This window comes from Salegentibacter flavus (assembly GCF_900115145.1).
Lineage (GTDB): Bacteria > Bacteroidota > Bacteroidia > Flavobacteriales > Flavobacteriaceae > Salegentibacter > Salegentibacter flavus.
Map to the genome: position 1 here is coordinate 1 of NZ_FOVL01000018.1, position 57,671 is coordinate 57,671.

At 41.1% G+C, this 57,671-nt stretch carries 53 protein-coding genes (1 of these 53 running past the window's edge); 31 read left to right on the plus strand and 22 right to left on the minus strand.

Features of this window, described 5'->3' with window-relative positions:
• The 3 genes from BM266_RS13045 to BM266_RS17500 form a co-directional block, all read left to right on the plus strand.
• The coding region (locus BM266_RS13045) for an ATP-binding protein (protein ID WP_175494759.1) at nt 1–263 on the plus strand (263 nt) is incomplete at its 5' end.
• 47 nt (nt 264–310) lie between these two features.
• Nucleotides 311–556 (plus strand): hypothetical protein, encoded by a 246-nt coding sequence (locus BM266_RS13050; RefSeq protein ID WP_093410487.1) that lies wholly within the window; start codon nt 311–313, stop codon nt 554–556.
• 84 nt (nt 557–640) lie between these two features.
• Nucleotides 641–769 carry a hypothetical protein gene (locus tag BM266_RS17500; RefSeq protein ID WP_262506706.1) on the plus strand — a complete coding sequence of 43 codons (129 nt, stop codon included), beginning with the start codon at nt 641–643 and terminating at the stop codon, nt 767–769.
• Between the two features lie 142 nt (nt 770–911).
• Here BM266_RS17500 and BM266_RS13055 read toward each other — a convergent pair whose 3' ends face one another.
• Both BM266_RS13055 and BM266_RS13060 read right to left on the minus strand, forming a co-directional pair.
• Nucleotides 912–1,340, minus strand: coding sequence for a response regulator (locus tag BM266_RS13055; RefSeq protein WP_093410488.1), 429 nt, complete (start codon nt 1,338–1,340; stop codon nt 912–914).
• The gene (locus BM266_RS13060) at nt 1,337–3,688 is read right to left on the minus strand and encodes a PAS domain S-box protein (protein ID WP_093410489.1); all 2,352 of its coding nucleotides are present in this window, start codon (nt 3,686–3,688) and stop codon (nt 1,337–1,339) included. The genes BM266_RS13055 and BM266_RS13060 overlap by 4 nt, the downstream gene beginning before the upstream one ends.
• Before the next feature lie 901 nt (nt 3,689–4,589).
• On the opposite strand from BM266_RS13060, the gene BM266_RS13070 reads away from it, so the two are divergent.
• Nucleotides 4,590–5,111 carry a GNAT family N-acetyltransferase gene (locus tag BM266_RS13070; protein WP_093410491.1) on the plus strand — a complete coding sequence of 174 codons (522 nt, stop codon included), beginning with the start codon at nt 4,590–4,592 and terminating at the stop codon, nt 5,109–5,111.
• A gap of 228 nt (nt 5,112–5,339) precedes the next feature.
• Nucleotides 5,340–5,972 carry a DUF6064 family protein gene (locus BM266_RS13075; RefSeq protein ID WP_093410492.1) on the plus strand — a complete coding sequence of 211 codons (633 nt, stop codon included), beginning with the start codon at nt 5,340–5,342 and terminating at the stop codon, nt 5,970–5,972.
• Here the strand turns inward: BM266_RS13075 and BM266_RS13080 are convergent.
• Together BM266_RS13080 and BM266_RS13085 are read right to left on the minus strand one after the other, a co-directional pair.
• Entirely contained in the window at nt 5,953–6,195 is a 243-nt protein-coding gene (locus tag BM266_RS13080) for a transposase (protein WP_093410493.1), read from the minus strand. The two genes, BM266_RS13075 and BM266_RS13080, sit on opposite strands and share 20 nt — an antisense overlap.
• A gap of 91 nt (nt 6,196–6,286) precedes the next feature.
• Nucleotides 6,287–6,961 carry a hypothetical protein gene (locus tag BM266_RS13085; protein ID WP_245760447.1) on the minus strand — a complete coding sequence of 225 codons (675 nt, stop codon included), beginning with the start codon at nt 6,959–6,961 and terminating at the stop codon, nt 6,287–6,289.
• 391 nt (nt 6,962–7,352) lie between these two features.
• Between BM266_RS13085 and BM266_RS13090 the strand changes: the two genes are divergently transcribed.
• Nucleotides 7,353–8,216 carry a DUF5694 domain-containing protein gene (locus tag BM266_RS13090; protein WP_093410497.1) on the plus strand — a complete coding sequence of 288 codons (864 nt, stop codon included), beginning with the start codon at nt 7,353–7,355 and terminating at the stop codon, nt 8,214–8,216.
• Nucleotides 8,217–8,405: 189 nt separating this feature from the next.
• On the opposite strand, the gene BM266_RS13095 is transcribed toward BM266_RS13090, so the two are convergent.
• Together BM266_RS13095 and BM266_RS13100 are read right to left on the minus strand one after the other, a co-directional pair.
• Entirely contained in the window at nt 8,406–8,603 is a 198-nt protein-coding gene (locus tag BM266_RS13095; protein WP_093410499.1) for a helix-turn-helix transcriptional regulator, read from the minus strand.
• Nucleotides 8,600–8,992, minus strand: coding sequence for a hypothetical protein (locus BM266_RS13100; protein WP_093410501.1), 393 nt, complete (start codon nt 8,990–8,992; stop codon nt 8,600–8,602). The genes BM266_RS13095 and BM266_RS13100 overlap by 4 nt, the downstream gene beginning before the upstream one ends.
• 489 nt (nt 8,993–9,481) lie before the next feature.
• On the opposite strand from BM266_RS13100, the gene BM266_RS13105 reads away from it, so the two are divergent.
• Nucleotides 9,482–10,207, plus strand: a complete 726-nt coding sequence (locus tag BM266_RS13105; protein WP_093410503.1) for an acetolactate decarboxylase — start codon at nt 9,482–9,484, stop codon at nt 10,205–10,207.
• A 148-nt stretch (nt 10,208–10,355) separates the two neighbouring features.
• Here BM266_RS13105 and BM266_RS13110 read toward each other — a convergent pair whose 3' ends face one another.
• Nucleotides 10,356–11,114 (minus strand): potassium channel family protein, encoded by a 759-nt coding sequence (locus tag BM266_RS13110; RefSeq protein ID WP_093410505.1) that lies wholly within the window; start codon nt 11,112–11,114, stop codon nt 10,356–10,358.
• 378 nt (nt 11,115–11,492) lie between these two features.
• Here BM266_RS13110 and BM266_RS13115 point away from each other — a divergent pair, with 378 nt between their 5' ends.
• From BM266_RS13115 to BM266_RS13140, 6 genes are all read left to right on the plus strand, one after another.
• Nucleotides 11,493–12,791 carry a paraquat-inducible protein A gene (locus BM266_RS13115; RefSeq protein ID WP_093410507.1) on the plus strand — a complete coding sequence of 433 codons (1,299 nt, stop codon included), beginning with the start codon at nt 11,493–11,495 and terminating at the stop codon, nt 12,789–12,791.
• 367 nt (nt 12,792–13,158) lie between these two features.
• A complete protein-coding gene (locus BM266_RS13120) occupies nt 13,159–13,968 on the plus strand; it encodes an alpha/beta hydrolase (protein ID WP_093410508.1) in 810 nt (269 codons plus the stop codon).
• A 166-nt stretch (nt 13,969–14,134) separates the two neighbouring features.
• Nucleotides 14,135–16,582 carry a zinc-dependent metalloprotease gene (locus BM266_RS13125; protein WP_093410509.1) on the plus strand — a complete coding sequence of 816 codons (2,448 nt, stop codon included), beginning with the start codon at nt 14,135–14,137 and terminating at the stop codon, nt 16,580–16,582.
• Nucleotides 16,583–16,865: 283 nt separating this feature from the next.
• On the plus strand, nt 16,866–17,684 hold the full coding sequence (locus tag BM266_RS13130; RefSeq protein ID WP_093410511.1) for a universal stress protein: 819 nt from the start codon (nt 16,866–16,868) through the stop codon (nt 17,682–17,684).
• Entirely contained in the window at nt 17,681–18,532 is an 852-nt protein-coding gene (locus BM266_RS13135; RefSeq protein ID WP_217648161.1) for a DNA alkylation repair protein, read from the plus strand. The genes BM266_RS13130 and BM266_RS13135 overlap by 4 nt, the downstream gene beginning before the upstream one ends.
• An 85-nt stretch (nt 18,533–18,617) precedes the next feature.
• On the plus strand, nt 18,618–19,130 hold the full coding sequence (locus BM266_RS13140) for a DUF4256 domain-containing protein (protein WP_093410513.1): 513 nt from the start codon (nt 18,618–18,620) through the stop codon (nt 19,128–19,130).
• A 106-nt stretch (nt 19,131–19,236) separates the two neighbouring features.
• On the opposite strand, the gene BM266_RS13145 is transcribed toward BM266_RS13140, so the two are convergent.
• From BM266_RS13145 to BM266_RS13155, 3 genes are all read right to left on the minus strand, one after another.
• The gene (locus BM266_RS13145) at nt 19,237–20,811 is read right to left on the minus strand and encodes an NADP-dependent glyceraldehyde-3-phosphate dehydrogenase (RefSeq protein WP_093410514.1); all 1,575 of its coding nucleotides are present in this window, start codon (nt 20,809–20,811) and stop codon (nt 19,237–19,239) included.
• A gap of 181 nt (nt 20,812–20,992) precedes the next feature.
• Entirely contained in the window at nt 20,993–21,859 is an 867-nt protein-coding gene (locus BM266_RS13150; RefSeq protein ID WP_245760448.1) for a hypothetical protein, read from the minus strand.
• 51 nt (nt 21,860–21,910) lie between these two features.
• A complete protein-coding gene (locus BM266_RS13155) occupies nt 21,911–22,594 on the minus strand; it encodes a DUF6799 domain-containing protein (protein WP_093410515.1) in 684 nt (227 codons plus the stop codon).
• 206 nt (nt 22,595–22,800) lie between these two features.
• Between BM266_RS13155 and dinB the strand changes: the two genes are divergently transcribed.
• A complete protein-coding gene (gene dinB / locus BM266_RS13160) occupies nt 22,801–24,018 on the plus strand; it encodes a DNA polymerase IV (protein WP_093410586.1) in 1,218 nt (405 codons plus the stop codon).
• Nucleotides 24,018–26,987 (plus strand): DNA polymerase III subunit alpha, encoded by a 2,970-nt coding sequence (locus tag BM266_RS13165; protein ID WP_093410518.1) that lies wholly within the window; start codon nt 24,018–24,020, stop codon nt 26,985–26,987. Before dinB ends, BM266_RS13165 begins: the two co-directional genes overlap by 1 nt.
• Here BM266_RS13165 and BM266_RS13170 read toward each other — a convergent pair.
• The 5 genes from BM266_RS13170 to BM266_RS13190 form a co-directional block, all read right to left on the minus strand.
• Complete coding sequence (locus BM266_RS13170) at nt 26,984–27,670, minus strand: MCP four helix bundle domain-containing protein (protein ID WP_093410520.1); 687 nt, start codon at nt 27,668–27,670, stop codon at nt 26,984–26,986. The genes BM266_RS13165 and BM266_RS13170 overlap by 4 nt on opposite strands.
• Nucleotides 27,671–27,825: 155 nt before the next feature.
• The gene (locus BM266_RS13175) at nt 27,826–28,533 is read right to left on the minus strand and encodes a porin family protein (RefSeq protein WP_093410522.1); all 708 of its coding nucleotides are present in this window, start codon (nt 28,531–28,533) and stop codon (nt 27,826–27,828) included.
• A 161-nt stretch (nt 28,534–28,694) separates the two neighbouring features.
• Nucleotides 28,695–29,930 carry a S8 family peptidase gene (locus BM266_RS13180; RefSeq protein ID WP_093410525.1) on the minus strand — a complete coding sequence of 412 codons (1,236 nt, stop codon included), beginning with the start codon at nt 29,928–29,930 and terminating at the stop codon, nt 28,695–28,697.
• Nucleotides 29,931–30,126: 196 nt separating this feature from the next.
• Nucleotides 30,127–30,540 carry a rhodanese-like domain-containing protein gene (locus tag BM266_RS13185; protein WP_093410527.1) on the minus strand — a complete coding sequence of 138 codons (414 nt, stop codon included), beginning with the start codon at nt 30,538–30,540 and terminating at the stop codon, nt 30,127–30,129.
• Between the two features lie 8 nt (nt 30,541–30,548).
• Complete coding sequence (locus BM266_RS13190; protein ID WP_093410587.1) at nt 30,549–30,863, minus strand: rhodanese-like domain-containing protein; 315 nt, start codon at nt 30,861–30,863, stop codon at nt 30,549–30,551.
• Between the two features lie 202 nt (nt 30,864–31,065).
• On the opposite strand from BM266_RS13190, the gene BM266_RS13195 reads away from it, so the two are divergent.
• The 13 genes from BM266_RS13195 (at nt 31,066) to BM266_RS13250 (ending at nt 41,175) form a co-directional block, all read left to right on the plus strand.
• Nucleotides 31,066–31,518 (plus strand): MarR family winged helix-turn-helix transcriptional regulator, encoded by a 453-nt coding sequence (locus BM266_RS13195; RefSeq protein ID WP_093410529.1) that lies wholly within the window; start codon nt 31,066–31,068, stop codon nt 31,516–31,518.
• An 80-nt stretch (nt 31,519–31,598) separates the two neighbouring features.
• On the plus strand, nt 31,599–32,177 hold the full coding sequence (locus BM266_RS13200; protein ID WP_093410531.1) for a YceI family protein: 579 nt from the start codon (nt 31,599–31,601) through the stop codon (nt 32,175–32,177).
• Between the two features lie 59 nt (nt 32,178–32,236).
• Nucleotides 32,237–32,740, plus strand: a complete 504-nt coding sequence (locus tag BM266_RS13205; RefSeq protein ID WP_093410533.1) for a YceI family protein — start codon at nt 32,237–32,239, stop codon at nt 32,738–32,740.
• Between the two features lie 472 nt (nt 32,741–33,212).
• The gene (locus BM266_RS13210) at nt 33,213–34,607 is read left to right on the plus strand and encodes an anthranilate synthase component I family protein (RefSeq protein ID WP_093410535.1); all 1,395 of its coding nucleotides are present in this window, start codon (nt 33,213–33,215) and stop codon (nt 34,605–34,607) included.
• 55 nt (nt 34,608–34,662) lie between these two features.
• Entirely contained in the window at nt 34,663–35,298 is a 636-nt protein-coding gene (locus tag BM266_RS13215) for an anthranilate synthase component II (RefSeq protein ID WP_093410537.1), read from the plus strand.
• 159 nt (nt 35,299–35,457) lie between these two features.
• Nucleotides 35,458–35,688: a GIY-YIG nuclease family protein gene (locus BM266_RS13220; RefSeq protein WP_245760452.1), complete on the plus strand. Its 231-nt coding sequence runs from the start codon at nt 35,458–35,460 to the stop codon at nt 35,686–35,688.
• A 51-nt stretch (nt 35,689–35,739) separates the two neighbouring features.
• Nucleotides 35,740–36,732: an anthranilate phosphoribosyltransferase gene (gene trpD / locus BM266_RS13225; RefSeq protein WP_093410539.1), complete on the plus strand. Its 993-nt coding sequence runs from the start codon at nt 35,740–35,742 to the stop codon at nt 36,730–36,732.
• 175 nt (nt 36,733–36,907) lie between these two features.
• Nucleotides 36,908–37,702, plus strand: a complete 795-nt coding sequence (gene trpC / locus BM266_RS13230; RefSeq protein WP_093410541.1) for an indole-3-glycerol phosphate synthase TrpC — start codon at nt 36,908–36,910, stop codon at nt 37,700–37,702.
• A gap of 316 nt (nt 37,703–38,018) precedes the next feature.
• On the plus strand, nt 38,019–38,681 hold the full coding sequence (locus BM266_RS13235) for a phosphoribosylanthranilate isomerase (RefSeq protein ID WP_245760449.1): 663 nt from the start codon (nt 38,019–38,021) through the stop codon (nt 38,679–38,681).
• An 81-nt stretch (nt 38,682–38,762) separates the two neighbouring features.
• Entirely contained in the window at nt 38,763–39,944 is a 1,182-nt protein-coding gene (trpB, locus tag BM266_RS13240) for a tryptophan synthase subunit beta (RefSeq protein WP_093410542.1), read from the plus strand.
• Nucleotides 39,945–40,051: 107 nt separating this feature from the next.
• Nucleotides 40,052–40,819 (plus strand): tryptophan synthase subunit alpha, encoded by a 768-nt coding sequence (trpA, locus tag BM266_RS13245; RefSeq protein ID WP_093410544.1) that lies wholly within the window; start codon nt 40,052–40,054, stop codon nt 40,817–40,819.
• 77 nt (nt 40,820–40,896) lie between these two features.
• Nucleotides 40,897–41,037, plus strand: a complete 141-nt coding sequence (locus BM266_RS17145; RefSeq protein ID WP_175494811.1) for a hypothetical protein — start codon at nt 40,897–40,899, stop codon at nt 41,035–41,037.
• 3 nt (nt 41,038–41,040) lie between these two features.
• Entirely contained in the window at nt 41,041–41,175 is a 135-nt protein-coding gene (locus BM266_RS13250) for a 30S ribosomal protein THX (protein WP_093410546.1), read from the plus strand.
• A gap of 790 nt (nt 41,176–41,965) precedes the next feature.
• Here the strand turns inward: BM266_RS13250 and BM266_RS13255 are convergent.
• Both BM266_RS13255 and BM266_RS13260 read right to left on the minus strand, forming a co-directional pair.
• Nucleotides 41,966–42,625, minus strand: a complete 660-nt coding sequence (locus BM266_RS13255; RefSeq protein WP_093410548.1) for a uracil-DNA glycosylase family protein — start codon at nt 42,623–42,625, stop codon at nt 41,966–41,968.
• A gap of 13 nt (nt 42,626–42,638) precedes the next feature.
• The gene (locus BM266_RS13260; RefSeq protein ID WP_093410550.1) at nt 42,639–46,091 is read right to left on the minus strand and encodes a pyruvate carboxylase; all 3,453 of its coding nucleotides are present in this window, start codon (nt 46,089–46,091) and stop codon (nt 42,639–42,641) included.
• A gap of 787 nt (nt 46,092–46,878) precedes the next feature.
• Here BM266_RS13260 and BM266_RS13265 point away from each other — a divergent pair.
• A complete protein-coding gene (locus tag BM266_RS13265; RefSeq protein WP_093410552.1) occupies nt 46,879–48,726 on the plus strand; it encodes a PLP-dependent aminotransferase family protein in 1,848 nt (615 codons plus the stop codon).
• Nucleotides 48,727–49,104: 378 nt separating this feature from the next.
• Here BM266_RS13265 and BM266_RS13270 read toward each other — a convergent pair whose 3' ends face one another.
• From BM266_RS13270 to BM266_RS13285, 4 genes are all read right to left on the minus strand, one after another.
• Nucleotides 49,105–49,341 carry a hypothetical protein gene (locus BM266_RS13270; RefSeq protein WP_093410554.1) on the minus strand — a complete coding sequence of 79 codons (237 nt, stop codon included), beginning with the start codon at nt 49,339–49,341 and terminating at the stop codon, nt 49,105–49,107.
• An 80-nt stretch (nt 49,342–49,421) separates the two neighbouring features.
• Complete coding sequence (locus tag BM266_RS13275; protein ID WP_093410556.1) at nt 49,422–50,402, minus strand: HNH endonuclease; 981 nt, start codon at nt 50,400–50,402, stop codon at nt 49,422–49,424.
• Between the two features lie 3 nt (nt 50,403–50,405).
• Nucleotides 50,406–53,549, minus strand: coding sequence for a DUF3427 domain-containing protein (locus BM266_RS13280; protein WP_093410558.1), 3,144 nt, complete (start codon nt 53,547–53,549; stop codon nt 50,406–50,408).
• Nucleotides 53,546–53,929, minus strand: a complete 384-nt coding sequence (locus BM266_RS13285) for a (deoxy)nucleoside triphosphate pyrophosphohydrolase (RefSeq protein ID WP_093410560.1) — start codon at nt 53,927–53,929, stop codon at nt 53,546–53,548. The genes BM266_RS13280 and BM266_RS13285 overlap by 4 nt, the downstream gene beginning before the upstream one ends.
• A gap of 430 nt (nt 53,930–54,359) precedes the next feature.
• On the opposite strand from BM266_RS13285, the gene BM266_RS13290 reads away from it, so the two are divergent.
• Both BM266_RS13290 and yaaA read left to right on the plus strand, forming a co-directional pair.
• Nucleotides 54,360–54,851 (plus strand): CIA30 family protein, encoded by a 492-nt coding sequence (locus tag BM266_RS13290; protein ID WP_175494812.1) that lies wholly within the window; start codon nt 54,360–54,362, stop codon nt 54,849–54,851.
• Between the two features lie 135 nt (nt 54,852–54,986).
• Entirely contained in the window at nt 54,987–55,748 is a 762-nt protein-coding gene (yaaA, locus tag BM266_RS13295) for a peroxide stress protein YaaA (protein WP_093410563.1), read from the plus strand.
• Between the two features lie 1,601 nt (nt 55,749–57,349).
• Here the strand turns inward: yaaA and BM266_RS13305 are convergent.
• Nucleotides 57,350–57,671: the 3' portion of a class I SAM-dependent methyltransferase gene (locus BM266_RS13305; RefSeq protein ID WP_093410566.1), read on the minus strand. Its footprint extends 533 nt past the window's final position; 322 of the gene's 855 nt are visible here — the last part of the coding sequence; its start codon lies off the right edge, out of view — the gene reads right to left on this strand; it ends in the stop codon at nt 57,350–57,352.

The window sequence follows — 57,671 nt, forward strand, 5'->3', positions numbered from 1 at the left end:
TTGATAAGCTGGCCAAAGCCAAACTACTGATCCTGGACGACTTTGGTCTGGCTCATTTGGACAGAAAACAGCAAATGGATCTGATGGAAATTATTGAAGATCGTCACGGAAGATCATCTACCATTATTGCCAGCCAGTTACCGGTAGGAAGCTGGTATGATATTATCGGGGAAGCAAGTATTGCAGATGCCATTTTAGACCGATTAGTACACACTTCCCATCGCATAGAATTAAAGGGAGAAAGTCTTAGAAAAAAACTGTAATATTGTCATTATCTTATCTTTTTGACCAAAATCCTTGAGGGGTCAGTATGGCCAGTACGAGGGGTCAGCATCACCAGTATATCCAAGTGACTGAAGAATCTAACATTAACGTAGTAAAATGGACTCCATCTGAATTAGAAGAAGGGATGAGATTCAGTATCCTTTATGAATTTGATGATGCTACAGCCATCGCCAGGTATGAAAAATATCTTACCGAGATTGTAGCACCAAAAATCCCACATAATGGAAAAGTCATCATCCAGGGGCATACAGATATTATTGGAGAGATTTAGAACAATCAAAAATTTTCTCTGGCCCGCGCCAACAACGTTAAGAAAATTCTTGAAAGTGCCCTTTCAAATTCAAACAGAAGTGACGTGACTTTAGAAGTTCACGGACTTGGCGAGGATGTTGCCAAATCTCCTTTCGGAAATAAACTTCCCGAAGAACGCTCCTACAACCGTACGGTTGTGATTAATCTTCTGCCAAATAATAAAGCTATTTAATTAAAAGATAAATTTTCTAAAAAAAGGACCTTATGTAAAAATCAGGTCCTTTTTTTATTAATCTAATTGTGAATGAAATTAGATTGCCGGTTGAATTTTGAATTCTATCCTTGCCGATTATTAATTTTTTAAAAAAAATAAATCAGGATAAGGAAATGTTATAGCTAAGCTTTAAATCGTTTAGAAATTCTTTGGTAATTGGTTTTTCTTCCATTGCCACTATATTTTTATCCCTCTTTGCTTTAGCCACGTCCTCTTCATCAATCGATGAGGAAATAATGAATACCCTGCAATGTTTTTTTAGAGCCCCTGGCAATTTATCATATTCAACCATAAATTCAAATCCGGACATCCCCGGCATGTATATATCCACAAAAATCACATCGGGCAACAGGGGAATGTTTTCCTGATTTTTCTGCAAATATTTTAAGGCTTCAATGGCAGAAGTATACTGCAAGATTTTTTTTCCGAAATTGTTTTTAGTGATCATTCGCGATACAATATAGATGTCTATAAGGTTATCGTCAATGATCATAACACTTTCAAAATTTACTGGAAGTTCATTCGTCATACTTTTAAATTTTTGAGCTTAATATTAAAGGTAGTTCCTACTCCTTTTTCAGACTGAACTTCAATGCTCCCCTGCATTTTCTCAAGCGTTTCCTTTACAATATACAGCCCAAAACCGGAACCCTCAATATTGCCGGGCAAGCGATAAAACATCTCAAATATCTTTTTGTGAAATTCAGGATCTATACCAATTCCATTATCGGAGATGCTGAGCTTTAATTCTTCCTTATCTGAGGTACCGGTAAGTTTCAGATACCTTCCGGGAACATCTTTTTTATGGTATTTAATGGCATTAGAAATAAGGTTTTCAAGAACTGTATTAAAACGATGCCAATCAGAATAAAAGGAATGTTGCTCGCCAATATCAATCTGAAAAGAAATTCCACTGGCCTTTTGTATGTTACGCACCGAGGCTACAATTTCATGTATGGTTTTCCTGATAGGAATTTTTTGGGTATCCAGTCCGGTGCGGTTATTTTGAGAGTAACTAAGGATATTCCTAATGAATCCGTCAAGGCGGTTTATGCTGCTGCGGATCATCTTTACCTGTTCAAGGGTGTCGGGTTCCCTGCTTTCTTCTTCAATAAAAGAAATAAGCCCTAGAATAGAGGTGAGCGGGGAACGTAAATCGTGAGAAACGCTATAAACAAAGCGGTCCAGTTCCTTATTTGTTTTAATCAATTCGTTATTTGAAAAGCTCAATTCCGCAGCCCGGTTTTCTTTCTCCTGGTTTTGATAAGCGAGCTCTTTGTTTAATTTTTTGAGCTTTATCCTTGTGTTTCTTCGTTCGGTAATATCGGTAACCATAGCCAGGTTTCCGTTATAAACGCCATTTTCATCAAAAAGAGGATTTGTAGAAATATGGGTCCATACTTCTTTCCCGGATTTTGAAATATATTTAAATTGTGTTTGCCCGATATAGCCTTTTTTTTTCTTTTTCATGAATGGCACTGCCATTTGCTTTGCATCTTCGTCCATAAAAAAATAGATGTCCTGTCCCATCATCTCCTCCCGGGTATATCCCAGAATCTCACAAAGTTTATTGTTTACAAATGTGGTTTTGTTATCTTCATCTATCAACCAGATACCTTCTTGTGCAGTTTCCACGATCTGACGATATTTTATTTCACTTTTGCTGAGAATTTTTTCTACCTTTTTACGATCTGTAATATCAATCAGCATATTAACCACCCCTGTCACCTGACCGCTTGAATCCTTAAATGGCACAGGGTGGGGCAATACATTTAGTTTATCTCCATTGGGACGTTCCACTATTACTTCCTGAATGATATTTTTGCGACCTTCCTTTAGGGCTATAGACATTGGATGCAAGTCAACAGGGAACGCTTCGCCATTTTCCTTATAAATCTTCCAGCATCCGCTCCACTTATCTTTTCCTATATCAGGCTCTCTTCCCCATAAAGCTACTGCCGCTTTGTTGTATAATAATATGTTTCCTTCCTGGTCACAGAAATAGGTTGCAATGGGTAAATTTTGAATTAGTTCCTTATAGCGTTTTTCACTTTCCTCAACTTTTTTGCGGGCTATTACGAGTTCGGTTACGTCGGTGGCAAAGAAAAGTATCCCGTTTATATTTCCTTCATCATCTCTGTTTGCCTGGTAATTGAAGTTCAGGTACCTGTCGACGAGTTCTCCGTTGCCATAATGGTCAAATTTCACCAGCATCTCCTTAGCTGAAAAAGTCTCTCCGGTTTCGTAGACCTTGTCTAACAATGTTAAAATTCCCTGAGCCTCCAGTTCAGGCAAAACTTCTTTTACCGGCTTACCAATAACATCGTCTACCCCTATGAGTTCTAAAGAGAGTGGGTTTGCCAATTCATAAACATGATCGGGTCCCTTTAAGATTCCCATGCTGGAAGGAGCTTGAAAGTATAGATCATTGAAACGCTGTCTTTCAATTTCAAACGTTATTTCCAGGTTCTTTTTATCCGTTACATCTTCAACCGAATGTAAAATATGAGTGATATTGCTATTATCATCCTTTATCGGAATATTCTGAATATTGACATACTTGACCTTAAATTTTGTTGTCCCGCGAATAGGGATCTCATGTTTTTGAAGGGGCATTTTATGCAAATCCTTTTTGGCCATTACAAGATCCAGGGAGTTTCTTAAATTTTCAACACCTTTTGATACCTTATCTTCCGGATTTCCAGGAAATGCTTCAAAAATGCCTTTGCCTATTAGATCCTTTTCAGGTGTATCTACTACTTCCAAATAGGCATCATTAACCGCTACAATAGTAAATTTTGGAGCGTCAGGCAGCAAAACAACACTGGGAGCAGGTGTAAACTGAAATACCTGGCTAAAGGGGTGTTGGTGGGGCATATTTTTTTTGTTAAAGGTGATTAGGCAAAACAAGAACCAGGTAAATTAAAATTACCCGATTATTATTTTGAAATTTGAACAAAATAAAGAAGGAAGGATGTTAAAGATCTTTCACAAGTGGTTCGGCCTTAATTAACTGTTTAAACCGTTTTGCTTTCTTCCAGACAGGATTTCATACAGATATCCGGCTGAACCAAAACGGTTTAAATAGATAATTTAGTTTTTCTCAAAAATACGATTTAAAACCGGCGCTTTATATAATTCCTGAATTATTTGTGCATTTTACCCGGTTTTTTATGCTTTTTGAGGATTTCAGGCGCTCTTAATTTTAATATTTTTTTAACAAGGGCTGTCATCACCAAAAAAATAACAAACCCGAAACCGCTGCGTGAGGTCTCATGACCTCGCGCTAACTCAGGTTGTACGGCACCAAAATGCCACTGGAAGTCTCATGACTTCAAAAGATATTGTTTGAAAGACTTTTAAAAACAGTAGCCATGGCAAAGTCGGGAGACTTTGAAAAAAGTCCAAATTAAAAGAACATTTTTAGGCTCAAAGTCTGAAGACTTTGCGCAGCGGTGCTATTTAAACCGCTAAATTTTATTTATTTTTAGATAAGAAAGAATAATTTTGAAAGCAGGTTACACCATAAAAGATCAAACTAGAGCCCACTTTATCACCGCTACTATTGTAGACTGGATTGATATTTTTAGCAGACAAATTTATAGGGATTGCATAGTTAACAGTTTATCCTATTGTATAAAAAAAAAGGGAATTATTCTGTATGGTTATGTTATTATGAGCAATCATATTCACCGCTGCGTGAGGTCTCATGACCTCGCGCTATAACCATAAGTTGTATGGCGCCAAAAAAAAGCAAGGCCGATAAAGTAGTTTAGTAATGAAAAATATCAGGATAGAAAAGCTGGGAATTGAGGGTTTAGAGCCATTACAAAAGATTGGGAAACAAACTTTTGAAGATGCCTTTGGTTCTCAAAACACCAAAGATAATATGGAGCGATATTTAGAAAGCAACTTTTCTAAAGAAAAAATAAGAACTGAATTACTGGATAAAAACTCTGAATTCTATTTCGCTAAAATGGATCAGCAAATCCTTGGCTATCTAAAAGTAAACTATGGAGATTCCCAAACAGAGTTTCAGGATGAAAATGCCCTGGAAATTGAACGTATTTATGTAATACAGGAATTTCTTGGAAAAAAAATTGGACAAATGCTTTATGACAAAGCCATTGAAATAGCCAAAAAAAGAAATTCCGATTATATATGGTTAGGAGTGTGGGAGGAAAATTCCCGGGCTATTAGATTTTATGGAAAAAACGGCTTTATAAAATTTGACAAACATATCTTCAATCTGGGCGGAGATGCCCAAACGGATATTTTAATGAAAAAAGAATTGAATTAAACCCGCTGCCTGAGCTTAGACAGCAACGAAACTACGATTTAACAACCTCGTGCAAAGAAGTTTAATTAAATGGACCTTAGTTTAAACCGTGGTCAACTATGGAAATATAAACTTCCAGTAAAACTTTTTAAAACAGTAACTTTAGTATAGTCCGGAGTCTTTAAGGAATATTTAAATTCTGAATACTTTGCGCGGCTGATTATTGTTGATTTTAAAAAGACTGGTATTATGAAAATTCCATTTACAACAGAACAATTTTTTGAAATAATTGAAAAATATAACTTAGCAGTCTTTCCTGTACAGCTGATAATCCTCCTATTAGGAATTTTATCAGTAATTATTTTACATTCAAATATTAATTCCAAAAACAAACTCATTGGTGGTTTTTTGGGAGTTTTGTGGATATGGATAGGGATAGCTTATCATTTTACTTTTTTTACAGAAATCAATAAGGCAGCTTATGTGTTTGGAGGATTCTTCGTGCTACAAGGATTGATTTTTCTTATTGAGACGTTTTCCAGAAAGAAACTTGAATTTGAGTTTAATGGAAAAATTACGGATTATATCGCCTATTTTTTTATAGTATTCGCCATTGTTATTTATCCTGTTCTTATTTATTTCCTGGAAAATTCGCTTGAAAAGATTATTACGCTCGGACTGCCTTGTCCGTCTACAATATTAACATTTGGATTCCTGATGCTTACAAAGCCTAAATTATCAAAATACATAGTAACAATTCCTGTTTTATGGACAATTGTTGGAACAAGCGCGGCATTTAATTTTGGTGTTTATCCAGATTATATTATGGCTCTTTCTGCTTTAACAGCTTTCATCTATTTGGTTACAAGAAAAAAAGAATAGAATGAGAATTGGCATAGATAACAACTTTGAGAAGCATTCGCAGATGATAGCTCGAAGTACCGCCGCCTTTATAGCTCTTCTCCAAAGCAGAGATGTCTATATGTTCGATAATTGTATTTACTATTCGTACGGGATGATTCTTGGGAACTAAATCATCATAACTGGGAGGAAGAAGACTTAACTGGTCCTGTTGGTAAGTCTTGAATACTACTTTGCTGCTCATGCTTAAAAATAAACATGATCACTTAATTATACAAAAAAAAGGCTGCCTTTTTAGACAGCCTCTTTTTTGTACTTTAAATTCTAATCACAAATTAAGAATCCTCCGGAGATAATTCTATCTCACTCTCCCATACTGTAGATATCACCTCTTCCTTTTTGATCAGGTTCCCTGAGGTGGTAATTCTGTATTTGTTTTTTTCCGGATTTTGCAGATCCCAAATGATATTTTCTGCTTCAGGAAAATCGGCATTTCCCTTTAATTGCTCTTCAAACAATCTTTTGACGATATTTCTGTCAGAAAGACCATCATTAAACAACTTCAACACCATTTCTTTGGTAAGAACGGTCTCATTATTTTCTTCTAAAGGGCTAATGAAACACTGAATTATTGTGGCGCTGGAGCTTGGAAATTTTCCGTTGTAAGCTTTAAACAAGAGTTGATTAACATGAAATAAAGCTGCTTGCAATTCCATTTCAGGATACTCCTCACACACTGTATCATCCAGCATATCATTGGATATCTGGTCAATTTGCCCTTCAGATAAATGCTCTCCCAGTTTGTAAGCCAAAACCACTTTGGCAGCTTCAGAAGGTTCGAAATCTGAAATGGCCATAAAAAGTAATTCCCTTAAACTTTCGGTGCCGGTATCTTCCGCATCAGGATAATCAAATTTTCCCAGTAATTGAATATAATCGTCATTTGTCCAGTATTCTGTAATTTCATCAACAGTACGAACGTCCTCTACTTCTATTTTGTATTTCATCATAAAATTTTAATCGTGGGTAATATTTTCCGGAGTATAATCAATTAATTTCACTATTTAGCTGTATAAACTCACAACTTTGAAAGCGTACTGCCTCAGAAACCGGTGCAGATTTTAACCCGGCTGGGCAAGGTCCTATGCACTGCGAAAGCTTTCTCCGTTTTTACAGCCTCACTTCAGGGGTTTACTTAATTGGACCACGGTTTAAACCGTAGTCCAATTTTAAAAATGAGCTTCTACCAAAGCTTTTTAAAAATAGGGGCTTGGGCAAAGTCGGGAGACTTTGCACAGCTCAATTTTGAGTTGTAACTTATTAATTAGCTTGGGCAAAATAAGGCTAAAGAAATAGATAATAAATTATATAAGGAGTTGTAACCAATTAAAAAGTACAAATATGACAATACAAAAGTTGCTGGTTTTTACCATGTTTTTTATGCTTTGGTCTTGCACAGACAATCCTTCAAATGAATCAAAAGCAAATAAACACATTGGGTTAAGTGAAGAAATATCCGATAATGAATCTAATAAAATACAAATTTTAAATTTCGGAACATTTCATATGGGATTTACATCAGATTCAAATAAGACTGAATTTGATGAACAGAATAAAGAAAACCAAAAGAGAGTGCATGAAATTGCGAAAAAGCTATCCTCTTTTAATCCAACAGTGATATTGGTGGAAACACCCCCAGAGTACGACAAGCAACTGCAATCAGAATACAATAAGTATTTAAAGAATCCTGAGATGTTTTTCAAAAGCCCATCTGAAATTGAACTACTTGCTTTTGAATTAGGACGAATTTGTGGAACGAAAAGAATTTATGGAATCGATCATAAAATGGGATATAATTACAATATCGGAAATGAAATTGAAAACGCAATTGATTCTGTGTGGTACGATAAATACTATGAAAACTCTTTGAAATTCTACCCACAGGTTAATATAAATGAAGACAGTCTGAATTTACTCGATAAGTTAAGGCTAAAAAATCACGACAGGTATTTAGACTTTCTAATAACAGTAAATGCTGATATGCTTACTCACGCTGGAACTGAAAACGGATTTGAAGGAGCAGATGAAGCCGCTAAATATTATCAAAGAAATCTCAGAATGTATTCAAATCTGAATAGAATTGATTTAAATGAAGACGATAGAGTCTTTATTCTGATGGGAGCGAGTCATACAGCTTTTTTTAGGGATTTTTTTAGCCGAAGCCCTAAATATGAAATGGTAAATACTTTTGAATATTTGAAATAAAAACAATAAATAAAAAAACTATGATTTGGTTTGACCTTAAAAAACTGAAAAACACAAGTGGCACGGGATGAAGTGATAGAAAAAACCGATTTCCATTAAATGTTTGCCTTCCTGATGATGGTTGCTTTCGCCTTAACTACAGAACCGGAGAAATTTTAATTCTACGGCTGGGAATTTAGTTGAACTCATTTAAGTTTCCTCAAAATAAAAAATAGCTTCTATGGGTAATTTAAAGAGTTTGGAAATTCTAAAAGCTGTTGGCAGACTGGGATCAAATTTCTCTTTTTCAATGGCATTAATCGTTTGTCGGGAAACACCAATAATATCAGCTAAGTCTTCCTGAGTATAGCTGTTTTCAGCCCGAAGCACTTTTAACTTGTTTTTCATGTGTACCTTCTGGTATTAATAGTGACCAAGACTAAATAAGTTACTCCTATGAATATCACCAGGTTGCTTATTTCGGCATCAAAACCAATTAGATTGGTCGTGTCAAGCAAAGAATATGACAAGCCCACAACAACCGCTAATCCCAATGTTAAAGCCAGAGACTCTAAATGGATCTTGCGTTCCAGCTCATCAAAATTATTAAATAATCTTCTGTTTGCGAAAATCATTAAAATTCCATGAACAAAGTTTACTGCTACGGCCAAAACTGTTAAAACACTGTGGTCATCCCAAATGTACATAGGCCCAAAAGCAGCAATTGCCATTGTGGCCACCCAACTCCACGTCCAGGCGGCAAGGGTGTAAAGATTTTTTTTTCGTTCCTTTTTCATTTTGATGTAATTAATAGTTTACATTATGTAATGTTTGCTTTACAAAGTTACTGTAAAAAAACAAAATGTAAAGTCTTATTTACAAAATATTTAATAATAAAAAAGAGGCGGCCTGGATTTGGAACAATCTCCTGAATGTGTTAGCCTCCGTTCTGCCAAGCCCTCTCTTCTATAGCTACGCCATGTCTGACGAATTCGCGCAACAACAAAAAACACTTTCCCAAATACCCTCCGGAAATCTAATACTGTTAACCGCGAACCGAAATATTAAACCCGTCCTCAGTTTCGACTTCGGAGCCACTGCTGCGTGAGCTTTGACTCCGTAAAATCTGCGATTTCACAGCCTCGTGCCTGAGGTTTATTTAATTGGACCACGCTTTAAACCGTGGTCCAATATTAAAAATGAGCTTCTAAAAAAGCTTTTTAAAAACAGTAACTTTGGCAAAGTCAGGAAACTTTGAAGAAGGAATTAAATTGAAATGATCAAATATGACAGGAGGAAAAATAATAATCGGGCTTTTTACCATTGCAATGATAAGTTGTAACTCGACAAAAAAAGAAACAAAAACATCTGAAACCTACTCCGACATAAAAATGGTTGGTGCAATGAAAAACGTGATGTGGAAAGGGGAAATAGGAGATAGCATCCATCTTGATACAATTTCGGCCAAAAACGGACTTTACGGACTTGGACCAGAGAGCTATTTGACCGGTGAGTTACTGATTAATAACGGGAAAAGCTACATTTCAAAGGTAACTTCTGATTCGACAATGACGGTAGAAAAAAGATTTGATGTTTCAGCACCTTTTTTCGTTTATGCCAACGTAATTGAATGGAATGAAATTGAATTACCTTCAAATGTTAAGACTATTCCAGAGTTAGAAAAGTTCATTGACGAAAAAACAACTAATTACAAACGACCCTTTGCCTTCAAATTGCAAGGAAACGTATCCAAAGCGGTAATTCATATTCTCGATCTCCCGCAAGGAACGAAAGTATCTTCACCTGACGATGCTCATCAAGGACAAACGAACTACGAACTAACCGATGAAGAATCTGAAATCATTGGATTTTTCTCAACAGAACATAAAGGCGTTTTTACTCACCACGACTCATTTTTACATATGCACCTTATAACAGAAGACGAAAGCAAGATGGGACATTTAGACATATTAAAAATTGGAAAAATGAAATTGTATCTGCCGAAAAAATAGTGTAAGCTCCCCTGTGCGAAGTCTCTGAACTCGTGCTATCTCAGGCTGTACGGCACAAAAATACCCCTGGAAGTCCCAGGACTTCAAAACGATGTTGTTAGAAGGCTTCAGGCTTGGTGAACTGCTTAAGCTTTAAATATAAAAATAGTTAATCTTCTTGTTCCTGCTTTTCTTCCCTTCTCTTTTGTTCTGTTACTGCGTTGCTGTGTTCTAAATCCCCGGTACTTCCTTCTTTGCGGTTTTCCAGCGATTGCAGAGTTTCAGTTTTGCCATAGAGAATTATAACATCCCCTTCTTTAATCTCTGTTTCGCCTTTTGGGGCTCCAATATATTTCCCATTCGGGCGCCTTACTCCCAGAACCCGAACCCCTTCGGCATCTAATTCTAACTTTTCCAAAGTTTTATTTGTTAGCCAATCTTCCTTTTTTATTTTGATTTCAGATACCCGATAATTCTCTTCCAGATGCAGTAAACTGTAGAAATCTTTTACATCAAGATAAGTATAGCGGCTCAAAGCTTTATCGATCAAAGAAGAAAGTTTCTGATCAATAAATTTGCTGCGTGACAGAGCAATTAGGAAGAACAAACCTGAAAAAAGCACAATAATTTCCGTAGAAAAAAATCCTGATTCTTCTATCGATATAAAACTGAAGATTACTGAAGATATAGTGGTAATTATTCCTGCGTTACCCAGAAAAATTAAAACAGTGAGAATTTTTCTTCTCACTGGATCGTTAACTACCAACTCAGATTCCTTGGTGGTAAACCCTACTCCCAAATAAGCAGATCTTGCCTGGAACTTAGCAGCCTCTTTAGAAAGGCCGGTATGAACAAGGGCTATTGTTCCAATACGGGTAGCAAGTATGGACAGCGTAATTATTACCAATAAAGAGATTACAGCAGTCATCCGGGCGGTTTTTCACAGTTTTAACAGAAACCAGGGAGTTTTTTAGCGTCAAAATCTGAAAGATTATTTTGATTTTTCTTCCTCTTTTAAAGTTAAGGGCTTTTGGAAGAATATGAAAAATAAGGAAACTTTAATTGCTGAAAGAAGTAGAAACCTATGCACCTATATACATGAGTAGTAAAACTCCCGCTGCGTGAGCTTTGACTGCGTCGAATCTACAATTTCACGACCTCGCGCCCGCTGCAATCGCGACCGAAGTAATGAGTAACTGGAAAACCACATTTAAAAAAACGCAAGCCCCCTGCAGTATTTCCAGATTCAAACCCGCAGTATTTATCCGGATAAAAGGAGTACATTTCGAAATAACTCCGCAAACTGATGTCTAAAAAATTACAGCGTTTACTACTTGTATTCTTTGCAAGTGGATTGCTTTCAATAGCGGGCTGGAGCAGCTTTCTGGTTTATAAATACTCTTCGGAAGCGGCAGAAATCAAAAAAGACTACAGCGAACTTAACAGCATTACCCACGGTATCCTGTCGGTTAATATCTGGAAGGATCATTTAACCAATATGGCCCTGAACCGTATTGACGATTTTGAATTTACCGCTGAACAGGAAGATACGCTCGTCCTCCAGGTAGAGAACATTCTTACTACCGGAATCGATAAAGGGGATAGTTTGATTGATCTAAAACAAAAGACTTTAAAAGGAAAACTGAGGAAATTTGCTGTAAAAGCGCTGGTTCCCGAAGAAAAGATCAGGGCCCTGGTTCCCATGTTTGCTCAGACTATCGTGGATGAAATCCAGAAACCGGAGAATAAAGAAGCCCTAAAGTATGTCATAAAAAGCAAGCTGCAGGAATACAGCGATCTCACCCATGCAGATTCTGAGGTCGCCGTTTTGCGGCTGAATGCACTTTTTGATAAATACGGGGTAGCAGATCTGGAAGCTTTCAACCGGAAGATCCCGGAGGATCTCAGGGAACTGGAGGCACTAACCTACTTCCATACTTATATCCTCCTCGGGATAATCCTGCCTTTTGTTCTTCTTTGGTGGTTGTTAAGAAGGCGGAAGTCGCTACATACTCCTCTGTTCATCATCTCTGTATTGTTTTCATTAGTGTTGCTTTTTGCAGGCCTTACTGCCCCTATGATAGAAATAGATGCGCGTTTTCAGCAAGTGAACTTCCTGTTGATAGGAGAACAGATTAGCTTTAACAATCAGGTAATCTTCTTTCAAAGTAAAAGTATTCTTCAGGTGATTGGCATATTATTCGAAACGGGAAAGATAGATTCATACTTTGTAGGGATCCTTATTCTTGCCTTCAGTATTATTTTTCCCATTGCCAAACTCATTTCCACTCAAATCTACCTGGCAGGAAATAAAAAACTAAGGAAGAACAAGATTCTTAAATTCTTTGCATTTAAATCGGGGAAGTGGAGCATGGCAGATGTTTATGTTATCGCCGTATTCATGGCCTATATAGGCTTCCAGGGAATACTTGATCACCAGCTTTCAAATCTGAATATTGAAAATGAATCATTGGTAAGTATTTCCACCAATAAAACATCTTTGCAACCCGGATTCATCATTTTTATTGGCTTCGTCCTGTTTAGTTTGCTCCTTTCCAGTATTCTCAAAAAAATGACAGGTAAAAAAAAGAAAATTAAGAAATAAAGAGACTGGGAGGAACACATAAAAAACGCTTACACTAAACCCGCTGCGTGAGCTCTCACGACCTCGCGCCAGTAAATTTAATATTTTATCTACCTGGACCACGCTTTAAACCCTGGTCCAGTTCTTAAAGCTCAAATTCTGAAAGACTTGATGCAGCGGTATGAAGAAGGGCAGGTTTCCAAAAATGGATTTTAAAATTTCAGAAAAAATAAGTGCCTAATATTCGTGTATTCGTGGCTTTATAAAGCGAACAATTAACAGAACTAATGGATAGATGAATTCCCAAAAATTTTCGTGACTAATAGCCTTTTCTTAACAGAAATAAAGAGAAAAAATGTATCTTTTTAATCCAGTCTGTAACTAAAAAATGAAATCACAAGTGATCACTTTCTTTTCTATCATATTAATTCTGTACCTGCTTATTTGCATTTTAGGGTACTTTTTCCAGGAGAAAATGATCTTTTTACCCCAAACGCTGCCAAAGGATTACAGTTTTCAGCAATACGAAAATTTCGAAGAGGGCACAGTGGAAATGCGGGATACTAAAAAGCTGCACGCCCTGTTATTCAGCGCAGAAGAGCCCAAAGGACTGGTCTTTTATCTCCACGGAAATGCTGGTTCTCTGGAAGGCTGGGGCAGCGTGGCCGAAACCTTTACAGCTCTAAATTATGATGTTTTCATCCCCGATTATCGTGGCTATGGCAAAAGCGAAGGTGCCATAACAAGTGAGGCTCAGCTGCATGAGGACATGCAGATGCTCTATGACGAATTAAAAGAAAAGTATCCTGAAAGCCAGATCATTGTGCTGGGGCATTCCATAGGCTCGGGAATGGCGGCAAGACTAGCCGCTGGGAACGATCCGAAACTGTTGATTCTGCAGGCGCCGCCTTACTCCCTGCCCGACCTGACAAAAAATACGACGCCGCTACAGGTTTTTCCGTCATTCCTGCTCAGGTACAAATTAGAAACCGGAAAATATGTGTCAGCAGCCAAAATGCCGGTGGTGATCCTGCACGGAGATGAAGATGAAGTCGTCTATTATGGCTCCTCCCTGAAAATCCAGCAGCATTTTAAACCTGGAGATACCTTGATCACCCTGGAAGGTTTGGGGCATAATAATTTTTTAAGTACAGAGCGGTATAGAAAAGAAATCGCAAAAATTCTGGAGAGATATTAGGTTCTAAGCAACAAGTATAGGGCCGGGGAAAAACGGAAAAAGAAAAAAGATATGCCTTTGGTCGGGCTATAAATGGAACCATTCTGACTCAAAATCTCTTCGTACTCTAATTTCGTAATTATAACTTCATTCTCTATCTTGTAAACTTTAAAAATCCCATTTACCCATGATAAAAAAAATACCGATGTACGGACTGCTTTTGGCGGTTGGCGTAAGTTGCCAAACCCAAAAAGGAGTATCGACACAAACAGATGAGGCCCCGGCTCAAAAAAAGACGCAGGATGACACCAAGCCTTACAACGAAGTAATCACTGCTGAAGCCACGAGCGATGAAGGCCTTTTTACCACCCATTTTGTAGCTGATAAGCTATATTTCGAAATTCCGCTGGAGATGCTGGAGAAAGACATGCTGCTGGTGAGTCGTATCGCCGGCGTGCCCACAGGTTTTGGAGGCGGATATATCAATGCCGGCTCCAAGGCCAACGAGCAGGTGGTTCGCTGGTCAAAAAGAGGCAACCATATCGACATGAAGGTGATTAGCTTCGAGAATGAAAGCGAAGAAGGTTCGCCTATTTACCAGTCGGTCGCCGCGAATAACTTCTTTCCTATCCTTTTCAGCTCAAAGATCGCAGCTTATAATGATGAAAGAACTTCTGCAGTAATTGAAGTGAGTGATCTTTTTAAAGAAGAAGTAACCGCCATTAACGGTGTATCGCCCGAACTACGGAAGCGCTACAAAGTGAAGAAACTGGATAAATCCCGCTCCTATATCGAATCGGCCAATGCTTTTCCAGAAAACATCGAGGTGAAGCACGTGATGACCTATGAAGCCGAGGAGCCACCCGAAAGAGACCAGGCTGGAACTATTACCATGATGATGAACCAGTCTATGATCCTGCTTCCCGAAGAGCAGATGCAACCGCGGCTGGCCGACCATCGCGTGGGCTGGTTCACCACCCGAAAGTATGACTATAATTCCGATGAGCTAAAGAGTGATGACTACAGGATCATCAACCGCTGGCAGCTCGTTCCAAAAGATATTGAAGCTTACAAAAGGGGTGAGCTGGTAGAGCCAGTGGAGCCTATTGTATGGTATATCGATCCTGCCACGCCCGAGAAGTGGAGGCCTTACTTCAGGCAGGGGATCGAAGATTGGAATGTAGCTTTTGAAGCTGCAGGTTTTAAAAATGCGGTGATCGCCAAAGATCCCCCCAGCAAAGAGGAAGATCCCGATTTTAGCCCCGAAGATGTGCGCTACTCGGTAGTACGTTACGTGGCCAGCACCACACGGAATGCTATGGGGCCTTCGGTGACAGATCCGCGGACCGGGGAGATTATCGAGAGTGACATCATCTGGTATCACAACCACCTGCGTTCGTACAGGAACCGTTATATGATCGAGGCCGGGGCGCAGAAACCTTCGGCCCGTACCCTTAACACTCCAGAAGCGGAGATTGGGGAGATGATGCGCATGGTGATCGCGCACGAGGTGGGCCATGCCCTTGGTTTGCCTCACAACATGAAAGCCAGCGCGGCTTACCCAACAGATTCCCTGCGTTCTGCGAAATTTACCCAGAAGTATGGCCTAACGCCTTCCATTATGGATTACGCACGGGTGAACTATGTGGCACAGCCCGGGGATGAAGAGGTACGCTACATCAGGATGATGGGGCCTTACGACCTGTATGCGATCAACTGGGGTTACAGATATATTCCTGAAGCCGATTCTCCGCAGGAAGAAAAACCGATCCTAAGCCAGTGGATCCTGGAAAAGGCGGGAGATCCTGTTTATGAATTCGGAAACGGTTACGGCGGAATTGATCCGCAATCCCAAAGAGAAAGCCTTGGTGATGACCAGGTGAAAGCCAGTAAATACGGACTTGCCAACCTGAAAAAGGTGGTGCCAAATCTTGTGGAATGGACCTCAAAAGACAATACCGATTATTCTGAATTAACTGAAGTCTATCGCGAACTCACCTATATGTGGAGAGGTTATGTTTCCCATGTGGTAGCCAACGTAGGCGGTGTCTATGAAACCAGAAAAACAGCCGACCAGGAAGGAATCGTCTATACCCCGGTGCCTGAAGAAAAACAGAAATCTGCCGTGGCATTTTTAAATGAACACGCTTTTACCACCCCGGAGTGGCTGTTGGATCGCGAACTACTGGAACGCATTGAGGCTACCGGCGCCATTGAGCGGGTACAGAGCCTTCAAAGCCGGGCACTGAATGACCTTCTGGACGAAGGTCGCCTGCAGCGCATGATAAGCAATGAGCAGGTGAACGGGAATAAGGTTTACACCGCTGTTGAAATGATGAACGACCTTCGAAAAGGCATTTTTGAGGAGCTGTACAGGTCTCAGAAAGTAGATGCCTACAGAAGGAATATTCAGCGCGCCTATGTAGATGCCGCTGCAGAATATGTTCAGAATTTGAAAAAAGAGGAAAACAACGATGTAACTTCCACCGATATTATAGCGCTGATGCGCGGAGATCTTGAGCAATTAAGAAGAGATCTTAGAGCCAGGAGAAACAGAACAAATGATCAACTGAGCGTATATCACTGGAATGATTTGATTGCAAGAATTAATACTGCTTTATCGGTTGATGCTTAACTATAATATAAATAATTAAGACTATTAAAAGCCCTGCAAATTGCGGGGCTTTTTTATACATTTCTTCAGAAGCAACGTGAATTCCAGGTTCTGTTTAAAAGGCTCAAATTCTGAAAACTTTTCGAAACGCTAAAAGAGAACCCGAAACCCGGAACCGGTTCTCCTATCTTAAAGAATAAAGGTTTTTTTCGTATTTTTATAAGGACCAGCACCCTACATAAAAGGAATAATATTTACGGCGAATTACGGCTTAAAATAACAGGTGCCATTACAACAAGAGGCTATGAATAAGAGAAACAGAATACTGGTCCTGATAGACTTTTCCAGTAATACAGAGAATCTTATAGATTTTGCTTTCAGCATAGCTGAGATTGTCAATGCAAAAGTGATTTTTGTGCATCAGATACCCGGACTGGTACCGGCAATGGCTGATGAAGAGAGCAGAAGAGAGATCATAAAAGGGGAGGCTAATGAAGCATATTCAAAACTTCGTAAACTGGCAAAAGACCGAATCTATAGTGATGACTCCTTTCAGATAAGCGAGAAACCCATCCTTGCTTTTCTCAAAGAACTCTCCTCGCCACAATATTTTGATTGGGTATTCACCGGTTTAAAAGAAGGTGGAGTTTTAAAACCCCTGTTTATAGGTAGCACTACTCTTTCTGTCATAGACGAATCGGAAATGTTGACGGTCACCGTACCCACAGAAACGAAGATGAATCTCCCCGAAAAACTCCTGGTGGGAGTTCACCCCAACTATGAGTTAAACAGGGAGCACTTGAATTCAGTATTAACGGCACTTGAAAATAATGTAAAGGAAATTGAATTCTTTACCATTCTAAAAGAAACCGAAGAAGAACAGTCCGCCAGAGAGCATCTTTTAAAATTACAAAGTGAATACAAAAGTTTTAAGTCTGAAATTCAGATATACAAGGGAAATGATGCTACCTCTGCGTTAAGGGAGAAAATGAAGCAAAGCCATAATTCATTCTTAGTTCTTCAACAGGGTTCCCGCTCCCTAACCGATAAACTTTTCAGAAAATTCACGATTAATGAACTGGTATACCGGGCGCAAACTCCTTTACTTGTGTTATCAAAATGAACTGGAATACCCAAACAATAAATGATGTCCGGCAGTTGATATCTTTTGGAGGTAAATATTTTACGCCCACACCAAATGGCAGGCGCACAGTATTATCACGCTTTTCTGGAACCGGAAACAGGGAGCCGATAAAATATCCTCACAATTTCCTTAAATTTATTCTTCAAAAAAGAACCAAAATGACGCTGCAGGAAACAACCACTCAACTGGAATCTCTTAGTGATGAAAAGGTCTTTACCCGTAACAAGAAGCACGGAGCAGGCGACGATCAATACGGGATCAAACTGGGAGACCTGCGGAAACTGGCAAAAAAGATAAAAACAGATCATCGGCTCGCACTACAACTCTGGGACACCAAAATGATGGAGGCCAGACTTCTGGCAATCCTTATTATGAACTCTGAAGACTTATCGGCTCAGAACCTCGATAAAATGGTGAAGTCCATCCAAACCCCACAGGTTGCCGACTGGTTCAATGCTTATGTATTAAAAAACCACCCAGAAAAGGAGCAGCTTCGCGAAGAATGGTCGAATGATAAAAATATCTGGGCGGCCCGATCAGGTTGGAGCCTTACCGCCGGGAAAGCAAGCAGAGAACCACAAAACCTCGATCTGGATAGGCTTTTAGACCGAATAGAAAAAGACATGCCCACCGCTCCCCCGGAGGTACAATGGACTATGAATACCGCCCTGGCTCAGATAGGCATTAATTCCCCTGAACACACGAAACGGGCTACCAACATCGGAGAGGAACTTGGAATCTACCGGGATTATCCGGTTTCTAAGGGTTGCACCTCCCCTTTTGCTCCCCTCTGGATAAACGAGATGCTCAGCAGAAAGAAGAAATAATATTATTCCGGTTAATGTAAAATCTCCTGAATTATGAAAACCCCTTAAGCTTTCAGAAAAAGAAAAAGACGAATTCCTAAAAACCCTGAAACAGCGTTTCGAGGCTCACCCCGAGCATCATAAAGGAATTAAGTGGACTTCCGTAGAAAACCGACTTAAAGAAGCTCATGGTGAAAAACTTCGTTCATTATACCAGATGGAAAGCACAGGGGGCGAACCCGATGTAGTAGACCAGGACAAGGAAACCCGCGAAATTATATTCTTCGACTGTTCAGAACGGAGTCCGAAAGGCAGACGCAGTCTGTGCTACGACCGGGCGGCACTGGAAGCCAGGAAAGCTCATAAACCAAAGAACAGCGCGATGGACCTGGCCCGGGAAATGGGTGTTGAATTACTTTCAAGATATCAATACCGGCAACTACAACAATTCGGAGATTTTGATACCAAAACCTCCAGCTGGGTACAAACCCCTGAAAACATCAGGGAACTGTGTGGAGCCCTTTTCTGTGACAAACGATATGACACCGTTTTCCTTTACCATAGCGGCGCAGCATCCTATTACGCCTCAAGAGGCTTCAGAGCTTCGCTACAGATTTGAATAAGTATAGAGATGAAGGTTTGAGGAATGATTAACAGACAACAAACCCGCAAAAAACCCACAACAGAGAACCGATCCCGATTTTTATCGGGACCGGGAACTGAGTCTAAAGAATATAATCTGTACTCACAAAGTTGGATTCCTTTCCGGAAACCAGTTCCTGCAGTATCTTGTTATTGTAGTCATTGTCCTTAGAAGCCACGAAGGTTCTTATAGAGAAAGATCGCAGGGCGTCGTGCACACTCAGGGTGCCCACGGCAGAGTCTTTTCTTCCGGTGAATGGGAACACATCCGGTCCTCGCTGGCAGGCAGAGTTTAGGTTCACACGACATACCAGATTCACCATAGTATCGATAAGCGGCGCGAGCTGATGTACATCTTTTCCGAAGAGGCTCACTTGCTGCCCGTAATTGGAATCGGCTATCTCGTTGAGTAGGTCTTCTATGGAAGTAAAAGATTTTACAGGAATCACCGGACCAAACTGTTCTTCCTGGTACACCCTCATCTCCTCGGTCACAGGATAAAGCACAGCAGGGAAGATATAATTGTCGATTATCTTACCTCCTTTTTCATTCAGGATTTTTGCTCCTTTTTCCTGTGCGTCTTCTATCAATTCGGTGATGTATTTGGGTTTATCCGGTTCAGGCAGGGGCGTAAGCTTTACACCATCATCCCAGGGATTTCCAAATTTCAACTGGTCTACCCTTTCAGCAAAACGCTTATTGAATTCCTCCCTGATTTCTTCATGAACATAGATGATCTTCAGAGCCGTACAACGTTGTCCGTTAAAAGATAAAGTCCCTGACAGGCATTCCTCAATGGTATGATCAAGATCGGCATCGGGCAAAATAATCGCAGGGTTTTTGGCTTCAAGACCAAGCACGAGTCTCAGGCGATTCTTATGCGGATGTTGGTCCTGCAAGGCAATAGCCGATTTGCTGTTGCCAATTAAAGCCAGCACATCTATTCTCCCGGTTTTCATAATGGGGGCCGCCACTTCTCTCCCCCGGCCGTAAATGATATTTACCACACCTTTAGGAAAGCTTTCCTGAAAGGCCTTCAGCAAAGGGGACAATAACAAAACTCCGTGTTTTGCAGGCTTAAAGATCACCGTATTCCCCATTATTAATGCCGGAATAAGCAAAGCGAAGGTTTCATTTAAAGGATAATTATAGGGCCCCAGGCACAACACTACTCCCAGCGGTCCGCGCCGGATATGCGCATGCACATTATCCCGTTTCTGAAAATTAGCGCTATCACGGTCCAGCTGCTTATAATCTTCAATGGTATCGTAAATATATTCCACCGTCCTGTCAAATTCCTTTTCAGAATCGGGCAGAGATTTCCCTATTTCCCACATGAGGAACTTCACCACGGTCTCCCGCTCTTTCTGCATAAGTTCCACGAATTTCGTCATACTCTTAACCCGTTCGGCAACTTTCGCGGTAGGCCATTCTCCTTTTCCTTTATCGTAGGCATTGCAGGCGTGCTCCAATACCTCCAGGGCAGTAGCCTCATCCATATGCGGCACTGTACCTAACAGGGTTTTGCTGTAGCTTTCAGTAGAAGAAATAGTAGAATAAACCTCATCTTTTTTTCCATCCCATTTTATTAATTCTCCGTTTGCCAGGTATGTGTCCTGATGGATCGGCTCGACTTGATAAGATTTACTGTTACTCATAATTTAAGTTTTGGTTTTATTAAATAAGAAATTTAAAGCTAAGAAGTTTTAAGCCAATACGAACTAAGTCTCCCAGCTTTCACAAAATTTTATGACGCAAGAGAAAACAAAAGCAGCATTTCTCAAAGAATAAGCAGGAAATCTTACAAGTCAGATCAATTTGTTTTTTAATAGACAGGATCTACGGAATGAGCCAGTAGCCTATCCCCACTGAAAAATAGAAAACATCATCCAAAGTTTCTTCATAAACGAAATCTGGAGTAATGATCTTGCTCTCTCCCTGCGGAAATGCCAAATGAGGCCTGAAAGAGAAAATAAACTGATTATGATAGTAATATACAGGAAGACTGAGTTCCACAGAAAGCAAATTAAAATTGGAAGCTTCCTCCACCTCTATAGTTTCAACCGGAACCTGCTGCATCGCGTTTTTCCCCTTTCGGTTTCCCAAACGACTGGTTTGGTAATATTCCTGGTAAAAATACTGGGAGCCAGCATTTAATCTGAAGCTAGGGTTAAGAACGAGCTTGTTTTCAATTAGACTAAGCGTATTATCAAGGATAAGCCCCGCGAAAAAATCGGTTTCCCCATCTTCCGAAAAATAAGCGCTTCCCGTTACACTTAATTCCAGAAAATTAAAATCATAACCCAACAGGGCCATCAGGTTTCCGGAGGTTTGTGATTGTACGTTGTAACTCTCTTCGTTAAAGAAGTATTTTGTAGCAGCAATCCCCCCATTAAGCCCATTTGCATCAAAGCGGTACCCGGCACTAAGCAAACCCATATCCACCCTGTTTTCATCCTTTACGAGATAAGACAAGGAAGCATCGGCATAAAAACCGGAGCGGTGGTAATATCCTAAAGACGGCAACAAATAAGGGGCCGCCACAGAATCTCTTCTTCCCATAAAAACTGCATCACTCGAGTAGCTCAAATCTGCAAAAAGAAAAGAAAATCCCTCATCGGTTTTCTCTTCCCTCAGATTTTTATCGGCCTGGGCCGATAAACCAATTCCCTGAAATATCATTAGGAATAGTAGTAGCCTTTTCATAATTAAGATTTAAAGAAAGCCGGTAACCAAAACTGATTGCCGGCTTACTGGTTAGTTGTTTTTCCCCTTCTTAGGGTTCTTCTGAACCTGTTTCTGAACGTTTTTTGGAATGTTTTTTTGCATTTTCTTCTGCATCATATTCTTTTGCATCATGTTTTTACGAAGCTGATACATATTGGTGAGTTTTTCCCCATCCATATTCAAACATTCGCCATCCTGAAGACGCATCTGTTGTTGATTGCGAACCTGGTAAGTTCCATCAGGCCTAACAGAAATACCATCTCCCACGTTAAGCTGATTCTGTACACGGTTTTGCGACTGATTTCTTATCTGGTACATATCACCATCTATACGGGAATATTGCACACGATTTTGATTGCGCTCCTGAATCTGGGCTTCAGACAAGCCTTTGTTCTCTTGTTGAACCTTGAACCGGTACTGATATTCGCTGTTATACTTTACTCCGTCCATATCGAGGCATTCGCCGTTTTTAAGCCGGAGTCTTCTCCCATCGCGGGTTACATAAGCGCCATTCGGACTTAAAACTGTTCCATCGTTCAGGGTTATTTTGTCCTGTAGCTGCTGTTGGTCCTGATCTCTTATCTGTAAAAGATCTCCATCTACCATCATTAATCGTGTTTGATCACGATCCTGATCTCTGTCTTGATCCCTGTCCTGCGCAATCCCTGTCTGGATGCCTAAGAACAGAAAAGCCAATAAAAATAATATTCTCATTGTGTGTATTTTAAGTTAATATCTCTAATAAACTTAGCATATAAAAGCACCAAAAAGAATGATATTTCTCAGGAAAAAAAGTTTCGAGAAACTATTTTTTCAGACTACATTTTATACTAAAAATTTAACGCCTGAAGCCACTGCCGGATCTTCATAATTTCATAATTTTGGAATATATCCAAATTAATGGATTTAATCCTTCTAAAATGAATACAAAATCTATCATACACCTCGATCTGGACACATTTTTTGTGTCTGTAGAGCGTTTGCTTAACAGCGAATTAAATAACCGACCGCTTATCGTAGGAGGGATGGGAGACCGCGGGGTAGTTGCCGCCTCGAGTTACGAGACACGTAAATTCGGGGTTTTCTCCGGAATGTCTATGAAAGTAGCCCGGCAACTCTGCCCCCAGGCCATCGTGATCAGGGGAAATGCCAGCACCTACACCTACCACTCCAATGTAGTGACCGAGATCATTAAACACCAGGTCCCCTCTTTTGAAAAAGCCAGTGTAGATGAATTCTATGCCGATCTCACCGGAATGGATAAGTTCTTCGGAATAGAAAAATTTGCCAAAGAACTTCGCCAAAATATTATAAAGGAAAGCGGCCTCCCTATCTCATTTGGTTTATCCCAGAACAAGATCGTCTCCAAGATCGCCACCGGTGAGGCAAAACCCAATGCCGAAAGCATAGTAGCCCGGGGCAACGAACGGAATTTCCTGGCGCCTCTTGACGTAAACAAGATCCCTATGATAGGTAACAAAACCTATCAAACCCTGATGAATCTGGGCATTTATAAAATTGAAACCATCCAGCAAATGCCCGTGGAAATGCTGGAAAGCGTGCTGGGCAAGAACGGCCGCACGATATGGAAAAGAGCCCATGGCATAGACAATCCTCCTATCATCCCTTTTCACGAAAGAAAATCGATCTCTACCGAGCGTACTTTTGGCCGGGACACTATAGATATGATAAGGCTACATGCCACCCTGGTAGCGATGACGGAAAGCCTCGCCTACCAGCTTAGGAAAGGAAATAAACTTACCAGCCAGGTAAGTGTAAAGATCAGGTATTCCGATTTTCAAACGCAAAGCAAACAGGTCAAGATTCCTTACACCAGCGCCGACCATATCCTCATCCCAAAAATAGAGCAGCTATTCAAACAGCTTTACTACCGGCGACTGCTGATAAGGCTGATAGGCGTGAAATTCAGCGGGATCGTAGGCGGAAATTACCAGATCAATCTCTTCGATGATTCTGAAGAAATGCTGAACCTATACAATTCCATAGACCACATTCGCAATAAGTTTGGAGAACACAGCGTGATGCGGGCCGTTACTTTAGGCACCAAAACCATCGGCAGGATGGGCAATCCTTTTGATGGAGCGCCGCCGATAGTCCTGGCACATAGAAAACAATAATGTACCTCAATTGCCACACATATTATTCTCTGCGCTACGGCACCTTCTCTGTTGAGGAGCTGTGCAAACTTGCGCAAAAGAACGCTGTTTCCAGCCTGGCCTTAACCGATATCAACAACACTTCGGCCTGCCTGGATTTTATTAAACAAGCCCCGAAATATGGTATAACACCACTTATCGGAATAGACTTCAGAAATGGGGTAGATCAGCAATATGTGGGTATAGCCGCGAGCAATACCGGATTTCGGGAACTCAATACACATCTCGCAACACACCTCCACCAAAAACAGGATTTTTCTCCCGATGCGCCGGAACTCCCCGAATGCTTCATTATCTATCCCTTGGAAAAAGTAATGAGCAGGAAGAAAACCCGCTTCCGGGACAACGAATTCATCGGGGTTTCTGCGGAAAGCCTTCGGAAATTGAAATTCTCGAAATACCTGGAGTTCAAGAATAAGCTGGTGCTTCTGCAAAGCGTGAGCTTCCGAAGTAAAAGAGATTATAACGCGCACCGACTCCTACGCGCCATAGATAATAATACCCTGCTGAGTAAACTTCCAAAAGAAGAACAGGCTTCTTTTTCTCAGCAGATGTTTCCCGAAGAGGACCTCTTAAAGGAGTTTGACGATTTCCCTTATATCATAAAAAATACCCGGAACCTGATGCAGGCCTGTAACCTAAACTTCGACTTTGGAGCAGAACGCATCAACCGCAATCTGCAGGTTTTCGGAAACAACAAAACCGAAGACATTAAGAAGCTTCGGGAACTTTGTTATGAACGTTTACCAAAGCGCTACCCTGAACCCACTCAGCAAATCCTCGATAGGCTGGAAAAAGAGTTAAAAGCTATCACCCAGCTAAATTTCACGCCTTATTTCCTCATCAATCTCGACATTGTGGAATATGCCCGGTCTAAAAACTTTCCGTTTATAGGCAGGGGCAGCGGGGCGAATTCCATCGTGGCCTATATCATTGGGATCACCAACGTAGACCCCATTGAGCTCGATCTCTATTTTGAGCGTTTCATCAATGCCTACCGCAATTCTCCCCCCGATTTCGATATAGATTTTTCCTGGAAAGACCGTAACGAGGTGACGGCCTATATATTTAGGAAATATGAGAACACTGCCCTGCTCACCACCTACGTCACCTTTAAACGCCGCGCCGTAGCGCGGGAACTCGGCAAGGTTTTCGGCTTGCCAAAGGAAGAGATAGACAAACTGGCTTCTGGTTATTTTGAGCTGGGAGAACTTGACGAAACCCAGAAGCTGGTACTGAGGTATAGCGCCCTTATCGAGGGTTTTCCCAATTACCTAAGCGTGCATTCCGGCGGAATCGCGATCCTCCATGATTCGGTCTATAATTATTGTGCTACTTTTTTACCGCCCAAAGGTTTCAGGACCCTGCAGATAGATATGAATGTTTGCGAAGATGTGGGCATTCATAAATTTGATATTCTCGCCCAGCGCGGACTCTCCAAGATCACCGATGCTATTGAGATCATCAAAGAAAATCAGCACGAAGCCAGGATAGAAGACATTGAAAACATACAGCTTTTCAAGGAAGATCCTGAGATCAATTCCCTGCTGAAAAATGGGGATTGTATGGGAGTCTTTTATGTGGAATCTCCTGCCATGCGAGGGCTGCTCATCAAACTACAGACTCAGGATTATATGAATCTGGTGGCGGCCAGTTCGGTGATACGACCGGGAGTTTCCAGCGGCGGGATGAAAGAAGAATATATTCAACGCCACAGGAATCCGGAGAAAAGGAAAGAGGCACACCCCATCCTGCTGGAAATAATGCCCGATACTTATGGGGTAATGGTGTACCAGGAAGATGTGATGAAGGTAGCCCACCACTTCGCCGATCTCAATTTCGATGATGCCGATGTGTTAAGACGCGGAATGAGCGGGAAAAAATACCTGCAGGAAGATTTACTTCGCATCAAAGAAACTTTCAGAGAGAATTGCCTTAAAAAAGGCTATGAAGAATATCTGATAGAAGAGGTTTGGGAACAGATCGCCTCTTTTGCCGGCTATGCCTTTCCGAAAGGTCACTCGGCTTCCTATGCGGTAGAAAGCTACCAGAGCCTATATTTAAAACGCTACTTTCCGCTGGAATTTATGGTGGCGGCGCTAAACAACGGCGGCGGATTCTATGACGTGGAGACCTATCTCAAGGAAATAAAAAGATGTGGCGGGAACATCCATCCGCCCTGTATCAATAAAAGCGACCATCCCACCGTAATCTACGGAAAGGATGTCTACCTGGGATTTGGTTACCTCAAAGAACTCGAGCTCAAAAGCATTCAGAAGCTCCTTGAGAACCGACAGTTTTTCGGGGAATTCAGGTCTTTCGATGAGTTTATAGACCGGGTGGAGCTTTCTATCGAACAACTCAGCATTCTTTTGCGCATCAATGCTTTCAGATTTACAGGCATTGATAAGCATCAGCTTTTATGGAAAGCTCACTTCAAGCTAAACAAGACCAAACCCAAAACCTCACAGGCGGTGCTGTTCAAGCCTCCGCATAAAGATTATGAATTGCCTGAATTCTTCTATTCAGAATTGATAAATAGCTACGACGAGATAGAGTTGCTGGGATTTCCGCTTTGCAGTCGGTTTAGGTTGCTGAAATACAAAATGCAGGCATCGGTACTGGCGGCTGAATTAAAAACTTATGTGGGTAAAGAAGTTAGTATTTACGGCAACCTCATCACCCTGAAGAGAACAGCAACCACCACCAAACGCTATATGTATTTCGGCACTTTATTCGATAAAAACGATGATGTTTTTGACACGGTGCATTTCCCTAACATAGCCGAGAAGTATCCCGTAAGAGGCAAAGGAATTTATCTGTGTCGGGGCATTGTGGTAGATGAACTAGGCTATCTTTCCATACAGATAAAAGCGATAGAAAGACAAGCTATCTTAATCGATCCCCGTTTGGCCGCACCCGTTTATTAATTGAGTTCGAATTTTTGTTTTGGCTGACTCACCAGGTTCACCAGGCCGAGCAATCGGAGGACAAATACTCCAAAAAGCAGCGTTATTGCTATCTTGAAATAATACAACAAACTGGAACTTCCAAAACTGGAACGATAATCGGCCAGCAGTTCTCTGCCTACTTCCGGCTGAATCTCTGCAAGTCGGTTTAGATGGGTATTCGCATTATTAAAAAGCGCTCTTCCCTCGGTATTGATTAGCACCTGTGCCACTCCGAAATTCTTATTCTCAAGATGATAAAGGATCTTTGACTCCACTTCCTGGTAGGCTTTTAAATTGGTCCTGAAATTTGCAAGGTGTTCCACTTCCTCCTCTACCAGGTAAGTGGTTTCATATTCTGCCAGGATATTATTTATTTTCCGGTTTTCATCTTTTATCTTTTCGAGATCGGTGGATGCTATCCGATAGTTATTTTCGTTAAGATGTTCAAAGATGAGTTGCTTCTCATGAAGTAAATCAGAAAGCATATACATTTGTGAGGCGGGAATTAACCGGTCTTCATACAGTGAGGAAAAATCGCTGTCGATTTTCTGAAGGTTTTTATTCTCGATCAGTTCGGCGATAAGAATAAGGGCAAAAAACAGACTGAGTAATAATATAAGGCGTTTCCTCTTTTCGGGTTTAATGGAAAATAGATCTTTCATAGCAATCGGGATTAAACTGAAAACGAGCAGTGTTCTAAACAATTGAGCGTCATACAAAATAACAAAATTTCCCCGATTTTTTTAAGTTTTTCCTAATCAAAAAAGCCTCAATTCCGAATTTCGAAATTGAGGCTTTTTCTATAATTATTTAATTTTTAGAAATAGCAGCCTTTTCCACGGCGTCTGCCGGGATTGGATTCGCTGTCTCCTATTTTGAAACTGAGGCTCAACATCACTTGATGTATTGGTCCTTGAAAGTAAGCATAATTCACTCCATCCCGGGCTCCTCCCGGAGAACTATCATTTTCAATATTTATTTCGTAGGGATCCTCTATTGATAATTGTCTATCATATCTTAAATCAATTTCAAATCTTCCGAAATTTGCCTTTATCCCGGCCTGTCCGGCTAATGGGGTTTCTTGTACAACTATGGCATCCTGGGTATCTTCTAAATTAGCACTCATAATATTTTGATATGCAGGCCCAGCATAAACATCTAAAGGTCCCCAAAAATTATAACCAAAAAGCAGAGGAATACTAAATTTTTCAACTGAATATTTAGATTCTAAATTAACAAAAGAGAAAGTCATGTCAATAGTATTGTACATAGCTTCGGGTCGGATGAAAAATTTTCCAAATTTTAATTGAAAGAAAACTCCCCCATGAAAACCAATCTCTGAATCTGGGTGAAACGTATCCGTACTATAATAATCAATTCCACCCACATTGGATGATCGACCTGTCACTTCAGGACCCGATCCATGATTAATTCCACCTTTCACTCCAAAACTGTATTCCTGAGCATTTGAAGAAAGGCTAAAAAACATTAGCCCAATTAAAATCGGTAAAAAACTTTTGTTCATAAATGTAGATTTATCGGTCTTAACTTCCCGGGTAAATATATCAATTAAATAAAATAATAGAATAATACTCTATATCTTTTTAACGCAAAAAATCGGCTAAACGTATATCAACAAAAAAAGCACCGGCAAAACCGATGCTCTTAATGATCTATCTTAATATTTTAGTGAACAATAATAGGATCTGCATTCCCATCAGGGTCACCATTTACCGTACCATCGATACTGGCAGCACCAAGTAAAAGAACTCCTGCCGCATGTGGGGCAGCCATAGAGGTACCACTAATTGTATTGTAGCCTCCGTCTTTCCAGGTAGACTTAACTGCAACTCCTGGAGCTGCATAATCTACCGGTGGATTTCCGTAGTTAGAGAAAGAGGCCCAGTTATCGTTAGAATCCATCGCAGAGATGGTAACGATATTAGCACCATTAACTCTTGCAGGAGAAGAGTTATTCGCATCGCTGCTTTCATTACCTGCAGCAAGAGCAAACTTGATCCCTTGTTGAGAAGCAGCAAGAACGGCCTGGTCCAAAGCATCTGAAGTTGGGCCTCCAAGGCTCATATTGGCTACATCTCCACTGTTTCCATAAGCTCCTACGTGATCTACACCGGCGATAACTCCGGAATAAGATCCACTACCACGGCTGTCAAGAACCTTTACAGGAATTACTATAGCTCCTGGAGCCACACCAATTACCCCTAAATCGTTGTTCAAGGCAGCGATAGTACCGGCAACGTGCGTTCCGTGTCCGTTACCATCGTCGGTAGATTTTCCATCTTTTCCTGAAGTAAAGGCATTAAAACCTCTGGAAGCATCTACATTAAGATCTTCGTGATCCAAATCTATTCCTGAATCGATCACCCAGGCTACTCCGGAACCGGTATAATCAGCTACTCCATTTACACGGGCGATTCCAAACGGAGTTTCCTGGCCAGAGCCTCCGCCACCACCGTCACCATCACAAGGGCCTCCATTTGGAGTACCACAAGGTGGAGCGAAAGTTACAATTCTGTCTTCTTCAATGTAAGACACTTCTTTTTTTCCACGAAGGTTTTCTACTTGCTCCGCGGTTAATTTCATTGCAGCACCGTTAAGCACTTTACTGTATACCGCAATAATATCGGCATCCTCAATAGCGCTTTCGCTTAAAAGTTGTTCGGTTTTAGCTTTAACCGATTCCTGGGCTTTAGTATAGCTTTCAGGATACTTTGCACCTTCGTCGCCCGTAACATCGGTGTTAAAGACCACAATGTACTGTCCCTGAATAATTTCTGAACTGGAAGGAGCTACTTGCTGTTCTTCCAGACTTTGGTTTTCTTCCTTATCCTGAGAACAGGAGAACATGAATGCTGCGGCCATCACAGTAGCTGCTAAAGGCCTGAGTTTTTGTAAAATCATAAAATTAAATGTTTGGTTAAAAAAAGGTTAATAGATCGATCAAATCTATGATTTTATAGGTAAAAAACAAATTTTTTTCTTTTTTATTAGAAATAAATCAAAGAAATGCCCGAATAAATGTAAAATTCACCATAAAAAAAAAGCCCCCTAAAAACAGGGGACTTGTTATCATTTTATGATTTTGATTAAATATTAATCAGTATTTTTTTACCTGGCCATCTTTGGCTACCCATTCTTCAAAACCCTCGTTCAGTTCCTGGACATTCTGGAATCCCATTCGTTTCAAAATTTTTAAGGCTTTTTTACTTTTTGACCCATCGGTGCAGTAAAGCAATACCGGACGAAATTTATCGAGGGTTTTCAGGTTTGTTCTGAATTCTTCATCGAAAACAATATTTTCCGCATTCACGATATGGGCATCGGTATAATCTTCGCGGGAACGTATATCAATAAGCTGTACATCTTCCATTTGAAGATGTAACTTCATCTCTTCTACACTAACATGTTCTACAGAATTTGGTAATCCGGGAGATTCGGCCTGAACTTCCTTGCAGGAATACAGACTCCCTACCAGAAGTAGTCCAGCCAGCAGTCGATTTATATTTATCATAGAATAAATTAATCTTCCTTTATTTCACCTTCCCATTCTATAATCCCTCCAAGGAGGTTATAGGTATTAGCAAATCCCATCTGGTCCATTAGCTGGCAGGCCTGTGCGCTGCGTTGTCCCGAGCGGCAATAAATATAGTAGTTCTTAGATTTGTCCAGCTTTTCAATTTCATCTACAAACTCCTGTCCCTTATAAATATCAATAAGTTTTGCATTCGGAAGATATCCTTCTTCCATCTCTTCTTCGGTTCGTACATCCAAAACCACAGCCTTATCGTCCTGTTCCAGTTTTTCTCTCCATTCTTCCTGAGTTAGTTCTTTCATAAATCTTAATTCTAATTTTTTTAATTCCCTTGAAGAAAGGGACCTACAGTTAATCAATTTTGGCCGAAAGGTAAAAAGATTTCCTCCTTATAAAGCCTATTCCTATTTCCCAATATAAATTTTGTAAAATATTTAACACTACACCTTCTTTCAAATTTTCTAATCTAAACTATATTTGTACATACAAATATTGTTATAACAAATGAATATAGAGGAAACTATAAAAGCGACTAATAAGTTACCAGAGTCCCGCCGGCTTATTCTCAATATCCTGGTGACAGCAAATCATATTAACGACAGGATTGGAGAGGCCTTAAAGGGTTTTGACCTTTCTATTCCGCAATTTAACGTATTGCGCATTCTTAGGGGACAGAAAGGAAAACCTGCAAATCTAAGCACTATACAGGAGCGTATGGTTAGTAGAATGAGCAATACTACCCGTCTGGTAGACAAACTAATCGCCAAAGGCCTGGTAGAACGGGTAACCTGTGAAGCTAACAGGCGCAAGGTTGAAATAAGTATCACCAAAAAAGGTTTGGAGTTCCTCCATGAAGTAGATCCGGTGATAGACAATATTGAAACCGAAATCACATCCCGTATAAATTCCGTAGAAAATGAGTTGATAAACGAGAAGTTAAATGAGTTGAGAGCTTAATCCCGGCACAAACCGGAGGGAACAATTAGCTCGCCTTAATAAGTAAATTTAATATAAACCAAAATCAAATAATAAGAAGTATGAAAAAGAATGTTTTAAAAATTGCCCTTGCATCGGTAATCGTTTTAACTACTGTTGCCTTTACCGCGAATAGCCTTGAAAAAAAGGAAATTAATGTAAAAGACAGTGAAGTTAGCTGGAGAGGCGAGAAAGTTACCGGATTCCATACCGGAACAGTAGAACTTAATAAAGGCCACTTTATCGTGGAAGATGGTCAACTTAAAGGCGGAGAATTCGTTATGGATATGAGCTCCATCAAAGTAACCGACCTGGAAGGTGAGAACAAGGCTAAACTGGAAGGCCACCTGAAATCTGATGATTTCTTTGGAGTTCAAACCTATCCTCAGGCAAAATTGGTTATCACCAGTGCTGCCAAGAAAAATGATGGCACCTATGGTGTAGTTGCCGATCTTACTATTAAGGAAGACACTCACCCTGTAACTTTTGATCTTGAATGGAATGAGAATTCAGCCAGCACCGCCTTAACTATTGACCGTTCAAAATTCAACGTGCGCTATGGTTCAGGTAGTTTCTTCGACGATTTAGGAGACAAGACTATCTACGATAATTTTGAACTGGAAGTAGATTTGAAATTCTAAATCGACGGGAGAAAAATTGCTATTGAAATTGAAAAGAAAAAGAAAAAATTAAGACAACTATGGAAAAGCAAGTAAATACTCAGGCCAGCAATGTAGCCTGGAAAGGTAAAAAAGTATTGGGATCTCACTCCGGCACCATCGATCTAAAAGATGGAAAGTTCCGGATGGAAAACGATGAAATCAAAGGGGGAGAATTCGTAATGGATATGACCAGTATCACAGTTACCGATCTTAAAGGAGAGGATAAAGCAGGTCTCGAAGGCCATCTGAATTCAGATGATTTCTTTGGAGTAGACAATTACCCAACTTCAAAACTCGTAATCACCAGTATTGCCCAAAAAGAGGATGGGACATATGGAGTGGTTGGCAATCTCACTATCAAAGATCAAACTCATCCTGTGACCTTCGATCTTGACTGGAATGATAATACCGCAACTACCAAATTAAGCATAGACCGTTCAAAATATAATGTGCGGTATAATTCAGGGAGCTTCTTTAGCGGACTCGGAGACCAGACTATCTACGATAATTTCGATTTAAATATCGAGTTGAAATTCAAGTAAACTACCTCGGGCAAGCCCCAAGAGGAATTTTTGGTAAATATATCTTGATTTCGAGACAAGCCTCGGAGCATTAAATCTCGATTATCGAGTAAAATTTTGCCCCCAATTCTGGCCGGAAAAGTAAATTTCACTTTTCCGGCTTTTTTTATATTAATTCGCTTGTTTTTAAAATTATGCTTTCTATCTTTGGAGTCATGAAAAACAGAATAACAAATACCTGGTGGTGGAATAATTTACGTCAAACGTCGTGAAGTAACACTGCTATAGTATAAAATCATACAAAGGCTTGTCTCACGACAAGCCTTTTTTTATTTAATCATTTGTCATTTCCGCGCAGGCGGAAATCTCATAAAATCGAGTCGGGTCATTTCCGCAGTTTATACCGAATTCACTTCGGTAAAGGCGGAAATCCAAATAAGAATAAAGCTAAAATTAGACTCCCTCCTTCGAGGGAGTGACAAAAATAAAATTAATGTTCGAACTAAAGACCACCCATAAAAAATTGCTGGCCGACACCATCACCCCGGTGAGCGTCTACCTGAAACTGCGGGACAAACACCCGAATTCCCTGCTTCTGGAAAGCAGCGATTATCACGCCAGCGACAACTCTTTCTCTTATATCTGCTGTAATCCTATAGCATCCATCAAGCTGCAGAATGAGGTGATCACCGAGGTTTTTCCCGATGGCAGCAAAGAAACCACCCCGATTTCTTCGGAAGTGAACATCCCCGAAAAAATCCAGGAATTCTCTAAAAGATTTAAGGCGAAAAACGGTAAATTTAAGTTCATCAACAACGGACTTTTCGGCTATATCGCCTACGACGGTGTTCGCTATTTCGAGGATATTGAAATCTCCAAAAAGAAAGGCGACCTTCAGATCCCAGATATTTATTACGCGGTTTATCAGAATATCATCGCGATCAACCATTTTAACAACGAGGCTTACATCTTTGATCACAGTTACGATACCGAAAGCAGGATCGCCGAGATAGAACAGCAGATCAAAGTGCGCAATTTTGCTACCTATAATTTCACTCGCCAGGAAGGCCCGGTTTCCAATCTTACCGATGAGGAATTTAAGGAAAACGTGAAACTGGGCAAAAAACACTGCTTCCGCGGAGACGTTTTCCAGATGGTGCTCTCCCGCCGGTTTTCCCAGAAGTTTAAAGGAGACGAGTTCAACGTATACCGCGCACTCCGCAGCGTGAACCCCTCACCTTACCTTTTCTTTTTTGACTACGGAAGTTTTAAGATCTTCGGCAGTTCTCCTGAAGCCCAGCTGGTAGTAAAAGATGGCCGGGCAGAAATTCACCCCATCGCCGGAACTTTTAAACGTACCGGAAACGACGAGGAAGATGCCGAACTGGCTAAAAAACTTGCCGCTGACGAAAAGGAAAACGCTGAACACGTGATGCTGGTAGACCTGGCACGAAACGACCTCAGCCGCCACGGGAACAATGTGAAAGTCGAGAAATACAGAGAGATCCAGTTTTTCTCTCACGTGATTCACCTGGTGAGCAAGGTCACCGGAAAGATTGCAGCCAACACCGATACCATGCAGGTAGTAGCCGACACCTTTCCCGCGGGAACCCTTAGCGGTGCTCCCAAACACAGTGCGATGAAACTCATCGAAAAATATGAGAACGTGAACCGCGATGCCTACGGTGGTGCTATCGGATTTATGGATTTTGAAGGCAACTTTAATCACGCCATCATTATTCGCTCCTTTGTGAGCAAAAATCACCATTTACATTACCAGGCTGGTGCCGGGGTGGTATCAGAATCGGTTGAAGAAAACGAATTACAGGAAGTATATAATAAACTCGGAGCCTTAACAAAAGCTCTGGAAATAGCAGAGGAGATATAATCCTCCCCCCAGCCCCCTCCGAGGGAGGGGGAGTTTTAAAAAAATATCAAATAAAATGAAAACTGAGAAAACAAATATCAATGCGAAAGACCTTAACTCCCTCCCCTCTGGGGAGGGCCGGGGTGGGGCCTCTGTTTTAGTAATAGACAACTACGATTCCTTCGTCTATAATCTGGTGCATTACCTGGAAGATCTGGGATGCGAAGTGGTGGTAAGAAGAAACGACCAGCTCGAACTGGAAGATGTGGAGCAATTCGACAAGATCCTGCTTTCCCCTGGACCGGGAATTCCAGACGAGGCAGGCCTCCTGAAAGCTATCATTGAAAAATATGCGGCTACCAAAAGCATTCTGGGAGTTTGCCTGGGGCAACAGGCTATAGGAGAGGTTTTCGGTGGGAAGCTGGGAAATCTGGAAAGCGTATACCATGGTGTCGCTACCGATATTGAGATTTGCGTGGATGACGAACCCCTTTTTAAAGACCTTCCAAAGAAAATAAAGGTAGGCCGCTACCACTCCTGGGTGGTTTTAAAAGAACTGCCGGATTCCCTCATCGCGACTTCCTACGACGAAAACGGACAGGTAATGTCCCTTCGCCACCGGGATTACGATGTGCGCGGGGTGCAATTCCACCCGGAATCGGTGTTGACCCCGGAGGGGAAGAAAATTATAAAAAATTGGGTGACCAATTAAGTCATTTCCGCAGTTTATACCGAATTCACTTCGGTAAAGGCGGAAATCTCTAGGAAACACGAAATTTGATAGATTATAAAATGAGTTTTGATGAAATCAAATTCAGAATATCACGTATATATTATAACTAACCGGAAAAACGGCACCTAATATATTGGGATTACTGGAAATTTAAAGCAACGATTATATCAACATCGAAACAGAAACTTCAAAAGTTTCAGTGGCAGATATAATCTAAATAAGTTAGTTTATTATGAAAAATTTAAATACCCATCATTAGCGATTCGAAGAGAAAAACAATTAAAAAAATGGAATCGCTTATGGAAAGTTAATCTGATAAATGATTTCAATCCAGATTGGGAAGATCTGACTATAAGATTCAAACATTAGAGAATAAAAAATATAGACTCCCGCCTTCGCGGGAGTGACAATGATAAATAAATGAAACAACTCTTAAACCGACTTATCAACCACGAAACCATCTCCAAGGAGGAGGCCAAGCAGGCGCTTTTCAGCATTTCGAAGGGAGAATATAACGAGAGTCAGATCGCGGCTTTTCTCACGGTATATATGATGCGGAGCATCACCATCGAGGAGCTGGAAGGATTTCGGGACGGACTCCTGGAACTATGCCTGGCCGTAGACCTCAGCGCTTATAACCCCATAGATCTCTGCGGAACCGGCGGCGATGGAAAGGATACCTTTAATATTTCTACCACGGCTTCCTTTGTGACCGCGGGAGCAGGCATTAAGGTGACCAAACACGGGAATTACGGAGTTTCCTCGGTGAGCGGAAGCTCGAACGTGATGGAACAACTCGGGATTAAATTCACCAACGATGCCGGTTTCCTGGAAAAATCTCTGGACGAAACAGGTATATGTATTTTGCACGCCCCGCTTTTCCATCCCGCAATGAAAAATGTTGCACCAATCAGAAAATCCCTTGCGGTAAAGACCTTTTTTAATATGCTGGGACCTATGGTGAATCCGGCTTTTCCCAAGCATCAGCTGGTTGGGGTCTTCGATCTGGAGCTGGCAAGGATGTACGCCTATCTGTATCAGAATACCGATAAGAATTTCAGCATTCTGCACGCACTGGATGGTTACGACGAGATCTCGCTAACAGGAAGCACCAAAATCATTTCAAATTCTTCGGAAATGATGCTGAACCCCGAAGACCTCGGACTGGAAACACTTAAACAGGAAGAGATCGCCGGGGGCGGTAGCATTGAAAGTTCAGCAAAAATTTTTACTGATATCTTAAACGGAAAAGGCACAGCCGCTCAAAACAACGTGGTTTGCGCCAACGCCGGCATGGCCATCGCCACCGCAAAAAGTCTGAGCCCCCAGGAAGGTTTCGCCGAAGCCAAAGAATCCCTGGAGTCTGATAGGGCACTGGAAGTATTAAAAAAATTACAGGAACTTAGTAGATAGGCTTTAGTCGTTAGACTTTTGTCTGTAGAATAAAATGAAGTGAAGAGAGAAAAGTGGAGAGTAAAAAACAATGAACACCAAACAATAAACTCCAAACGGCAAAATAATCGGGAATTCCCGGGCTAAGAAGAAAACAAGACTGACAACCGACAACCCAGAACTCAGAACTGAAAAAATGAACATACTAGACAAAATAATAGCCGATAAACACAAGGAAATAGACCTGAAAAAGCGGGTAGTCCCGGTTTCCCAACTGGAGAATTCAGCGCTTTTTGATCGGGAGACGCTTTCATTAGCGCAGCGGTTGAGAAATTCAGAAAGTGGGATCATCGCCGAGCATAAGCGGAGATCGCCCTCAAAATCGGTGATCAACCAAAATTTGAATGTGGCCGATGTAGCTAGGGGATATGAAGCAGCCGGGGTTTGTGGGATGTCCGTTTTAACCGACGGAAAGTATTTTGGCGGCTCGCTCGAAGATCTGCTTTATGCCAGGGCCTCGGCCAATTTACCATTATTGCGCAAGGAATTCATAATCGACGAATATCAGCTGTTGGAAGCCAAAGCCCACGGTGCCGACGTGATCCTGCTTATCGCAGCGGTTTTAGAGCGAGAGCAGATAAAACAGCTTTCCGAATTCGCCAAAAGCCTGAACCTGGAAGTCTTGCTGGAAGTCCATAACGAAGAGGAATTCCAGAAATCGATTATGCCCAGCCTGGATATGCTTGGGGTAAATAACCGGAATCTAAAGACTTTTGAGGTGAGCACCGATATCAGTAAAGAGCTTTCAGAAAAGATCCCTTCAGAATTTGTAAAGGTTTCTGAAAGCGGGATCAGTTCAGTAGAAACAATAAAGGATTTGAAAAACTATGGCTACAAAGGCTTTTTGATCGGCGAGAATTTTATGAAAACCGATAATCCCGGCAAGGCAGCAGAAGAGTTTATAAAGGAATTGGAAAAATCAAGCATTTAAAAAAAATAGATATGAATTCTAAATTATACGAGCTTGTCGAGTCTAATTCCCCGTTTGTGAGTGTAGCAAATCAGTAGCGTTAAAAATTTTTGAAGCCTTGGAAAAGATTTAGCTACTGATTTGCGGTTTTTTTGGCCTTGTTGCCAAAAAAACACCTCCACAAAGGGCCCTTTTTTTTGTCTCGTTTTTTGGGCGAGCAAAAAATGAAAGAACAAAATATAAAAGTAAAAACTGAGGTTAAAATGTGTGAAATAGCAATGCAAGTACGGTTAAATGTAAAAGCAAAGTTTTGATGATAAAAGTAAAACCTTTTTAAATGAAAATAAAAAATCTTAAACTAAAAATCTGCGGGATGAAGCACCCTCAAAACATCAGCGAGGTGGCGAAACTTCAACCTGATTATATGGGCTTTATCTTTTACGAAAAGACCCCGCGCTATTTTGAAGCTCAAATCCCGCAGCTCAGTCCGGGCATAAAAAAAACCGGGGTTTTTGTAGATGCCAGCGTCGATGATATCCTGGAAATGATCAAAAAACATAAACTTCAGGCAGTACAGCTACACGGCGGTGAGTCGGCCGAATTCTGCCAGGAATTACAAATCCTCTTTGCCGGGATGGACAAAATGGAGATCATAAAGGTATTTTCGGTTAAGGAGGAATTCGATTTTTCAGTATTGCGGGAGTTTGAAGGAAATGTAGATTATTTCCTCTTCGACACCAAAGGAAAAACCAAAGGCGGCACCGGAGAAACCTTCAACTGGGAATTGCTTAAAGACTATCCCTCCTCCACTCCCTTTTTCCTTAGCGGGGGGATTGGTTTGGAAGAGGTAGCAGCAATCAAAAAGTTGCAAACACATTTTGAGCAGCAAGCTAAATCGGAAGTCTTTTATGCTGTGGATGTGAATTCGAGATTTGAGTTGGAGCCTGGCTTGAAGGACCCAAATTTGCTTCAAAAGTTTAGTGAAAAATTAAAAAATTAAGGTTTATAGTTTTGTGGTTCATTGTTCATAGTTACACTAACAACCCACAAATCATAACCCATAACAGACAACAGACAAAACATGAGTTATCAGGTAGATGAAAAAGGATATTACGGCGATTTTGGTGGGGCTTATATTCCCGAGATGCTGTATCCCAATGTTGAGGAACTGCGCCGGCAGTATCTGGACATTATGAAAGAGGAATCTTTTCAGAAAGAATTTAAAGAGCTGCTTCGTGATTATGTAGGCCGACCTACTCCTTTGTATTATGCAGAGCGCTTCAGCAAAAAATACGGCACAAAGGTCTATCTCAAACGCGAAGATCTCTGCCATACCGGCGCCCATAAGATCAATAACACTGTGGGGCAGATCTTAATGGCAAAGCGCCTGGGCAAGAACCGCATTATCGCCGAAACAGGCGCGGGGCAGCACGGAGTTGCCACGGCCACGGTTTGTGCCTTAATGGGCATCGAGTGCATCGTGTATATGGGCGAGATAGACATCGATCGGCAGGCCCCCAATGTGGCACGGATGAAAATGCTGGGTGCCACGGTTATCCCTGCCAAATCCGGTAGCCGAACCCTCAAAGACGCAACCAATGAAGCGATTAGAGATTGGATCAACAATCCGGTGGATACACATTACATCATCGGGTCGGTGGTGGGGCCTCATCCCTACCCTGATATGGTGGCCAGATTTCAGGCGGTGATCTCTGAAGAGATCAAAGTGCAGCTGAAGGAAAAAGAAAATCGGGAAAATCCCGATTATGTGGTGGCCTGTGTGGGTGGCGGAAGCAATGCTGCTGGGGCTTACTTCCACTATCTCGATACTCCCGAAGTAGGCATCATTGCCGTGGAAGCCGCCGGAAAGGGCATAGACTCCGGTGAAAGCGCGGCAACTTCGGCTTTAGGTAAGGAAGGTATCATCCACGGTAGCAAAACCCTATTGATGCAAAGTGAAGACGGGCAGATCACCGAGCCCTACTCCATCTCTGCCGGACTCGATTATCCCGGGGTTGGACCTATGCACGCGAATCTTTTCCGAAGCGGACGTGGAGAGTTCATTTCTATCACCGATGACGCCGCGATGAAAGCCGGACTCCAACTGGCGAAACTCGAAGGCATCATCCCCGCCATAGAAAGCTCCCACGCCCTGGCCATTTTCGAAGACCGCAAGTTCAAGGAAGATGATATAGTAGTGGTGAACCTTTCAGGCCGTGGCGATAAGGATTTGAGTACGTATATTGATTACTTTCAGTTGTGAGTTCTCAGTTATGAGTTATGAGTTACGTGCTATTTCCTTCCGAAATTCCACACTTACGAATTAACCAATCCCGAATCCCCAATTAACCAATCACGAATTAACGAACAATGAACAGAATAAAAAACACTTTAGCGCAGAACACAAAACTGCTTTCCATATACTTCACCGCCGGATACCCCGAACCAGAGGATACGGTTTCCATTATTAAAGACCTGGAAAAAAACGGAATCGATTTTATTGAGATCGGACTGCCGTTCAGCGATCCGCTGGCTGATGGACCTACCATTCAGGAGAGTTCAGGGGTGGCTTTGAAGAACGGAATGACCACCAAAAAACTCTTTCAGCAATTGGAAGGCATAAGAGAGGAAGTTGAGATCCCGCTTATTATTATGGGCTATTTCAATCCTATCCTGCAATTTGGTGTGGAAGCATTCTGCCAAAGTTGTGCTGCAGTGGGCATCGACGGGCTCATAATCCCCGATCTTCCGGTGGAGGAATACAACGAGAAGTACCGGGAAATCTTTGAAAAGTATGGCCTGAGCAATATTTTCCTCATTACGCCACAGACTTCAGAAGAGCGCATTCGCTTCATAGATTCGGTTTCCGAAGGTTTCATCTATATGGTGAGCACGGCCAGTGTTACGGGATCAACCAAAGGTTTCACCAAGGAAACCCGGGATTACTTCCGAAGAATTTCAGAAATGAAACTCAGGAATCCGCAAATCGTCGGGTTTGGAATCAGTGATAAAGAAACCTACGGACAGGCTACTGAGTTCGCCAAAGGAGCGATAATCGGTTCGGCATTTATAAAACACCTCAACAGCAGTAGAAAGCAGGATATTGCTGATTTTGTTAAAAGTATCCGCCCGGTTTAACCTAACTCTAACATCCCCTTGGCAGGTTTTAAGACTCTGCTTTTGTATATTAGTAATGAACTTAAAAACAGAGAATTATGTCAGGTCCAATTGAAAAAAATAAACTAAAAAGAAAAAAAGAACAGAAAAATCCCGTCAATCCATCTGGTAACAAAGAGGAAACCAATAAGTTTGATATTGACGAAAAAACCATAAAAGACCAACAAAACAAAAAGTAATTTATGGGTAGAGGAGATAGAAAAACCAAACGCGGAAAAATTGCCATCGGCACCTACGGGCGATTACGCCCCAGACGTAAAAAGTTTAAGGTGAAGCCTACCACAGTAGCCGAGCAGAGTAAGAAAGAACTTCAGTAAAACTGAAGGCCGCGATAAGAATATAGCCAGTTGGCAAAGACATATGGGAATTACAATAAAACTGGAGTAGTCGTAAAAAACTACTTTACAGTTGACCCCAACTTCAGAGGTTTACTTTGAGGCTGGGGTTTTTTTTGTGTTTAGTCGATAGATAGTAGTTTTTATTGGAAAAAGGGTAAATAAAACCCTTTGCGGCCTCTGCGACTCCTTTGCGAGCTTGGCGTGAAAAAAGTCACTAGTCTTTAGAAGTAGACACTAGAATTTTCCCTAATGCCGGGCTTAACCCGGTATCTCATCCTGACCATTTTCACAACGCCACCTTCACTCGAATGAGACCCTGAATCAAGTTCAGGGTGACGGCTTGCAAAATAACATCATGCCGGACTTGATCCGGCATCTCATCCTGCCCATTTTCACAACGCTCCCTTCACTCAAATGAGATCCTGAATCAAGTTCAGGATGACGCTCTGTAAGTTGGGGTCATACCAGACTTAACCCGGTATCTCCTCCTAATATTTTTCTGAAAGAATCTCAACATCCCCTCCTGGTAAAATCAAACCCCACGTTAAACAATAAACTCTCTCTCGCACAGGATTCGGCGGATATAGCTCAAAACACGAACAAATCCTTAACCCCCGCCGAGAAGAAAAAAACCCATACAACTGAGAACTCAGAACTCAGAACTGACAACCGAAAAAACAACAAACAATAAACTGTCCGGCGGGCAGGCTTCGGCGGGCAAGGCCCAAATCTCAAAACTGACAACCCACAGCCCACAACCGACAACCGATTACAGCCATTCTTTATACTGCATCACCCTGAAATCTATCGTATTGAAATCAGTATCTTTTTGTTTTAGATATTTATAAAGTTCAGTACTACCAATTGCGCGATTGGCAGAACCTGAAGGCGCGGTGAGAGAAACCGTGTTGATGAGCCTGCCGTCGAGAACAAACTGATGCACCCTGGGCACATCATTGGAAATCACTTTCAGCCTAATATCCTCGTCGATTTCCCGCAGGTGTCTCCGGAAGAAATACTCCGGACCGTTTTTGGAATTGCCGCCGGTAAACAACAGCCGCTCGATCTTAGGATGTTCCCGCAGGATGCCAATCATATTACGAAGTTCCACCTTCTGCATCCCCAGGTCGCTGGCATCTATCTTTTCCCGATGACTGCTCTCCACCATATCACAGATACCGATTCCGCGTTCCTTCAGAAAATCGATTCGCTGTTGGATGGCTTCTTCGGTTGTTTCAAATTTCAGATCGAGGTCGAAGATCTTATCCAGAACCTTCCACAGCAAGCCATCCCGACTTCCGTAACAGAAATCTACATCGCCCTCCTTCAGCTCTCTCCTGGTAAACCTTGGCGGCGGTAAAGTACCCACGATGAGTTTGGTCGCGTTTTCAGGGATAAAAGGACGGTATGGATGCGTGTGATGAAAAATAATCTTTATTTTTTTATTTAAGTCTTACTACCAGGTCATCGGCGAAGACCATAGTGCCTTCTTTATGAATAACCTTATCGATCTCTCCTTCCGTAGTAGCGGTAATGGTGGTTTCCATCTTCATCGCTTCTATCACGAAAAGGGGCTGGTTCTTTTTAACCTTCTCCCCTTCCTTGACCAAGACAGATGATAAAGAGCCCTGCAGTGGTGCTCCCACTTGCTTAGGATCTTCCTTATCCACTTTGATGTGCACCACCTTATCCACTTTAACCGATTTATCCTGAACCTTCACCGTACGGGTTTGTCCGTTCACTTTAAAGAAAGCGTCTACCAGTCCGTCCTCATCTGCGGTTCCCACCGAAAGAAACTCGATGAGCAGGGTTTTTCCTTTATCCATTTCCACGGTAATCTCTTCGCCGGGGGTCATTCCGTAGAAGAAATCGGGGGTTGGGATATTCATCACTTCCCCGTAGCGTTTGTAATGGTTAAAGAAATCGGTGAAAACCTTCGGGTAAAGTTTATAGGAAAGGAAATCGCTCATTTCCAGTTTGCGCCCCATTCCCTCCTTGAAGGTGTTTTCAAATTCTTTAAACTCCTTGTCAAAATCTATAGGTTCCAGGTGCGCATTAGGCCTGTCGGTATAAGGTTTTTCACCTTTCAGGATGATCTTTTGCAAATCCTTTGGAAAGCCGCCAACGGGCTGCCCCAGGTCTCCTTTAAAGAAATTCACAACCGACTGCGGAAAGTTAAGATTCTCTCCTTTTTCCATCACATCTTCAATGCTCAGGTTATTACTAACCAGGTATTGCGCCATATCTCCCACCACCTTACTGCTGGGCGTCACCTTAATGATATCGCCAAAGAGTTTATTCACCTTAGAATACATCGCTGTGATCTCGTGAAAACGGTGCCCGAGGCCTAAAGATTCGGCCTGGGGTTTCAAGTTGGAATACTGCCCTCCCGGAATCTCATGCTTATACACATCGGCGGTGCCGGCTTTCAGGCCACTTTCAAAGGGGAAATAATATTTCCGTACCTCTTCCCAGTAATGCGAATATTCATTGAGTTTCTCCATATTAAAATGGGCCTGCCGCTCACTGCAGGTCGTCATTTCCACCAGGGAATTGAAGTTAGGCTGCGAGGTAAGCCCCGAGAGTCCGCCCAGTGCTACGTCTACCACATCCACCCCGGCTTCTATCGCCTGGAGGTAGGTTGCCGCCTGAATAGATGAGGTATCGTGGGTATGCAGGTGTACCGGAATGTTGATCTCAGCTTTCAATGCGGAAATGAGCTCTCCGGCAGCGTATGGTTTCAGCAGGCCGGCCATATCTTTTATCGCCAGGATATGCGCCCCGGCGTTTTCTATGTCCTTTGCCAGCTGAAGGTAATAATCTAAATTATATTTGGTGTTTTTGGTGTCCAGAATATCGCCGGTGTAACAAATAGATGCTTCGGCCAGACCATCGGTGTTCTTTCTTACATACTCTATACAAGGCGCGATAGACTCCATCCAGTTCAGGGAATCGAAGATGCGGAAGATATCCACGCCGTTTTCCCAGGCTTCAGCCACGAATTTCTCCACCAGATTATCTGGATAAGCGGTATATCCCACCCCGTTGGAACCTCTTATCAGCATCTGAAGCAGAATATTAGGCATCGCCTTACGAAGCAATTGTAATCGCTCCCAGGGATTTTCCTTCAGAAATCGCAAACAAACATCGAAAGTAGCCCCGCCCCAGACTTCCATACTGAAAGTTTCCGGGTGATTTTTAGCATAGCCTTCAGCTACTTTCATCATATCGATACTACGCATACGGGTTGCCAGCAAGCTCTGGTGGGCATCCCGCATTGTGGTATCGGTGAAATGTATTTTTTTCTCCTCCTTTAGCCATTGGGCAAACTTTTCAGGGCCCAATTCTGTCAGCAGATCTTTGGTGCCTTTAGGGTAAGCCGCGTTGGCATCAAAGACGGGAATTGCAGGTTTGATGAACTCGGGTACTTCTTTTATTTCCTTCACATCGGGATTGCCATTCACGACCACGTCTCCCAGGAATTCCACCAATCGGGTGGCGCGGTTCCGGGTTTCCTTAAGTTGAAAGAGTTCGGGGTGACTGGAGATAAAGTTCACCGTAGCACTCCCATCGCGGAAACCGGGGTGATTCAGTATATTATCCAGAAACGAGATATTAGTCTTCACCCCCCTGATCCTGAACTCAGCCAGGGCACGGCGCATCTTCCGGCAGGCGCCATCAAGGGTACGCCCACTGGCAGAAATTTTCACCAGCATAGAGTCGAAAAACGGAGAGATTGACACCCCCTGATAAAGGCTACCCGCATCCAGCCTTATCCCAAATCCGGAGGCACTGCGGTAGGTAGTGATCGTCCCGTAATCGGGTTGAAAATCGTTGGCAGGATCTTCGGTGGTGATTCGGCATTGCAGGGCAAAACCGTTGATCTGCAGCGATTCCTGGCTTTTAATCTTGATCTGTTTATCGCTTAGGTGATAACCCCCGGCGATAAAAAGCTGGGCCTTCACCAGGTCTATATTGGTCACCACCTCGGTTACGGTGTGCTCTACCTGAATACGTGGATTCACCTCGATAAAATAGATACTGCCGTCTTCATCTACAAGGAATTCCACGGTCCCGATGTTGTTGTAATTCACCGCACCACAGATATCCAGTGCATATTGGTAAAGTTTCTCCTTGGTTTCCTGATTCAGGTTATGGGAAGGCGCGAATTCAATCACCTTCTGGTAGCGGCGTTGCACCGAGCAATCGCGCTCGAAGAGGTGCACCATATTTCCGTGCTTATCGGCCACGATTTGTATTTCTATATGCTTCGGATTTTCGATGAACTTCTCGATAAACACCGTATCGTCGCCAAAGGCATTCAGCGCTTCCCGCTTAGATTCGGTAAAAGCCTTTTTCAGTTCCTCCTCATTCCGTAGCACCCGCATTCCGCGGCCTCCACCTCCACTGGCGGCTTTTAGCATCAGGGGATACCCTATTCGGGTAGCTTCCTCTATGGCTGTTTGCTCATCGATGAGATCTTTGGTATTGCTTTCAATAACCGGCACCTTGTTTTCTATAGCCACCTTTTTGGCGGTAACCTTATCGCCCAGGCTCTTTAGCACGGAAACATCGGGTCCAACAAAGATGATATCCTCGTCGGCGCAGCGCTGTGCAAATTGGGCGTTTTCAGAAAGAAAACCGTACCCGGGATGAATGGCATCGGCGCCAATCTCTTTGGCCAGTTTGATAATGGCCTCGATATCGAGGTAAGGTTTAAGCGGTTCCTTATCCCTGCCAATCTGGTAAGACTCATCGGCCTTGTAGCGGTGCAGCGAATAGCGATCTTCAAAGGTATAGATCCCCACGGTTCTCAATCCTATCTCTGTGCAGGAACGAAAGATCCTGATCGCGATCTCTCCCCTGTTGGCTACCAAAACTTTTTGAATTTTCATCTGAATTTTTTAAAAATATAGTTATTTCAGTTACTTCCGAAAACTACTTAAAGATGAAGAGCTACGCAGACTTTGAAGTGCTAAAATTTCTATAAATCTTCTTAGTCGTTAGTCTTTGGTCTCTTGTCGGTAGCGGAGTTTGGTTTTAATTGTTTAATTAGGAATAGGGCTTATTTAACCAAAAAATGCTTTTTAAGTCTAAGAAAGCTAGTTGACACAAGCTACTGAACCTTTTCTCATTAATTTGTGATATATGGTCCTCAGTTTCGACTTCGGGACCCGTAGGTGGAAAAGGCGTAAGAAAAAAAGCCTGCACGCCCTTTCCGTTTGGACATAACTTTCTGAACTTCAATAAACAAGAATAAAACCCTGAGTTTGCCGATATGTTTTCCTTTTTTTTAGACTTTTTCACCGTAACGGGTGAACAAGAAAATGAAGACTAGATTTTTTGGTTCTTTTTCATCAATGGAAAAAGAACAGAGATTTTACCAGGATCCAGTCGAAAATCCCAGCTTATACAGAATATCAAAATGAGGTTAAAGGGATTCAATATTCTAATTTTCCGTCATTGAGAAAGGCCATAAGCCCGACGCGGCAATCTTTCGGTTATTTCAACCGTGCAATGCTTAATAATCAACGAATTTTGCACCCTTTGCTTAAAAGAAACCCGCGATCCGAATCCCGAATCACGAAGTAACGAATCCCCAATTAACCGACAAGCTCACAGCATCACATCGTCACAACGCAAACAAATTCCTATATTTGCGGCCTATCAAAAACTAAGATTATGACAGAGAGTAAAGTGCTGAATTATATTGAAGACGTATTGGAAAATATGCCAACCGACTGGCTGAAACTAACCACCCATCGCCTGGATATTTACAATGAGGAACAGGCTAAATCTCAATTCTTAGAGCAGTTCGAGATCTTATTCAAAGCCAATAATTCTTCAACCTCAGCACTCAGTCAATTACCTACTGCTTATGATTATATCCGCTTAGGTCATCCTTTATCTTCTGTACTGGAATGGGCAATTGCTAACTTAAATAACCTCAACCCGGAAAATGTAATAAGTTTTTCATCACGAACAATTCCTGTGTTGGCAGTGCTAAGAAAAAACCTGGTCGATGATAAGGAAACCCAAATCTGTTATACCGGTGAATTACCGGAATTTTTTGATACCGAAGTACTCAAAAGTGTGTATGGGTATAATTTTGAATTAAAGCAGGTTAAGAACGCGGAAGAGATTCCTGAGTTTAACGGCAGCACCATTTTTATTCCACAAAAGGGAGAAATTGGTAAGGCTGATCTCAATCCCTCAATTGACTTTTGTGTCAACCTTTATCCAAACCTGGGAAGTGTTTTGTTAGTAAATGGAGAACAAAACGAAAGTTATATTTCAGAAATCCAGCATGTTCGAAGAAGAGAGACCATAGCGATGACCCCGGCCGATTGTTTTTCTGCCTTGCAACAGCTAATAGGGAAGTCTTCTGTTAATGATGAGAAAATTAATGTTGAAGCCAACAAAAAAAGTGTAGTAGATTCCATTAAAAAAATTACGGGAACCAATACAAAAGCCTTACTGGCTTCCAGCGGATTATCTATTCAGTATGCGATTATGATGGGGGTTATCGACGATGCCCTGGAAAAGCATAAAGGAAAGGCTATCAAAATTATTGTTCCTCCAAACTGTTATGGCGGAACAAACGACCAGGCAAGACGGGTAGCTGCCTGTATTGATAATGTTGAAGTGGTGGATCTACTTGTTGATGGCGATAATGATATGGTTCAGAGCATTGATCTGGTTTTGGATAGAGTCGCAAAGGAAGATGCGGTCCCTTACATAATCGCTGAAATCCCAACCAACCCGAGAGTTGAAGTCCCGGATCTTAAAAAATTAAAAGAGGTTTTAAGCAAAGAACGTAAAACTGCTACCGATGATACTGCTATCGATCCCGTCTTTATTTTAGATCAAACCTTTTGTCCGAATGTGCAGTTCCTGGCTAATGATGGAATACTCTCCGGAATAAGAAGCATTTCATATGTAAGCGGATCGAAATTTCCGAGTGGAGGTAAATGTACTGCCGGTTACTGCGTAGCAAATAATAAAGCTGAAGCTTTACTGGAAAAAATAGAAAAGCATCTGTTACTTTGCGATAACGAGGCTACAGCTCTTCAGGTTGAAATATTGGCAAAACAATTACCCTCCATGAATAAAAGGATCATTGATGCTTATAAAAACACACGGGAATTTGTCAACTTCATCAGGAAGACTTTACCGGAGGCGAAGATCAATTTTGTTTCAGAAGAACTGGCTCAGGAAGGGTTTACCCCATCTGTATTTTCATTAGATCTTCCCACTAAGGGAAATACCGATGAAGAAAGAGAAACTTATAAAAGAGCATTAAATCAAAAACTGATCGATATGATGATCACAGAAATCCCAAATGAGAGTAAACACTGTGTGAGCTACGGGCAGTTAAAAGGATGTTACTGGACGATCCCTGCATCCTCTACCCAGGGAACGACCAAAGAAGACGACAAAGATTATATCGCCCGGGTATCGGTTTCTCCCGATTTAGATCTTGAACATCATAAAAAAGTCTTTTCAGATTTTGTTTCAAACAACCGATAACTCAAAACCCAGAACTGAGAACCGTATTTTCTTTGCGCCCTTTGCGCAGGGCTTTGCGGTCTCTGCGTGAAAGAAAGAAGGGCAGGCACAGGAATCCCGAATTAACCCTCCTTCGCTAAGGCTTCGGCGGGCAGGCGAATCACGAACTAACGAATCCCGAATTAACCAATTATCAGCATCACTGCATCACAAGAAGAACAACAAACAATAAACACCAAACCCCAAACGGCTGAATAGCACTAAAATCCCCGACTTTAAAAAGAGACCAGAATCCCACTAAAGACTAAAGACCAAGGACTACCGACTAACACAACAGGAACTAACTTAAAAAGAAATCTTGAGTCTTGAATCTACCGTCTAAAGACTAAGGTCTACCGACTAATTCAAGGATCGATCACAATTCGTCATCATCTTATACCGGCATTTAAAACTCTCTTTGCGTTTGCGGCGGCGACGGCTGTTGAAGCTGATCCTGATAAACTTTCCCTCCCCGCTTTTATCGTCGTCGGAGAGCATAAACCCGTTGTAATCCAGCAAAAAATCGCAGGACTCCCTGAAGCTGAACCGGGCAGTAAAAGCCTTCACTAAATTGGGTTTTTTCTCAGAACCTTCCATAATTTTAGAAAATTTGGAAAGTATAAGATACGAAAAAATTCTATCACTAGACTATATTGGATAAGTAAAACTAAAAGCACCTATAACAAGAAAGTCTCCTTATTATGCCAATTCAAAGACTCCTGGGACGGATACCATTTCTCATTCTCGGGGAGAAGAATTTGTTTTCCCTCAAACAGAGTTATTGAATAGTTACTATTTTCATTTTGTATTGTGGGTGAAACCCTGACTACGTAATTTGAATTAATAGTAATTAAACCCCGGTCAAACGCACGATGTAGTGTTGGTGAAAGTGCAATTCCGTTTGAAACGGTGTCATCGTTTGAGAGACTAAACGGATAAATATGGCAGGCATCCACCATTTGCACATTATGAGTTGACGTAATTTTTAAACCTGAAATACAACAGGTAAACTCGTATATTTTGGGAACTGTTTTTTTAAATAAACTTCCTCGGATAAATATTTCCTCTTCAAACTGATTATCTTCCAGTTTATTCTTTAATTCTATTAAATGTGTCTGGTATTTTTCTTTAGGTTCATTTAAAATCTCGTTTTCAATTTCGATTTCTTCTGCATATTTCTCAGGTCTTTTATAGTAGGAACGAACATTGAGAAAATAAGAATCGATTAAAAGTTGTTCAAACCACAGCTGATTTTCCGGAAGAAGTAATAAATAGAATAAATCCTTATCAATTTCAGCATAAGCAACCGACTCATTTAAACTATTAAAGCTTTTGATGCTTTTTGAACTTGTTAAAGTCAATTGACTTCCTGGCTTGGTCACTAATCTCCAAAACGGTTCTGACCGTAAATGAAAGAATGGTAAAGCAAAATTACTGGAATGGCCGGTATCTACTAATAATTTCCAATTATTTTGAAAGGCAAGCATTAAATCGGAATCAATAAAAATTTTATTGGTGGTTATAATTCCTTTTGCAATTAATTGAATAACCGATAAAAGTAAAACAGGCTTATGAGGTGCCCGTCCAAGACCTTTGGAATACCCCCGGTTTAGTTTTTTGAAATAAGTCGAGTATTTAAAGATGATCTCTTCTGACATATTTTAACCAACAGCTAATTTCTGACTTTCCTTTAAAATATAAGAAGGCATTGCTTCGTGCAACTTCCATTCAACATTCATTGGTTTCGCGCCTTCTGATTTCACAAAATCTGCTTCCCCTAAAAATGTATAAGACATTGTAAAACCGTATTCATCTACATTCTGCTCCCTGACGAATAATAGAATCTTTTTGCCTTTTTCTTTATGCCTGATATAAGACTCACCTTTTGGAGAACCTGGAGCGGTACTATTTTGAGATTGCCAATGAAAAAGTTTCTGATTTAATGCGTAATCTTCATACATCGTAGTAGGTGAATATTCCTTTTCGGTTTTCTTTAACGTCACGAAGAGAACTTCTACATTTAGCTCTTTATTTTGAGCTACACCTTCGCGATTGGATGATTTCTTTCGAAAAGTACTCAAACCTAAAGCAGCTAATATTTCTTCCCGATTATACCTACTGTGTAGTTTTAATGGAAATGGAAATTCTAAATCAATATCTTTTTCAATAAATTCTATTTTCTCAATTAAATGCTCAAGATATTCATTCAATTCTTCAAGCATAATTTCATTCTTTCTTAAAACTTCAATACTCCTAGAAAGGTCTGGGAATTTTAATTTTTCGCCGCTTTCTTGCCAAACATCATAGTGGAACATTAAAAGCATCATTTTTTGCTTTTTTGAGAATAAATTTAAATTCAACCTATTATTGATTAAATCTTGAATAAACCTAAAGTAACTTAAAGAATTACAATTGATTAATTTTCTTTGCATACAGGTGGTAAACTCTTTTTCCTGTGGCTCGTTAAAATTAGGGATTTCTCCAGCATCTGCACATAATCGTTTCCAGCTTCCTTTTTTATAGACTTGACGGATACCTAAATGGTGGAAATCTAAGAAATTGTTTAAAGTAAGAGGGAGTATAGAGTGATGTTTGAAGTTTTTTATTTTCTGAATAAGTTGTGGCCTTCTGAATTCCGTTGCTTCACGAATATTCTTTAAAATTACTTCTCTTGCCTTTTTCTCTAACACGATGGAACATCCAAGTGGTAAATGGGGAAACTCGTCCTCAATTTCCTTAATTATTGAAGTATGAGTTTTTCCAACAAGCGCTCTAAATTTATGCTCAAAATCATATTCTGGCCTGGCATTTCCAACAAAATCAAGAACCGTTAAGCAGTCTTTATTCTCAGCAAGCCGAAGGCCACGACCTAATTGCTGCAAGAAAACTGTCAAACTCTCAGTAGGCCTTAAGAAAAGAACTGTATCGATATTTGGAATATCAACCCCTTCATTGAAAATATCGACTACAAAGAGGTAATTAATTTCCTTTTTGAGGAGTTTATTTCGAATCAAATCTCGCGATCCACTGTTCCCACTAACAAGATAATCAGCCTGTAATCCGGCAAGAACAAATTTCTCTGCCATATACTTTGCGTGCTCCTGACTGACACAAAACCCCAATGCTTGCACATCATGTATGTCCGTTAAATATTCATCGCAGTTTTTAATAATATCAGCAACTCGGTGGTCATCTTCGGTGTAAAGCTTGGTAAGTTCTCTAATTTCATACTTTCCATTCCATTTTACATTACTTAAATCAACCGTATCAGAAAGTGCGAAATATTGGAATGGGCTAAGCAGTTTTCTATTCAATGCTTCAGGTAATCTTATTTCCGCAGCTATTTTGTTATGAAAATCTTCCGCTATATCTCCACCATCCATTCTCTCTGGAGTCGCGGTAAGGCCCAGTAAAATTTGAGGCTCAAATCGATGAAGAATTGGACGGTAGCTGTTTGCTTTTATATGGTGAACTTCATCAACAATTATATAATCAAAAAAGCCTTCAGCTAAATCAAGGTTTTTCAACCGGCTATGCAAAGTTTGGACTGAAGCAAAAAGTTGGTTATATGTTTCAGGCTCGTTTCCATCAACCCACAATTCACCAAAATTGGCATCTCTGAGCACATGCTGAAAAGTTGCTTGTGCTTGTAATAGAATCTCTTTCCGGTGCGCTACGAACAAGAAATTAGCATTTGGTTGAAGGTCATTAAATCTTTTAAAATCGAAAGCAGAAATAACGGTTTTACCTGTGCCTGTTGCCGCAACTAATAAGTTTTTATTTCGATTATGAATTTCTCTTTCTGCCTGTAATTTTGATAAAATTTCTTCCTGATAAGGATAGGGTTTAAGATCGAAAAAAGTATTGATTAGACCTGTTTTATAAGAGCCTTCCCTTTTTAGGGCCTTGCTTAACTTTGTTCGATCAGTTTGATATTGATAGTGTTCAAACTCCGGATCTTCCCAGTACGTTTCAAATGTCTTTTGGAATTTATCAATGATATGCCCAATTTCTTGGGTAGTAACTTTAAGATTCCATTCCAAACCATTGGTCAGTGCCGAACGGGAGAGATTAGAAGAACCTATATAACCAGTATGAAATCCCGAATTTCGTAGAAATAAATATGCTTTGGCGTGCAACCTTTCATGCTCTGAATTATAAGAAACCTTTATTTCAGTATTTGGTAGCGATGAGAGGTATTCTACAGCTTTCACATCTGTGGCACCCATATATGAGGTTGTAATTATATTTAGCTTTTTGCCGCTTCTTGTGAATTCTTCAAGTTCTTTTTTAAAAATTCGAATTCCGGAAAATTTTATAAAAGATACTAACCAACAAATTTCATCGGCTGAAAGAATTTCTTTTTTAATCTCGCTCTCCAAAGAAATCCCAACATTATTTCCAGTAAAGAGTTCACTTTGACTTAACCGCGTGTAAGGAGTAATTTCTTTTAACCTGGCTTCCAAATTTGAATAGGGAAAATCTAGTTTTGAAAATACGGCTTGTAAAATCCTTCCTTCGCTTTCAATTAAATTGTTAGAGAACTCAACATTCTTGAGTTCCTTTACTAAGAGTTTTATAATCTTATTTGATAATTCAATTTGCTTTAAAGGACGGTCTTTGTCTTTAATTTCATTTAGCGCAAACTTGATGGTTTCAGCTAAATAGGTGCTTAAATATTGAGAAGCTTCTTCTTTATCTAAGGATGTTTCGCTGACGTGAAACTTTTGTAAGTCTACATTTTCGAGTTTATTGGAAACTAATTTAGTTATTAGTTGCTCGTAAAGACCGGTTTCAAAACTCATTTATACGTTTTAATATAATAATTAACAACAGGAATATCTGCTTTAGCCCAATCTAAGGTCTTCAATTTTTCAATAGGCAGCCATTCTAACTTTGAATGTTCAAGAAGCACGATTTCAAAAGTTTGTAATGTGCAGCGAAAAGGTATTAGCTCGATTATCTTAGACTTAGAATAATTATGTTGATTTGAAGGTAACTGCTCCAAAACTTGAATTTCAACTCCTAATTCTTCTTTAATTTCTCGTCTTAAACATTCCTCCAGAGTTTCATTCTTTACTTTTCCACCTGGAAATTCCCACTTCTTCGGTAAATCCATTTTGTCACTTCTTTGAGCACATAGAATTTTGCCGTTATTTTCAATTATTGCACAGGTAACTTTCATTATTCAATAAAAACTCTTTAAATGATTTCAGAAATTAACCGTTGAAAATTCTGGTCTTCCGGCCATAACCTGGCTCAATTTAACATTAATTTTACAACATAAAGAACCTTTCTTCCCGGCCTTAAGAAAACGACGGCCTAAAACCTGAAAAACACTATAAGAAAGTTTTCGGTATGTCGTATCATCCCTATGGATACTCCCTACATAAGCCCTATCATACTTATCCCTTCCTCCAGTCTAAACTCTTTATGATTTTATAGTTTATATCAATATTTCGGGCTTCCTGGTTTTAAAGGGAAAGTTTATTTAGGAGTTGTTCCCCGTTGGTCGATCATTATCGCCGGGAGTGGTGTATTTTCAGGAAATATCATAACTTTAAACCAAAATATTGCAGCAGCAACTCCTTACTATACTATTAACAGCCTTGATTATGTTTAAATTACTTCTTTTTGATTTCAGTAAAACGGAAGACTGGTCGGATTGGGAAACAGTGAACGACGGGGTGATGGGAGGTAATTCCGGCAGTAATCTTGAAAGCAGTACCGGGGGCAATGCAATCTTTAGAGGAAGCGTTTCCCTGGAAAACAATGGCGGATTCGCCTCCCTGCGATATCAGTTTGCCCCTAAGGATATTCAGGGCTATAAAAAAGCCTTCATTTTGTTGAAAGGTGATGGAAAAACCTATAAGTTCAGGATGAAATCCAGTATAAACGATAAAGCTTCCTATACATACACTTTCGAAACTACCGTAGGCTGGCAAACCGTGGAGGTTCCACTAAAAGAGATGGAACCGGTGTTCCGTGGGGAGAAACTGGAACTGCCCAACTTCTCTGCCGATATGATCGAAGAAATACGCTTCCTGATTGCGAATAAAAAGGCAGAAGATTTTAGGCTGGAAATTAACAAGATCGAGTTGAAATAACTTTCGGCTGCGGAAGATCACTAAGTGCAAATTATACCAGCACTAACCTCCTTATGATTTCATAGTTTATATCAATATTTCAGGCTTCCTTGTTTTACAGGGAAAACTTATCTTTGAGATTAAAACTACACTAGTATGAAAATTGTTGTTTCCCCCGCCAAGAGTCTGGATTACGACTCTAAATTACCTACTACCCGCGGCACTCAGCCTGAATTTGTGGATACCGCTGTAAAGATAAACCGAAAGCTCTCCCGGATGAGCAAGAAGGAACTCTCTGACCTGATGAGCATCAGCGATAAGCTCGCCGACCTTAATTACAACCGCTACCACGAATTTGAAGCCGAACACAACAAAAAGAATTCCCGCCCTGCGGTATACGCTTTTGCCGGCGATGTGTATACGGGCATAGACGCCTATACCATCCCCACCGAAAAGCTGGACCGGCTTCAAAATTCCCTGCGTATCCTCTCGGGAATGTACGGGATCTTAAGGCCCCTGGATCTTATCCAGCCCTACCGCCTGGAAATGGGTACCGATATGGGTATCGACCGCAAAAAGAACCTCTACGAGGTCTGGCGAAAAAAAGTAACCGACTACCTGAACAGTGAACTAAAAGAAGATGAGCTCTTCCTCAACCTGGCCAGCAAGGAATACTTCAAGGCCGTGGATGCTAAAAAATTAAAGTCGGAGGTGATCTCCCCTGTTTTTAAAGACTTCAAGAACGGCAAGCTGAAGATCATCAGCTTCTTCGCCAAACAGGCCCGCGGCGCGATGGTGCGCTACATCATCGATACCGAAGCCAAAACCCTGGAAGACATCAAAGGTTTTGATTATATGGATTACCGATTTAGCGAGGAAGAAACGAAGAAGGAAAGTGAGCCGGTGTTTGTGAGGTAGTTTTTCAGTTGTCTGTTCTCTGTTCTCTGTTATCAGTTGTCGGGTTTTAAGTTGTTAGGGGCTGTTGACAGTGAGGTGTGAAGTTTCAAACCGGCAGATCGCTGCGCCCTTTGGGCTCAATGACGTTTCCAGTGGATTTTCTCATTACTACCTCAATGAAAAATCATCTAACTTAAGAGCTTGGCCTATTACGAGCTTTGCGAGTTTAACGCCTATGTGAGTGTAGCGGATCAGCAGCGTTAAAAATTTTTGAAGCCTTGGAAAAAATTTAGCTGCTGATACGCGGTTTTTTGGCCTTGTTGCCAAAAAAACACCTCCACATTGAATTGCCCTTTTTTGTTTCGTTTTTTGGGCGAGCAAAAAATGAAAGTAGAAATCTTCAGATGGCTTCGACCTTCCTCCCTCCGGTCGGGCTCAGCCTGACAATCTTGGTTTTTTCTTACTACTTACTAAAAACCCACTGTCACACTGAACCCGAGGCGATAGCCGAAGGAAAAGTCGAAGTGCTTAGTATTTCGTAGATACTGTAGTTCGAATTCCACAAGAGCTTCGACTTTCCTTTAACCGCACTACCGGTCGGTAAAAGGGCTCAGCTTGACAACCTATTTCTATTTCAGTATTTGAAACTCCTTATAACAGATCGCTGCGCCCCTGCGGGCTCGCGATATCGTAAACAAAGGAATTCGTCATTACGAGGGAGGCCCTCCTGCGCTAAGGCTTCGGCGGGCAAGCACAACCGAAGTAATCTTTTGTTTAATGCAGTTACTTCTTAAAAAACCACCTGGATATCAATTAAAATAAAGATGATCTAATGTTCTTTTTTGCATCGCCCAAAAAAGAACCAAAAAAGTCTAATCTTCATTTTCTTGTTCACCCGTTACGGTGAAAAAGCCGGAAAAAAATGAAAACCTCCCGGGATGGTTTTCTGCTTAACCGAAGAGTTATAATATCCGTAGGAACCAGGTTAACAGGATGGGCGTGCAGCATTTTCTTCTGTCGTCTTTTCCACCTACGGGTCCCGACCCTTTGGCTGCTCCGCGCTCAGGACAGGCGTCGAAACTGAGGACCTTTAAAAAATAATTTCTAACTTAATAGTGATTAATTTATATTATAATAGAAATCTCTACTCTTTGAACTTGTGGTAACTTCTCCAAAATCATATTTTTAGCTTCTTTTTTGAGTGTAGTACTTTTCCGGCGTAAAATTTTTGAAGCCTTGGAGAAAATTTAGGCGGTAAAGTACGGTTCCGAAGTGCGATAGCGATTCGGAAACACCTGCAAAAAGGTGTCCTTTTTTTGGTTCGTTTTTTTGGACAAGCAAAAAAATGAACACACAGAATTGCAAATACTAACAAATATCCCGGCACGAAAAGTCATCCAAAAATTGGATTCATGATAAAAAACAGTCACACCCAACCGGCTCTCGATGATGTGAACAATGGAATTCGTCATTACGAGGGAGGCACGAAGTAATCTGCAAAAGCTTCAGACATCACCGCCGGAACATTGAACGTTAAACATTGAATCTTAAAAGAACCCGAATTAACGAATTAACGCATCACGAAATAACAAACCGCACCACATCGTCACAGCATCACTACTTCACAACTTTACTACCGGCTTTCGGTATATAATCAACTGACTCCTGGTAAAAGGTTTATTTAAAAACCCGGGAAGGCTTGCTTCAGTTTTTAGCGCCCAGCGTTTGAATTTATTGCGGGATTCACCCCATTTCAGGAGTCGGCTGAAGCGCTCCAGAGTGCCTACAGGGATGATCTCTACTTCTTTGAAGAACTGGTGCCCCGCCTTTTCAAAATGAGCAGAGTTGAAACTGCGATCGGGATGCGGGTCATTAGCTTTCCATTTGGCAAAGGCAGCTTTATTGAATTTTGAAGGCCTAGTCTTGACCGGGATATGCCAGCGC

What these genes read in the sequence shown, in the direction of transcription:
- BM266_RS13235 (WP_245760449.1), top strand. Translation starts at nt 38,019, where the DNA reads ATGAAAATAAAAAATCTTAAACTAAAAATCTGCGGGATGAAGCACCCT.
- BM266_RS13260 (WP_093410550.1), bottom strand. Translation starts at nt 46,091, where the DNA reads ATGAAAATTCAAAAAGTTTTGGTAGCCAACAGGGGAGAGATCGCGATC.
- BM266_RS13150 (WP_245760448.1), bottom strand. Translation starts at nt 21,859, where the DNA reads ATGAAAAGGCTACTACTATTCCTAATGATATTTCAGGGAATTGGTTTA.
- BM266_RS13275 (WP_093410556.1), bottom strand. Translation starts at nt 50,402, where the DNA reads ATGTCAGAAGAGATCATCTTTAAATACTCGACTTATTTCAAAAAACTA.
- trpD (WP_093410539.1), top strand. Translation starts at nt 35,740, where the DNA reads ATGAAACAACTCTTAAACCGACTTATCAACCACGAAACCATCTCCAAG.
- BM266_RS13050 (WP_093410487.1), top strand. Translation starts at nt 311, where the DNA reads ATGGCCAGTACGAGGGGTCAGCATCACCAGTATATCCAAGTGACTGAA.
- BM266_RS13195 (WP_093410529.1), top strand. Translation starts at nt 31,066, where the DNA reads ATGAATATAGAGGAAACTATAAAAGCGACTAATAAGTTACCAGAGTCC.
- BM266_RS13055 (WP_093410488.1), bottom strand. Translation starts at nt 1,340, where the DNA reads ATGACGAATGAACTTCCAGTAAATTTTGAAAGTGTTATGATCATTGAC.
- BM266_RS13180 (WP_093410525.1), bottom strand. Translation starts at nt 29,930, where the DNA reads ATGATTTTACAAAAACTCAGGCCTTTAGCAGCTACTGTGATGGCCGCA.
- BM266_RS13090 (WP_093410497.1), top strand. Translation starts at nt 7,353, where the DNA reads ATGACAATACAAAAGTTGCTGGTTTTTACCATGTTTTTTATGCTTTGG.
- BM266_RS13185 (WP_093410527.1), bottom strand. Translation starts at nt 30,540, where the DNA reads ATGATAAATATAAATCGACTGCTGGCTGGACTACTTCTGGTAGGGAGT.
- BM266_RS13060 (WP_093410489.1), bottom strand. Translation starts at nt 3,688, where the DNA reads ATGCCCCACCAACACCCCTTTAGCCAGGTATTTCAGTTTACACCTGCT.
- BM266_RS13105 (WP_093410503.1), top strand. Translation starts at nt 9,482, where the DNA reads ATGACAGGAGGAAAAATAATAATCGGGCTTTTTACCATTGCAATGATA.
- BM266_RS13145 (WP_093410514.1), bottom strand. Translation starts at nt 20,811, where the DNA reads ATGAGTAACAGTAAATCTTATCAAGTCGAGCCGATCCATCAGGACACA.
- BM266_RS13280 (WP_093410558.1), bottom strand. Translation starts at nt 53,549, where the DNA reads ATGAGTTTTGAAACCGGTCTTTACGAGCAACTAATAACTAAATTAGTT.
- BM266_RS13170 (WP_093410520.1), bottom strand. Translation starts at nt 27,670, where the DNA reads ATGAAAGATCTATTTTCCATTAAACCCGAAAAGAGGAAACGCCTTATA.
- yaaA (WP_093410563.1), top strand. Translation starts at nt 54,987, where the DNA reads ATGAAAATTGTTGTTTCCCCCGCCAAGAGTCTGGATTACGACTCTAAA.
- BM266_RS13085 (WP_245760447.1), bottom strand. Translation starts at nt 6,961, where the DNA reads ATGATGAAATACAAAATAGAAGTAGAGGACGTTCGTACTGTTGATGAA.
- BM266_RS13155 (WP_093410515.1), bottom strand. Translation starts at nt 22,594, where the DNA reads ATGAGAATATTATTTTTATTGGCTTTTCTGTTCTTAGGCATCCAGACA.
- BM266_RS17145 (WP_175494811.1), top strand. Translation starts at nt 40,897, where the DNA reads ATGTCAGGTCCAATTGAAAAAAATAAACTAAAAAGAAAAAAAGAACAG.
- BM266_RS13125 (WP_093410509.1), top strand. Translation starts at nt 14,135, where the DNA reads ATGATAAAAAAAATACCGATGTACGGACTGCTTTTGGCGGTTGGCGTA.
- BM266_RS13265 (WP_093410552.1), top strand. Translation starts at nt 46,879, where the DNA reads ATGACAGAGAGTAAAGTGCTGAATTATATTGAAGACGTATTGGAAAAT.
- BM266_RS13285 (WP_093410560.1), bottom strand. Translation starts at nt 53,929, where the DNA reads ATGAAAGTTACCTGTGCAATAATTGAAAATAACGGCAAAATTCTATGT.
- BM266_RS13210 (WP_093410535.1), top strand. Translation starts at nt 33,213, where the DNA reads ATGTTCGAACTAAAGACCACCCATAAAAAATTGCTGGCCGACACCATC.
- trpC (WP_093410541.1), top strand. Translation starts at nt 36,908, where the DNA reads ATGAACATACTAGACAAAATAATAGCCGATAAACACAAGGAAATAGAC.
- trpA (WP_093410544.1), top strand. Translation starts at nt 40,052, where the DNA reads ATGAACAGAATAAAAAACACTTTAGCGCAGAACACAAAACTGCTTTCC.
- dinB (WP_093410586.1), top strand. Translation starts at nt 22,801, where the DNA reads ATGAATACAAAATCTATCATACACCTCGATCTGGACACATTTTTTGTG.
- BM266_RS13250 (WP_093410546.1), top strand. Translation starts at nt 41,041, where the DNA reads ATGGGTAGAGGAGATAGAAAAACCAAACGCGGAAAAATTGCCATCGGC.
- BM266_RS13190 (WP_093410587.1), bottom strand. Translation starts at nt 30,863, where the DNA reads ATGAAAGAACTAACTCAGGAAGAATGGAGAGAAAAACTGGAACAGGAC.
- BM266_RS13110 (WP_093410505.1), bottom strand. Translation starts at nt 11,114, where the DNA reads ATGACTGCTGTAATCTCTTTATTGGTAATAATTACGCTGTCCATACTT.
- BM266_RS13135 (WP_217648161.1), top strand. Translation starts at nt 17,681, where the DNA reads ATGAACTGGAATACCCAAACAATAAATGATGTCCGGCAGTTGATATCT.
- BM266_RS13290 (WP_175494812.1), top strand. Translation starts at nt 54,360, where the DNA reads ATGTTTAAATTACTTCTTTTTGATTTCAGTAAAACGGAAGACTGGTCG.
- trpB (WP_093410542.1), top strand. Translation starts at nt 38,763, where the DNA reads ATGAGTTATCAGGTAGATGAAAAAGGATATTACGGCGATTTTGGTGGG.
- BM266_RS13070 (WP_093410491.1), top strand. Translation starts at nt 4,590, where the DNA reads ATGAAAAATATCAGGATAGAAAAGCTGGGAATTGAGGGTTTAGAGCCA.
- BM266_RS13080 (WP_093410493.1), bottom strand. Translation starts at nt 6,195, where the DNA reads ATGAGCAGCAAAGTAGTATTCAAGACTTACCAACAGGACCAGTTAAGT.
- BM266_RS13200 (WP_093410531.1), top strand. Translation starts at nt 31,599, where the DNA reads ATGAAAAAGAATGTTTTAAAAATTGCCCTTGCATCGGTAATCGTTTTA.
- BM266_RS13130 (WP_093410511.1), top strand. Translation starts at nt 16,866, where the DNA reads ATGAATAAGAGAAACAGAATACTGGTCCTGATAGACTTTTCCAGTAAT.
- BM266_RS13165 (WP_093410518.1), top strand. Translation starts at nt 24,018, where the DNA reads ATGTACCTCAATTGCCACACATATTATTCTCTGCGCTACGGCACCTTC.
- BM266_RS13095 (WP_093410499.1), bottom strand. Translation starts at nt 8,603, where the DNA reads ATGAAAAACAAGTTAAAAGTGCTTCGGGCTGAAAACAGCTATACTCAG.
- BM266_RS13175 (WP_093410522.1), bottom strand. Translation starts at nt 28,533, where the DNA reads ATGAACAAAAGTTTTTTACCGATTTTAATTGGGCTAATGTTTTTTAGC.
- BM266_RS13205 (WP_093410533.1), top strand. Translation starts at nt 32,237, where the DNA reads ATGGAAAAGCAAGTAAATACTCAGGCCAGCAATGTAGCCTGGAAAGGT.
- BM266_RS13100 (WP_093410501.1), bottom strand. Translation starts at nt 8,992, where the DNA reads ATGAAAAAGGAACGAAAAAAAAATCTTTACACCCTTGCCGCCTGGACG.
- BM266_RS13115 (WP_093410507.1), top strand. Translation starts at nt 11,493, where the DNA reads ATGTCTAAAAAATTACAGCGTTTACTACTTGTATTCTTTGCAAGTGGA.
- BM266_RS13270 (WP_093410554.1), bottom strand. Translation starts at nt 49,341, where the DNA reads ATGGAAGGTTCTGAGAAAAAACCCAATTTAGTGAAGGCTTTTACTGCC.
- BM266_RS13215 (WP_093410537.1), top strand. Translation starts at nt 34,663, where the DNA reads ATGAAAACTGAGAAAACAAATATCAATGCGAAAGACCTTAACTCCCTC.
- BM266_RS13120 (WP_093410508.1), top strand. Translation starts at nt 13,159, where the DNA reads ATGAAATCACAAGTGATCACTTTCTTTTCTATCATATTAATTCTGTAC.
- BM266_RS13075 (WP_093410492.1), top strand. Translation starts at nt 5,340, where the DNA reads ATGAAAATTCCATTTACAACAGAACAATTTTTTGAAATAATTGAAAAA.